Raw genomic sequence first — 57,671 nt, 5'->3', positions numbered from 1 at the left:
AACGATACCGTTCGCATCGATGTCAAAAGTAACTTCGATTTGCGGTACGCCGCGCGGTGCAAGAGGAATATCGCTCAGGGTGAAGCGGCCCAGCGTTTTGTTGCCCGCTGCCATTTCGCGCTCGCCTTGCAAGACGTGAATTTCAACGCCAGGCTGATTGTCAGCATACGTCGAATACACTTGCGATTTGCTTGTTGGAATCGTTGTGTTGCGGTCGATCATCTTCGTGAAGACGCCGCCTGCTGTTTCGATACCAAGAGAAAGCGGAGTAACGTCAAGCAATACAACGTCTTTAACGTCGCCAGTCAGTACGCCTGCTTGAACAGCCGCGCCCAATGCAACAACCTCATCCGGGTTAACGCCTTTGTGCGGATCTTTGCCAATCAGTTTTTTAACCGCTTCTTGAACGGCAGGAATACGTGTCGAACCGCCTACAAGAACGACTTTGTCGATTTGGTTTGCGGACAGGCCGGAGTCGCTCAGCGCTTGACGAGTTGGTTTCAGCGTACGCTCTACGAGGTCAGCTGCCAGCTCTTCAAATTTTGCACGAGTCAGGTTCGTTTCCATATGCTGAGGAACGCCATCTACCATTGTAATAAACGGCAGCGAAATCGTTGTCGACATAACGCCGGACAGTTCTTTTTTCGCTTTTTCAGCAGCATCTTTCAGACGTTGTACTGCCGCTTTATCTTTAGAAAGGTCTGCGCCTTGCTCTTTTTTGAATTCAGCTACGAGGTGATCGATAATGACTTGGTCAAAATCATCGCCGCCCAGCTTGTTATCGCCGCTTGTTGCTTTAACTTCGAAGAAGCCATCGCCAAGCTCAAGAATCGATACGTCAAATGTACCGCCGCCAAGGTCATAAACGAGAATCGTTTGATCTTCTGTTTTCTCAAGGCCGTAAGCAAGAGCTGCTGCTGTCGGCTCGTTGACGATACGAAGAACTTCCAGACCTGCGATTTTACCAGCATCTTTCGTTGCTTGACGCTGGCTGTCATTGAAGTAAGCAGGAACCGTAATAACGGCTTGCGTTACTGTTTGACCTAAGTAAGCTTCTGCATCAGACTTCAGCTTTTGCAAAATGATTGCGGAAATTTCTTGTGGCGAATAATCTTTGCCATCAATGCTTTCCTTATGGTTTGTACCAATATGGCGCTTGATCGAAATAATGGTGCGGTCAGGGTTAGTGATCGCTTGGCGCTTCGCGCTTTCGCCGACGATACGCTCGCCGTCTTTTTTGAAACCAACGACCGAAGGAGTTGTACGGCTGCCTTCCGGGTTAGGGATAACGACAGCTTCGCCGCCCTCCATTACTGCAACGCAAGAGTTTGTTGTACCAAGGTCGATACCGATTACTTTACTCATCGTGAATTTCCTCCTTATAATGGTTCTTCATTCCATACATTCTATTATCAAAGGAAATTATCGGTTAGCCGCTCACTTTAACCATTGCCGGACGGAGAACCTTCTCCTTCAGCATGTAGCCTTTTTGAACTTCCTCCACAATAATTCCTTCTTCATATTCATCGGATTCCACCGTCATAATCGCCTGATGGAAGTCAGGGTTAAAAGCTTCTCCAACGACATTCATCGCTGCGAGACCTTCCTGTTCCAGCGTTTGCATCAATTGGCGGAAAATCATGTCCACGCCTTTCGCAAGCGCCTCTACATCACCATTAACGGAAGCTGCAGCTGTAGCCCGATCGAAGTTATCGACAACCGGCAGCAGCTCAGTAACGAGCTTCATCGACGCATAACGCGCCAGCTCTTCTCTTTCCTTAATGGAACGACGACGGAAATTGTCAAAGTCCGCTTGTGTACGAAGGTAGCGCTGCTGGCTCTCTTCAAGCTGCTTCTCAAGCTCTGCATAACGCGCATCAACTACCTCAGCTTCAGCCGTTTCTTGCGATTCAACAGTCTCGTCTGCCACTAGCTCCTCAACCACATCATTTTGTTGCTCTTTACTCACCCTATTCACCTCCTTCAAATGCCGATTGGCATTCCCTTATCATTTATACCAACGGGCCAAAAATGCAGCCATATCTTTAGATATCATATCAACCAGACTCATCACCTTGCCATATTCCATTCGCGTGGGACCCAGAATGCCGATTGTGCCAAGCGGCTGCCCGTCAACCGAATAAGAAGCGGTAATCAAGCTGCAGCTGGCAATCGCCAGATTATCATTTTCCGTCCCAATGCGCACTTGTATGCCTGAAGGCAAGGAGGAAAACATTTTCATCACGGCTGGCGTTTCTTCCAGCAAATCCAAAATCGTTTTTACCTTGTCAACATCTTTGAATTCCGGCTGCGTCAGCATGTTCGTCGTTCCACTTAGAAACAGGCGATGATCATTATCAGGCTGCAGCGCCTGATCCAGCACGCCCAGCACTTCCTCGCAATGATCGACGTAACGTTCCAGCTCCTGGCCGACCTCCAGATAAAGCTTTGATTTCAAGCGGACTAACGGAATGCCGACAAGCTTCGTATTCAAAATATGGACGACCTTCTCCAGTTCCTCCATCTTCACCTCAGACGGCAGCGTAATGGTGCGATTCTCGACGCGCCCCGTATTAGTAACAATGATGGCAACCGCAGAACGTTCATCCAGCGGCACAAGGCTGAAATGCTTCAGCGATGTATTAAACAGCTCCGGGCCCAGCAAAATCGACGTGTAGTTCGTCAGGCTGGACAAAATCGATGCTGCATGCTGAATAACCTGCTCCATCTGGCTCATCTGCTCGGTGAAAAAAGAACGAACCTTCGTCATATCCGCATCGTTCAACTCTTCCATCCTCATCAGATGATCAACGTAATAGCGATAGCCTTTAGTAGAAGGAATCCGGCCTGCCGACGTATGCGGCTGCTCCAGAAATCCAAGCTCCTCCAAATCCGCCATTTCATTACGAATGGTAGCTGGGCTGAAGCCAACATCGCCGCGCTTAGAAATACTGCGTGAACCGACCGGCTCAGCCGAGCGGATATAATCATCTACGATAGCTGTTAAAATCATTCGCTGCCTATCCGTCAACATGCGCATTCCCTCCAAGTCATCGGCTCTGTCATTAGCACTCGTCTTGATTGAGTGCTAATCGTTAATACAAAAATACCAAACCCGCTTGAGCATTGTCAAGTGAGTTTGGCATTTTTAGTTAGCCTATTTTTACAATATTCACTATAATGACTTGCAGCGGCTCGGAAAAACCTCTACTCCAGCACTTTCAGCACGGCGATTTCATCGCAAGCGTTCTGCTTCGGACAGTTGACGCAATCGGTCCATACCTTTTCCGGAAAAATTTCTTTATCCACGACCGTAAACCCATTCCGCAGAAAAAAAGCAACCTCGTAAGTCAGCGCCATGACCTTCGTAATGCCCTGTTCCTTCGCCGCAGCAAGCAAGCTGTCAACGAGCTTACTGCCAATGCCGAGACCCTTGTAGCCATCCGACATGCCAAGTGACCGGATCTCTACCAAATTATCGCCTAGCTTCGTCAGCGAGCCGCAGCCGACAACCTGGTCGCCTACTTCCGCTACTATAAAGGAATTTATCGAATACTCAAGCATATACCGGGTACGGGGCAGCATGATCCCTTTCTCTGCATAGCCTTGAATTAAATCAAACAATACGTCAACATCATCTTTGGTTGCTTTTCTGCATACTGCCTGCAAGCTGTCCATTAGTTTCATGCTGCTCCCCCCATCCGGTGCTTGTTTCATCACCATATACCTATCATTGAATAAATATACATCATCGCGCATGTTTTCTCAATAGGCAATTTTAAAAAATATTAATATGAATTTTCATAATCGCCTATCTGGCTAAACTTCCAAACCAATAAACGATCCAAATACTTCATTGCCGAGCAATACGCCTTTATCCGTCAGCCGATAACCCGACCCGCGTTCATCCTCCAGACGCTCCATCAACCCGTCATTCAAATGCTTAGCAATAATCGGGCCAAAATAGCTTTCGAGCGTCTTGCCGTCAAATTGGCGGGTAAAATCAGCAGTGCGAATGCCATCCAGCAGACGCAGGCCGACCATCATAAAGTCCTCCATCGCCTCAAGCTCGGATATCGTCTCCGTATCAAGGCGCGGCAGGCGGGCAAGCGTAGCGTCAATATAAGGCTGTACCCCCTTGATATTAACATGGCGCTCGCGATTTGCGTACCCATGGGCACCGGCTCCAAGTCCGTAATAAGGCTCGTTGCGCCAGTACGTTGAATTATGCTTGCTCTCAAAGCCCGGACGGGCAAAATTGCTTATTTCATAGTGCTGGTAGCCGCCAGCCTTAAGCTGCTCAATCAGCAGCAAATACATATTCAAATCCTCATCCTCTGTCGGCAAAGGCAGTTCATTGCGCTCATACAGCTTGTGGAATAACGTATTCTCCTCCACTTTAAGGCTGTACAGCGAGTAATGCGGCAGCTCCAGCGCAAGTGCCTTCTGCACACTGTCAGCCAGCAGCTCAACCGTCTGTCCAGGCAGGCCAAACATCAGATCGATCGACAAATTCGTAAAGCCTGCTGCTCTAGCATTGTCCAAGCTGCGATATACGTCCTCGACATTGTGAATACGTCCAATACGCTCCAGCAGCGTGTTATTAAACGATTGCACGCCAAAGCTGATCCGGTTCACCCCACCGGCATACATCGCCGCCAGCTTGTCAGCATCCGTCGTACCTGGATTGGCTTCCATAGAAAACTCGACATCTGGTGAAAGTGGAAAATGCTTGCGGACAGCAGCGAGAAATCGCTCCATCTGCGGCGGTGTAAGCACCGTCGGCGTACCTCCGCCTACGAATACCGTATCGATTTGCTCAGGCGGCAGCACGCTGATTGTCCGCTCCATTTCGCGCTCCAGCGCATCCAAATAATCGTCTACAGGCTGGCCTTTCAGCACATAGGACGTAAAATCGCAGTAATGGCACTTATTCGTACAAAAAGGGATATGAATATACAGCGCTCGCGGCGCGTGATGAATCGTCATGCTGTACACCTGCTTTCCTGTGGCAAGCTCTCTTCAAGTGCCAGTCCGTCAAAGTGCGGACGACTTCTTGCCTCTCTCATGATAAAAAGGAGAGCCCCCGGCTCTCCTTCTCCCTCTAGCTTTCGTCGATCTTGAGCACAGCCATGAACGCTTCCTGCGGCACCTCAACGCTGCCGACCTGCTTCATGCGCTTCTTGCCCTCTTTTTGCTTCTCAAGCAGCTTGCGCTTCCGGCTAATGTCGCCTCCGTAACATTTGGCAAGTACGTTTTTACGCATCGCCTTAACGGTTTCACGGGCAATAACCTTGGTACCCAGCGAGGCCTGAATTGGAACCTCAAACATTTGACGAGGGATAAGCTCCTTCATCTTCTGGCAAATAATCCGGCCGCGGAAAAACGCTCTATCGCGGTGAACGATGACGGACAAGGCATCGACCTGCTCGCCATTCAGCATAATATCCATCTTCACAAGGTTGGACTTGCGGTAGCCGGACACTTCATAGTCGAACGAAGCATATCCTTTCGTGCTTGATTTCAACTGGTCGAAGAAATCATATACTATTTCCGAAAGCGGGATTTCATACGTAATGGTGACGCGGTTCGTATCCAAATATTCCATGTTAACGAACTCGCCGCGCTTGTTCTGGCATAGCTCCATAATCGCGCCAACATAATCATTCGGTACGATAATGCCAGCTTTGACATAAGGCTCCTCGATAAAATCAAGCTTGCCCTGCTCTGGCAGGTTGGACGGATTGTCGATGCTCATGACCGTTCCATCCGTCAGCGTTACTTGGTAAATAACGCTTGGCGCCGTCGTAATAAGCGGAATATTGAACTCGCGCTCAATACGCTCCTGAATAATCTCCATGTGCAGGAGGCCCAAGAAGCCGCAGCGGAAGCCAAAGCCTAGCGCTGTCGACGTTTCCGGCTCGTAGCGCAGCGAAGCATCATTCAGCTCCAGCTTCTCTAGCGCTTCGCGCAAATCGTTGTAATCCTGTGTTTCAATCGGATATAATCCGCAGAATACCATTGGATTAATTCGGCGGTAGCCCGGAAGTGCTTCCGGTGCCGGACGCTTCGCTTCGGTTACGGTATCGCCGACACGCGTGTCTTTTACATTTTTGATACCAGCAACGACGAAGCCTACATCACCGACTGCCAGCTCGTCCACGATGCCCATACGCGGCATGAACGCGCCAACCTCAATAACCTCAAACTCAGCACCAGTCGCCATAAAGCGGATTTTCTTGCCCGCCTTGATGCTGCCGTCAATAACCCGGACGTAAACGATAACGCCTTTGTACGCATCATAGTGAGAGTCGAAAATCAGCGCCTTAAGAGGCTGATCAGGATCACCTGTAGGAGCTGGAACCTTGGCAACGACCTGCTCCAAAATCTCCTTAATGCCAATGCCTGCCTTCGCCGATGCATGAACCGCCTCGCTCGCATCCAGCCCAATAACATCTTCAATTTCCTGCTTGACGCGATCTGGCTCTGCGCTTGGCAAGTCGATTTTATTGATGACTGGAAGAATTTCGAGGTTGTTGTCGAGTGCCAAATAAACATTGGCAAGCGTCTGTGCCTCAATCCCTTGCGCAGCGTCTACAACGAGCAGCGCGCCTTCGCAAGCAGCAAGGCTGCGGGAAACTTCATATGTAAAATCGACGTGTCCAGGCGTATCAATCAAATTGAGCAAATATTCCACACCGTCATCCGCCTTATAGGTCAGACGAACAGCCTGCAGCTTAATTGTAATGCCGCGCTCCCGCTCCAAATCCATTTGGTCCAGCACCTGAGCTTGCATTTCTCGCGAAGTGAGCGCTCCAGTGTATTCCAAAATGCGATCCGCAAGCGTAGACTTCCCGTGGTCAATATGCGCGATAATCGAGAAGTTTCTAATTTTCTTTTGTCGGTCACGTACGTCAGCCATGCCTAACCCCCACACCATCCATTATTGCTAATCATTCTTTCCATTATATCAGCAATGGAGTGCGCCAGCAATGCGGTTGCCGAAATTCCGAAAGAGCGCCTTCGTTAATTCGTCACCTTTTCAAACAAATCCACAATAAACTCCATGCTTCCGGTCGAAAAAGATTGCAGCAAGCCTGCTGTGCCATCAGCCAGCTTATTGACCGAAGGCTCTTGATTTTCATAAGGCATGCCCGGCAGCCTATCGCCATACAGCGCGTTTTGCTCAGCAAGCTTCCGCACCTCGGCCAGCTCCTTCTCAAGCTCGGATATTTTGCGCGAAGCGACATCCGACATGCCGGCGATCGACTGCGATTCTTGTCCAATGCTTCCGCTGCCGCCTTCTTCTGCGCCTTGCCTAATGATCGCATCTACCGGAATGACAGAGGAAGCCCCCGCCTCCTCAATCGGCCCATAAATCCGTTCAATGCCCGAGGAGGACATTTCAATGCCATACAATATAACAAAAACAAGCACCCCGCCAATGATCGCCCATTTAAACGCATCACGCCGCTTTCTCATCCTGCACCCCGTCCTTTCCGCTCTCGATTCGCTATTCAGCTTTGTGGAGCTGTAACCTTCTCATCCTGCCAGTAAATATCGGCAATCACTTTAGCCAGCACATCCGCGGTGCGATACGACTCTACCAGCGTATTGTCTACACCGCCAACCTCGATCAGCACGCTGCCTGCGGCGAGCGATTGATTGTATTCCCCGTTGCCTGTGGCGGCTGTTTTGCCCCATATCCCTCTTGAAATGCCGGGATACTGCTTCTCCAGCGCTTCATGAATTTTAGTTGCAAACGCTTCGTTTTCCTTCCAGTTCGGATTTTTATGGCCGATGATAAAATAAACCTGCGCGTAGCTTTTGCCCTTAATCTCGGTCGTCGTATATTTGCGCTTCTGCGAATCGCGATGCAGATCGAATAAAAACTTCAAATCTTTGCTGCTCGCCAGCGCCTCTTTAACCGTCTTCATGGAATATTTATAGGACAGCTCCCATTTGTAATTTTTCATGGCGGTCGGATAATCGGTTTCTGAATGCATGGCGCCAACCCCGCGCTGCTCCAACTGCTCCGCAAGCCGCTTGCCGACCAGCGTAATATTCGTTGTGCTGGAATTCGGGTCCTTGGCGCCATCCTTCAGTTCTGGATACCACGATTCCCGATTATGTGAATGATAGATAAATGCGATCTTAGCTTCCCCTGTCGAAGGCTTCGTATTGCCGCTGCCGCTTTGTCCAGGCTTGTCCCCCGGCTCCACAGTGCTTGGCGGAAGCGATGGCTGCGGCTCCACATTCGGCTGTTCACCAGTCGCCCCTTCTTCGGCATGCGAAGGAATCGGCTCATTATCCTCAGGCCCAACGGCGGTATCTGTTCCACTGCCTTTGCGAATGAGAAAGGAATCTCCGGCACTCATGCCGGGAATGCCCGCTGCCAGCAGGCTTTTGGGCTGTGTAGGATTAATGTCCGTCATCAGTCTGACTAGAAAAGCGCTCACCTGCGGCACAGACAGCTCGTCCGCCTGATTGCTGCCCTCAAAGGCGGGCAACTCCATTTCCAGCATGTCCCCGAACAAACCGCTCGATACAGCCGCTGCAAAACCTTTCATCGAAGACACCGGCGCAGCCGACGCTTGACGATGGGCAACTGCCGCAATGCCTATAATGACGAAAAAAATCATCGAACATAAAGAAAGAACAGCGAATGTTCTTCCTGTGACCAGCAATTGCCGAATTTTCCGGCTTCCATACGCCAAATCAAGCAGCATGATTTTACGTCTCATCGTTTCGCTTACCTCCCGGTTCTATGCTAGAGCTGTCTTGCTGCTATTAATCTATGAACGAGTTGGCGTTAGTAGAACCGACCGCACCCTCATTTTTAATATAATGGGCTGCTAGATTTAGAGTGAGAGGGGCATGCTTTATAGAAGTCTATGAAGAAGCTGCACAAACGTAAACGGCTGTCGCAGTCCTCTGGCAGCAAAGCTACCGTTTCGAGGGTAAAGATAAGCCGATTAGAAGGGGGGAAACTTATTATTGTTTATATTTTAAAAAACCGCCATACAATGCCCGTGTGTTGAAAGGCATCGTATGGCGGCTTGCTGTTAATGGGTATAGGCAGCTACATTATCGGTATCAACCGCATCATGCAGCGAAGCATTGAGCCCGCTAGCAATAATATTGGCGATGTCCTCGATGAATTGGTCAATCTCCTTTGGCGTAACGAGCAAATCATGGCCGAGCGGGTGAAGCACCTCTTTGACGAGCTGCAGCCGCTCCTGCTCCTCCAACTGGTTCATAATGCCAAATACCTGATTGCTGTCGCCCTTATTGGTTTCAATGTGCTGGCGCATCAGCTCCAGCGTATTATTTACAATTGTGGATGCGTACACGACGGTCGGGACTCCAATGGCAATTACTGGGATTCCTAAAATTTCCTTTGTCAGACCTTTGCGCTTATTGCCGATGCCAGAGCCGGGATGAATGCCGGTATCGGCAATTTGAATCGTCGTATTCACCCGTTCTACCGCCTTGGAAGCAAGAGCATCGATGGCGATAATGACATCGGGCTTCGTCCGCTCGGCAATGCCTTGAATAATGTCGCTGGACTCAATACCAGTAATGCCTAGCACGCCAGGGGCAATAGCGCTGACCGCGCGATAGCCAGGGGCAACCTGATCCGGCATCAGCTCAAAAAAATGACGGGTCACCATTACGTTCTCTACAACTATCGGCCCCAGCGCATCCGGCGTCACATTCCAGTTGCCAAGCCCGACTATGAGTACACGTGCCGTCTTGCCAACACCGATGCGTTCAAGAAAGGTCTCAAAATGCTTGGCGAACATCGTCGCCACCCGATTCTGAAGCTCCGTATCTTGCGTACGCAGTCCCGGAACCTCCAGCGTGACGTAATGGCCCTGCATTTTGCCAATCGCCGCAGCTCCTTGCTCATTTTGGACATGAAGGCTTGTAATGACGATGCCATCCTCGTCTTGACGCTCGGAGTGGATGCCTGGAATGACGCCGCCCGACTGCTCGGCCATTTCTTTTGCTTCCAGCGCCAAATCTGTTCGAACGTTGTAAGCTTGCAAATCAAGTTGTCCCACCGCATACCCTTCTTCCTTGAAAAAATAAATGCTTTCTGCCATTAGTGTTCGCAAGCATTTGGTTTTCATGCGTGCTATTGCTTTTTGGGTATACGCGTGATAATATATTTTAAGTTGTGTTATCCAGAATTATAGCGTATGCTAAAGATTGCCTGTGCATATTTCGTAGGAGGTGAAACTCGATGCCAAACATTAAATCCGCAATTAAACGCGTCAAAACGAGCGAAAAACGCCGCGCTTTGAACGCTTCCCAAAAATCCGCGCTTCGTACGGCTGTTAAATCTGCTGACCAAGCTATCGCCGGCACTGATGTAGCTGTTGCTAAAACAGCTCTAATCGCTGCGACGAAAAAATTGGACAAGGCGGTTACTAAAGGCCTGATTCATAAAAATGCGGCTGCCCGCAAAAAATCTCGTCTTGCTAAAAAGCTTAACGCTCTTTCGGCGCAAGCTTAAACCGTCCTTGAACATACAAAAAAGCTGTCTTCCGGTTATCCGGCCGACAGCTTTTTTGTATGTATATGATGTGGCGGATGGCCTTTACGCCATCCGCTTCGGGGCGCCAAGCGATAATAAATAAAGCTCCAAGCCAAAGTTTTTATCCATTTGCCCTGTCTTCATCTTGTAATCAAGATCAGCAATAGAGGACAGCAGCGCCCCTAGCCGCGACGTTGAAAACTTCCGGCACTTCTCCGCAGCCAGCTTAACCGCATAAGGATGGAGCCCGAGCTGCCCAGCCATTTGCTGCGGCGAATAACGATGCTGCTCCAGCTCTTTAATTTGCAGCATAATACGCAGCTGTCGTGCAATCAATGCCGCGATTTTTATCGGCTCCTCGCGTCTGATCAGCAATTGTCGATACAATCGAAGCGACCTGTCCACCTGCAATTCCGCAATCGCATCAACCAATGCGAATACATCCTCTTCCACAGTCGACACCGTAAGCAGCTCCACTTCCTTGCGTCCAATCTGACCGCCAACACCAGCGTGCAGACAGAGCTTGTCCACTTCCAGTGCCAGCTGCTGCATATGAGCTCCAACCCGTGACAGAAGCAGCTCAGCCGCCTCCGTATCCAGTGTGCGTTTCTGCTCCGCAGCCCGGCGGATCGCCCAGCCCTTCAATTCGGATGTATCCAGCTCTTGAAAAGCTATGAGCGCATTGCGATCCTTCAGCTGCTTGACGAGCTTGCGCCGTTCATCCAGCTTCTCCGCATTTATCAGAAACAAAATGACCGTTGTTTCAGAAGGATTCTCTATATATTGCTGCAAGCGGTCAGTGCGATGGTCCAGCTTGCCTCCTTCTTTTCCGCCAGCTGCAAAGACGACGGCGTCTCTGACGATGACTAGCTTGCGCTCAACGAAGAAGGGCAGCGTCTCCGCTTCAAGCACAGCCTCATCAAGCACACTTTCCGCTGTATCGAATTTGACGATGCCCAGTTCCCGCTCGTCAGCAGTAAACATCGCGTCCGCAAGCGTATCGGCAAACTGCTGAATCCGGTAACGGTCCTTGCCAAATACGACGTACACAGGGCGAAATCGCTTGCCCTTGATTTCCTTCAAAGCTTCTTTCCCATCCAAAGGCTATTCCTCCCTACCTTCTCCTGTGAACGGCAACAAAGGGATGAGCCCGTTTCGGCTTCATCCCTTTGTCCCTGAACATCTATATAAACATCAGCAGAAAGATCCATGGCTTCTCCTTCTGCTGATGGTCATACGACGATCAAGGCTAACACGTCGCATCTTCTCTCCACTCTTTACCATACGCAGTTAGAGCGGAAAGTGTGCATACACCTGTAGTCATTCAACTAAAATTAATGCGCTGCTTTGTTATCTTTGAGCGTATTCAGGTCAACCGCATATTTTTCAATGCCGCCCGACTCCAGATGAATTTCATAATTTAAAATTTTATTATCCTCCGACCAGCTCAAATTAGCGATTTGGCCGTTTTTGCGCGCCGTTTCCAACAGCAGCTTATGGTCGCTTGCCTCATAAATCTTAATGGCATACCCAACGACCTCTGCTGAATAAACGCCGTCAGCAGAAACCAATGGAACGGTTGCAAGAGGAGCTTTCTCTGATTCGCCTGAAAGGCTTTCCAATGGTTTGCCATCCTCCTCTGCAGGAGCTTGAGAAATGTTAGTGTCTGTACCCGCGTCAGACTTTGCATCTTTGGAATCCGGAGCAGTAAGGCCCGAAGCCGAACCAAAATCAGAAGTTCCAGATTCGCTGTTGTTATTCCCGGCAGCGCTTCCGCCATCTTGATTTGATCCATCGCCACTTCGATCAGTTACATTCGTCTTAAGACTCATGCCCGTATCAAGCGATTCTGATTTCACTTCACCCGAAGTTTGTGGATCAGTAGCCACAAATTGCCTGAGCTCCGACGTGTCGTAATTGGCGATCGGGCTGTCAGCAGCAGTAGCGCTTGCTTCCGTCCGGCTCATGTCATTGTTTGATTGCGACCCATTAAACCAGCCTGCGTTATAGGAAATGATAAATGTGCCAGCTACGAGGCACGCCGCAACGACGCCTGTAAGCTGCCGAAGCTTTGATGAAGCGGCGCGATCCGGCGTTTTCCTTCGCTTAGGCATTGCAGGCTCTTGCTCTTGCTGCGCCACAACTGAGCCAGCCGCTTCGAATGAAAGCTGCTCCAATTGAGGCATAATAGCATCCACAAGGCTGTAGCTTGGCTTTACATGAGGCAGATTTTCCAATTCCGCAGACAAATTTTTCAGCCGCTCAAACATTGCTGCGCAGTCCGGACATTGCTTGAAATGTTTTGTCATGGTTGCTTTCTCGTATTCATCAAGGTCGCCGTCAAGCTCCCTTTGCATATATTCCATCACCTCTTGACAGTTCATCCCCGGACACCACCTTTCTGATAATCATGTAGTAACGTTTGAAGCTGCTGTCTGGCTCTGAATAAATAGGATTTAACTGTGTTTAGGGGCAAATCCAGAGACTCAGCTATTTCATTGTAGGAAAAATCCTGCAAGTATCGAAGCACGACAACAGCACGGTGATGATCGGGTAGCTTATCAATAGCGTTACGGATGTCTTGAGCTGCGTAAGCGGACAAAACCTCATCCTCTACATTTTGCTTCTCGTGAAACACCATATCATGCTCATCAATGGATACTGTTGGTTTGTTTCTTCTAAACTTGTCAATGCAGATATTCGTTACAATGCGTTGAATCCATGTTTTAAATTGGGCTTTTTCTTCGTAAGAGCCGATTTTGGTATAAATGCGAATGAGTGCCTCCTGTGCCGCATCCATTGCATCCTGCTCGTTGTTGACTATATAGTAGGCTGTCCGATAAACATGTGTTTCAATCTCTCGCAATAGAGTAATCAATGCATCGCGATCTCCCGACTGAGCGGCTCTAATAAGGCCAGGCTCCACCACGAAGGATCCCCCTCTCTTGCAACCTCTCTGACGAGCAGGTTACGTAAAATGTTGCAAACCTTCGTACAAATTCATTTTTTATTTTAGCCACACGGCCCATATTCCGATTGAAAGAAGCGTACTCCACACTCAAGAATATCAAAAAAAGCAAGCAGCGTATATAGCAACTTCATGACTGCATGGAACTAGACAGCCTTGCTCTTTTAATCAACTGCCCTCTCCAGAAACGCATAAAAGTTAATATTCATTTTGCCAAAGCGCACTTCGCAGCATTCAGCCGGGAAAAAATCCTCTCCGCCCACGCATGCCTTGAGCTTGTCCAAAATGTTTTCGATGCTGTCACTATCGAGCTTCAGCATTAAAGCCGATTGGGCGTAATGGAGACTTTCTTCGTCGTCAACCTGTGCAAGACCAAGCTCCTTCACTTTTTTACTGTTAATTTGCGCGGCTTCACTTAAAGCAATCACCGCTTCCTCCCCTGCAAGCGTTAGGAGGAAAGCTTCGTAAAGCTCACTTGCACCATCTATATCAAATCGGATATCGATGGCATATTTACCGGCTCTGTTTATTTTTATCATCAGCTTCACACATCCTTGCCATTAATCTCCTGCCGCTACTTATGCTCATTTTACAGGATCATTTCAAAGAAGCCTACATCGCGATCCAATCTACTTTGCTTTTCTTTAACTAAATATATATATGAAGGAAATGTATAGTATAGCTTGATTCATGCGCTAAAGATACGCAGAAAGCTGCAAAGACATGCTGCTATTTTTGGTTGTGCATGTAGGAGCAGGCTCGCTGCTCCTTGGTTAGCGTTTTTCAAGTCAAATCTCGCCTGTCGATTCAAGGCTGGGGAACCTCTTGCTGCGATTGTTGCTGAGATCATGGTGGTTGAGAACACTGTAGCTTAGATTACTATAGCTTAGATCACTGTGCTCAGATCACTGCGGCTTAGATCACTGCGCTTAGATCACTGCGCTTAGATCACTGCGCTTAGATCACTATAGCTTAGATCACTGTAGCTTAGATCACTGTAGCTTAGATCACTGTAGCTTAGATCACTGTAGCTTAGATCATTGTGGCTGAAAACACAGCTTTTGAGAATCCGCGGTTCGGGGCGCACGCTCCTTTTTGGCGGACTGAGGTTCCGCTATTTTGGGTTTTGAACCGATTTCTGACCTTAAGCGGACAGGAAATCCGTTATTGCCCACTTTATCGCAGCAAAATGGCCATTTACAGCACATTAGCGGCTTTTGAGTCCGCCACTTGTGCCATACCCTTGATTTTGTTGAAATAGCTGCTTCTGTGTCCGCCTAGTCTTGCTTTGTACAGGGAATAAGCCACTAGAACGCTGACCACCCAGCTGCCTTTCGGTACGTAGGTCCACATTCATAAGCGGTGACATTTCCAGTAATAATGGGAATACTTGTGACATTATATTTGATCTGGATCTTGATCTTGATCTGGATCTGGATCTGGATTCGAATGCAGCTCAAATACGGTTGCATACCTGCCTATACTACATGCACTTTTATTCAAAATTCTCCTTTTTGTGATTGCGTTTATTATGATTGAAAATCAATTTCCCTTATTCATCGTTCTGGCCTGAAGCCTTCCCGATGCCGCCCGATATTCAATTTCACCATCCTGATCTGTTCGGCGCACTTCGGTTCCGGCTGCCTTCAAGCGTCCCAGCACATCGCCATGAGGATGGCCGTAGCTGTTTGTCGCACCTGCGGAAATCGCCGCACTCAGCGGCTGCCAGCGTTTCAGCCAATTGGCAGCAGTCGAATAACGGCTTCCATGATGCGCTACTTTAAGCACATCAACATTGGCGCAGCAAGCTGCATAAAAAGCTTGATTTTCATCCATAAGGGCCAGCAAACGCTCCTCCGTATCAAATCCGATGTCTCCTGTCAGCAGAAAAGTATAATTCTTCATCGTCAAATAAAGGACAACACTCGCTTCATTCTGCTCCTCGAGCTCCTTGATTTCCATGTTGGAAACGCTGCTTCCTTCCGTTTGGTTAACAGCAGGGGGCCATAAAACGTTCAGACTTGTGTTCTTGCCCATTTCCCACTCCTGCCCCGCCTCAGCCCGGTACATCGGAATCTCATGCTGCACCGCATAGGCCAGCAACTCCTCCGCATCAGGTGAATGCTTCACGCTGCCGTTCCATAACAGCCCTTTGACTGGGATCGAATCCATAACCGCTTTAAGCCCCCTAATATGATCGCTGTCCAAATGGCTGACGACGAGCAAATCAAGCTGATGCACTCCGCGCTTCATTAGCAGCGGGGCGACAACCTTTTTGCCTACCTCAAAAGGGTCCTTGCGCGCTCTCCACTCCTCGCCGGCCTTGCGGAAAGAAACCGTTCCCCCTCCGTCGATCAACAGATGCTTCCCTTCCGGCGTTCTGACATAAATAGCGTCCCCTTGTCCGATATCAAGCACATGAACGCGGCCGTCATGATCAAATAAATCCGGATGATAGGCGAAAAATAACAGTGCTAGCACGATAAGCACGGCGGAAAAAAAGCTTCCATGGAAAAGAAGCGCCTTTGCAGCTGATGCATACGAAAAATCGGCAAAGCCACCAGAAAACTTGCTGGGAGCAGTAATGCTGCCCTTTCGATGTATAGCTGAAAGCTCGTAGAGCGGCTGCGTCTCGAGCTCGCCGTTTTCGTGGCCAGCTGCAAGGTTGCTATGCTCTGATTCTGGCCCCTGCTCACGGGCGTCTGATAACTCGCGCACTGGAAGTAAGCGAAATAGCAGCGCTAGAGCGCCATACCAAGCCGCGATCCACCATAGCGGTGGAGTCGCCCAAATCGTGCGAAATATATCTGCTGTTGCGAGCCAGTCCACGAGCCAAAATGTCCAGTCATTGGCGTAGACGCTCACCCATGCGAGCAGTTTGCCGCCTGTTGGCCAAGCCATGTGAATAAAAAGCGCGGCTCCGCCTAGCGGCATAATTATAAAGCTGATAAATGGCACGAGCAGCAAATTCGCCGGGAGCGACAGCAAATGGAATTGGTTGAAATAATAAATGGAAACCGGAAACGAGACGGCCTGTGCCACGACGCTGACAGCAATTAAATCGAGCAGCGCTTTGCCCCGTTTCCAGTGAGGCATGGCGCGCCTTACTGGAGGGACGCCAAGAATAAGACCTAGCGTTACGATAAACGAAAGCTGGAAGCTGACATTTTCCAGATAAAAAGGATTTAACGCCAGCATAATGACGGCTGCTGCCGCCAATATATGCAGGCCATCCTTTAGCTTGTGCATGCGCGCTGCCAGCAGGCCAAGCATGCTCATCACTCCGGCCCGTACAACCGAAGGCGAAGCGCCGCTGAGCAGCACATAGAAGGGCACGGCAAAAACGAGCGTCAGCAGCAGGCGCTCTCGCGTCATGCGGCAAAGCCGTAAAATCAGGCCAAGCGCGTAGAGGAATACCGCAACGTGCAGGCCCGATATGGCGAGTATATGCGTTAAGCCAAGACGAGCGAATTGCTGCATGAGGGAGGGATCAAGGTCATCCGTGATCCCGAGGACAAGACCTTGCATGTAGCCGGCCTGCATGCCCGGGTACATGCTCGAAAGCCGTGCGGCGAGCCAGGCGCGCACGGTGTCGACGCGGCCGAGCAGCGCGGCCGCGGTCCATGGCGGGCCAGGCGCGATGCCGATCACGCCCGTGCCCGTAGCTTGAAGCAGCCAGTGGATTTTCTGGCTGCTCAAGTAGCGGCGGTAGTCGAAGCCGCCGCGATTAGCCGGACCAGCGGGCTGCGCCAGCTGGCCCTTAACGTCAACGACGTCGCCGCGCCGCCAGGCAGCGGCGACCTCCTGCTGCGGTTGCTCCTCGAGCCGCAGCTGCACAAGCATCCGCTCGCCGCCGAGCTGGCGCGGCGAGCCAAAGCCCGCTACGCTGGCGGCTTCGACCGCCAGCTCAAAGCTTGCCCGGTCGCCGTCGATCTCGACGACCGACGCAATCGTCCCGGACGCTTCAACCGCTATCGCAGCGTCCGACCCATGCGCCTCTGCGGCGCGCAGCACGTCCAGCAGTCCCGTCACATTGCGGGCATCCGCCCACATTCGTTCCCCAGCTGCAAGGACGAAGCCGACTACACATACGGCAGCCAGCTTTCGCGTCAGCCGCCCCGACAAAACCAGCGCCAGGGCGGCTACCGCCACACCGCCCGACGCCAGCGCAGCTCCTGCGCCGCTCAACTTCGCGCCGCTTGCGCAGCCTGCCACAAAACATACCGCAAACCATAGCAGCGGTCTTCTATCCATTTACAATCACCTCTTCCATGAAATTCACAAAAAAAAAGCACCTCTTATCACATGCAGATCCGCATGCAATAAGAGGTGCTCCCTCACTAAATATATGAATTGCTATTAACGTGCAAAATCAAGAAATTACAGACATTCCCGCCTGCGGCGGCGGCTCATAGCCTTCCAGACAACGAAAAGCAATGCCTTTGTGCCACATCAGCGTCACAACCTTCTCGCTGTCTTTCGGGTAACCGCGGTGATAGACAACCTCTTTTATCCCGCTGTTCGCAAGCATATTCGCGCAAGTCCAGCAGGGCTGGTCTGTCACATATACCGTTGAGCCTTCACGGTCGGCTCGATCGGTAAACAGCAGCAAATTTTGCTCCGCATGGATCGTGCGAATGCAGCGCTGTTTTTTAACCATTTGCTCCTCGCCATTCTCCTGCTTAATTTCCCACTCTTCCGCAATCATGCAGCCCGCTTCCGAGCAATCCTGAACGCCCATTGGCGCTCCATTATATGCGGTGCCAAGCAGCTTCTTACCCTGCACCAAAACAGCTCCCACATGCCGCCTTGGGCAGCGTGAGCGCGTCGATACCATATAAGCGATGTCCATAAAATACGTATCCCAGTCTTTACGTTCGGCGTCTTGCCCTACTATTGCCATTGTTTCAGCTTCCTCCTTGATGCTCGTTCAAAATAATCGTCAGCCACAACTGCGTCAAAAATGCGCGATATATTCGTTTTTTCTTAAAATCCGGCTGCTGCCTGTTATTTTCTCACACTTAAGGATTGGCGACAATGCTGTCTTTCATGCCTTCCAGCAGCTTAGGACCAATTCCTTTCACTCGCTGCAAGTCATCGACCGATGTAAAACGCCCATTTTTCTCCCGATTTTCTACGATCGCTTTAGCTTTCGCCGGTCCGATTCCCTTCAGCCCATCGAGCTCCTGAACAGTTGCCCGGTTAATATCCAGCTTGCCCGAATCCGTCGATGACGCTGCACCATCACCTGTCTCATTCTGTGCCGCTTCAGCTGCACCGCTCCCTTTAATCGCACTAGATTCCGGCAAGTGGAGCCCCGAATTCCCAGTATTGTATCCAGTCAAATTTTCATTCACATTTCTATTTCCATTCCCACTGCTACTTCCAGCATCAGCTTCCCCTAATTCACCAGCATCAGCGTTTGCCCCGCCTTGCACCGTCTTCCCAGCACCATCCAACCGAGATGAGACAGCCCCTTCTACTGCTCCACCAGCAGTAGCTGGCATCTTCCTGATCCCGTTTTGCCCATCTCCACCGCTGTTCAAGGACGGTTTTCCACTACTGCCATTTGCCGCTGTATTCCCCTGCTGTCCTTCTCCATCCGCCTGCTTCCCTAAGCCGCTAGCCTTTCCAGCCTCGCTCTTCACCCCAGCAGAAACAGGTTCATTGCCTTGCTCTGGATCCAATGCTGCCTCTACCGCCGCATTTAGCGTCATCCAGCCGCTCGGAGCCTGCTCCTTCGGCATAAGCATAGCAGCTCCAAGCAGCCCGCAGGCGAGCAGCAAACAACCCGCCATAATCGTCCGCTTCGCATTTCGACTTTTCCCATATTGCTTCTCCTTCGCTCGTTGCCCCATCCTTAATCCACACCTTTCGCTATGAATGACCGCTCCAAAAAAGATGAAAATCGTTGACATAACTGCCAAGTTGTCAGGAATACGGTAGAAGAACAGGTAAACTGCGAATAGGCTTACTTCGCCTTAAAGCCTGTTCACTTCGGAAAATCAATTCAGATCAGAAAATGATTCAAATCTGGCCCCCACAAGGCCGCTTCCATTTCACAACCTCACAACGAAGGAGGTCATCGCATGAAAGTTGGATTTATTGGAACGGGAACGATGGGCAGTCTGCTCATTGAAGCATTAATCGCTTCGGGAGCGCTGGAATCCGATCAAATTTCCGTCAGCAATCGCACTTTCTCCAAAGCACAGGCGCTCGCTGACCGCTATGCCGGACTTCAAGCAGAAGCGAGCAATGCTCGCGCCGCATTTGGCAAGGATATTGTTTTTCTCTGCATTAAGCCGCATGAATTTAAGAAGGTCATCGACGACATAGCCTCTATCATAAGGCCTGAGCAACTGCTAGTTTCCATTACAAGCCCGGTGCTGCTCTCACATCTTGAGGAAGTTGTGCCATGCAAAGTAGCGAAAGTCATTCCCAGCATTACGAATCATGTATGGAGCGGCGCTTCCTTATGTATTTATGGCTCCCGCATCCAGAGCGAGGACAAGGAACGGCTCGAAGCGCTGCTCGCCTTTATTAGCGAGCCGCTGCAAATTGATGAATCCTATACGCGTGTCGTCTCCGACCTCTCCAGCTGCGGACCGGCGTTTATTTCTTGTCTGCTGGAGCAGTTCGTCGACGCAGCAGTTGAAGAGACGGGCATTGACCGCGAGGAAGCGCTCAAGGTGGCAAGTGCCATGCTGCTCGGGACAGGGCTGCTCTTGACCGAAGGGGGCCTTACCCCAGCTGATGTGCAGGCCCGGGTAGCCGTTCCCGGAGGCATTACAGCACAGGCGCTCAAATTGCTTCGTAATGAGACCGATGATGTTTTCAACCGGCTTATTCGCACAACTCATGCCAAATTCCATGACGATGTCGCCAAAGTTTCCGTCTCTTTCTACGGCGAAGAGGTGAACGGTCAATAGCTGTTCTTCAGCTAACTGACCGTTCACCTCTTCATGTGGCTAACGTTTAATTGGCAACGATGTTGACGATTTTACCTTTTACAGCTACAACCTTGCGGATGGTTTTACCTGCGATAAGCTCCTGCACCTTAGCCAGTTCCTTTGCAAGACGTTCCATTTCCGCTTCATTCGTGTCTGCCGCTATTGACAGGCGCTCAATGATTTTGCCATTAACTTGAACGACGATTTCAACCTCTTGGTCAACCGTCCAAGCCTCTTCCCATGTCGGCCAGGACTCGTAAGTAATCGTCCCTGTTCCGCCCAGCTTCTCCCACAGCTCTTCCGCAATATGCGGCGCAAGCGGGGACAGCATTTTCACAAAGTCAGCCATCGCTTCACGCGGCAGCACTTCGGTTTTGTAAGCTTCATTGACAAAAATCATCAATTGGCTGATCGCTGTGTTAAAACGCAGATGCTCAAAGTCATCGGTTACTTTTTTAATGGTGCGATGCCATGTACGCTTGAACGCTTCGGTCGTTTCACCTTCCGAAATTTTCGCACTCAAGCTGCCATCGTCACCGATGAACAAGCGCCATACACGGCTAAGGAAACGGAAGGCTCCTTCTACGCCGTTCGTGTTCCAAGGCTTCGTCGCTTCCAGCGGGCCCATGAACATTTCATACAAACGCAGCGTATCTCCGCCAAATTCCGATACAATTTCATCCGGGTTAATGACGTTGCCGCGGGATTTGGACATTTTCTCATTGTTCGTGCCCAAAATCATCCCTTGGTTCACGAGCTTATGGAAAGGCTCCTTCGTCTCAACTACGCCCAGATCATACAATACTTTATGCCAGAAGCGCGCATACAGCAAGTGAAGCACAGCATGCTCCGCTCCGCCAATATACAGGTCAACCGGCAGCCATTCGCGCTGTTTTTCCGGCGAACAAATTTCCTTGTCGTTTTTCGGATCGATAAAGCGCAGGTAGTACCAGCAGCTGCCCGCCCATTGCGGCATCGTATTCGTCTCGCGACGCGCCTTCATACCCGTTTCTGGATCAATCGTGTTGACCCATTCCGTAACATTCGCAAGCGGTGATTCCCCTGTACCCGAAGGCTTAATCGCATCAACATCCGGCAGCAGCAGCGGAAGCTGGTCCTCTGGTACTGGCTTCATTGTGCCATCCTCCAGATGAAGAATCGGAATCGGCTCGCCCCAATAACGCTGGCGGCTGAACAGCCAATCGCGCAGACGGTACGTCACTTTGCCATGGCCGCTGCCTTTTTCTTCAAGGAAGCTGATCATTTTCGCAATCGCTTCTTCATTATTAAGCCCGTTCAGCAAATCGGAATTTACGTGGGCACCGTCGCCAGTATAGGCTTCTTTGGAAATATCTCCGCCTTGCACGACCTCCACAATCGGCAATTCGAACTGTGTGGCAAATTCCCAGTCGCGCGTATCATGGCCTGGAACCGCCATAATCGCACCTGTACCGTAGCCTGCCAGTACATAATCGGCAATCCAGATTGGCGTTTTCTCGCCATTGACCGGGTTAATCGCATACGCACCCGTGAATACGCCGGATTTTTCCTTCGCCAGATCAGTACGCTCCAAATCGCTCTTGCGGGAAGCTGTCAGCTGGTAAGCCTCAATAGCCGCCTTTTGTTCCGCTGTCGTAATTTGGGCAACCAGCTCATGCTCAGGCGCAAGCACGCAATAAGTGGCGCCGAACAAAGTATCCGGACGCGTCGTAAACACGACAAGGTTCGCGTCATGGCCCTCAATAGCAAACGTCACTTCGGCGCCTGTAGACTTGCCGATCCAGTTGCGCTGCATATCCTTGATGCTTTCCGTCCAATCAAGCTCCTCCAGATCCTCCAGCAGGCGCTCCGCATATTCGGTAATTTTCAGTACCCATTGGCGCATTGGCTTGCGTACAACCGGATGATTTCCGCGTTCGCTTAGTCCGTCAATGACTTCTTCGTTGGCAAGCACAGTTCCCAGCGCTTCGCACCAGTTAACTGGAACTTCAGCAACATATGCAAGGCCTTTGTTGTACAGCTGGATGAAAATCCACTGCGTCCATTTATAATAATCCGGGTCAGTCGTACTAAACTCGCGATCCCAATCGTAGGAAAAGCCGAGCGATTTGATTTGACGGCGGAAGTTGTCGATATTTTTAAATGTAATTTCACGCGGATGCTGCCCTGTATCCAGTGCATGCTGCTCTGCAGGAAGGCCAAATGCATCCCAACCCATCGGGTGCAGGACGTTAAAGCCGCGCAGACGCTTGTAACGCGACACGATATCCGTTGCCGTATAACCTTCCGGATGACCGACGTGCAGGCCTGAACCGGATGGATAAGGGAACATATCGAGTGCATAAAATTTCGGTTTGCCCGCTTCTTCCTTCGTAGCGAACGTCTTGTTCTCATCCCAATATTTTTGCCATTTCGGCTCTACTATCAGCGGATTATAGCCTTGCGGTTGCTGATCTTGACTCATGAATGTTTCCTCCTTAAGCTTGGTAAAGCAAAATTTCAGCGGCTCCATGCAAAAAAGCTCCCGCCCCTAGCGTATGATCGCTAGGGACGAGAGCTGTCTCCCGTGGTACCACCCTAGTTAGCCCCCGGACATGCTTTGCCGAGTGCTCACTTGTTGCCTTTAACGCAGGCCTTACGGTACGCTTGCGCGCACAGCTCCAAGGTGAGATTCATATCGCTGCAGGTCCGGCTTGCACCATCCGCCGGCTCTCTAAGCCATGCCCCGCGATACTACTGTTCCTTATCAACGCCATATGTGACATTTTAAGAATTAGTTCCGATTATAATGAAGCTTTGACGCGATGTCAAGGGACAAGCCTCTAAGTTGCTCCCTTTTTATCCCAATACACTCACTTCTTGCATGCTTAGATGAACGATGCGTAAACGTCAGTCATTTTTTGCGAGGAACCGCCTTTCTCCTTGCGGGTGAAAAAGCCGCTCTCATTTATCCATGGCATTTGCCCCAAGGAGGGGTATAATAGGAGCAGCAAGCTTTTGCATCCCATTACTATTTTCGGAGGAATCGTTATGATGCGTTTTGTAAGCAACAACCATATAACAGACCCTGCGCTTAATTTGGCGCTAGAAGAATATATTTTACGGTCGCTGCCGCCGGAGGACGATTATTTACTGTTTTATATTAATGAGCCTTCCATTATTATTGGCAAAAACCAAAATACGCTGGAAGAAATCAACCTGCGCTACGTAGAGGAAAACAACATCCATGTCGTGCGCCGGCTGTCTGGCGGCGGAGCCGTATATCATGACGAAGGGAATTTGAATTTCAGCTTCATCATGAGCGACGACGGCCAATCCTTCCATAACTTCAAGAAATTTACCGAGCCGGTCGTGAAAGCACTAGCCGCGCTTGGCGTTCAGGCTGAGCTTACGGGCCGCAACGATATTCAAGTAGGCGAACGTAAAATTTCCGGCAACGCACAATTTTCAGGACGCGGCAGAATGTTCAGTCATGGCACCTTGCTGTTTGATTCCGAAATTGAAAATGTCGTATCGGCTTTGAAAGCGAATCCTGAAAAATACGTGTCGAAAGCGACAAAATCGATTCGCAGCCGCGTAGCCAACATTTCCGAGTTTCTGGCAGAGCCGATTACAATTGAGGAATTCCGCCAAAGCGTGCTTGCTTCCATTTTTGAAGGCAGTGAAGAAATCCCTTACTACGAGCTGTCCGAGGCGCAATGGGCGGATGTCCGCGAGCTGGCACAAACGCGCTATCGCAGCTGGGATTGGAATTATGGCCGATCTCCAGCATTCAATATGCGCCAGACGAAGCGGATCGAAGGAGCTGGAACGTTCGATGTACGTCTGCAAGTTGAGGAAGGTCTTATTGCAGATGCCGCCGTATATGGCGATTTCTTCGGTCGTGGCGAGAGCAGCGAATTTGCCAAGCAGCTCATCGGTCAGCGTTATGAAGCTGCTGCACTCGGCAAGCTGCTCGGCGAGATCGATTTAAGCTATTATTTCGGCAAAGTAACGAAGGAAGACTTAATGGGCTTGATTTTCGAATAAAAATAAACAGCGCCCCGGCCTTCTCTTATTAAGAGAGTCCGGGGCGCTGTTTCTGTCCCCTGATGTCCCCCGATAGAATGGAATCATCAATAGGTTCTTTGAATGCCTCTTTTGCCAACTGCCAGCTTCCGAAACCAGAAAACAATGCCATAGCCAAGAACAACAGCTGCGCTGTTCATGAGAATATCATCAATGTCGAAGCTGCCGCGCCTCGTAAGCATTTGCAGCACTTCCAGCAGCGTAATAAACAGCACAAACGACAGCAGCACCTTGCCCAGCCGCCAGCGAAAAACAATCGGAAGCGCCAAGCCAAAGGGTACAAATACGACAATATTACCGCCCATATTAATGATCCAATCGATAAAGGGCATATGATGAAAGTTCGTTACATAAAGCTTGATGGTTGAAAAAGGAATGACATTATATCGCAGCTCCGCACCGCTTCTCGCCTGCCGGCCAAAGCCAAAAAACATTGCATAAATGAGCCATATCGTATAAACGAAAATAAGAACGGCTGTCACTTTTTGAGTAAAGGAATCGAATTTTCCGCCTGCCTGCTTCAACGTAATCGCCCCTCCACTTCGCCCGGGTTAATGGGACGCCGGTAATTTTTTCGCCCGATACCAGTAGTTATATTGCAGCGTAAAGCCTAGCTTGTCATACAAGCGGTTAGCCGCATCATTGGCATGCGTAACGAGCAAATAGCTGTGCTCCGCCCCATTCTCCTTGCCCCACTGCAAAATATGCAGCAGAAGCTGCTCGCCAAATCCACGCCTGCGAAAAACTGGTGAGGTCACGACGGCATACAGACCGATATATCCTCGCTCCATCACGCCAATACCGCAAGCCGCGGGCACTCCCTCTACATAAAGCACAGCAAAGCCCGTCTGAAACGGCGGTGATGCGAACATTTTTTTAAGCGTCTCCCGCTCATCATCGGTATGCTTCGCCATCGACATATAGGCTTCCAGCCAAGCTTCACTTAAAAAAGTGTCTATGCGAACGTCCAGCCCGCCAGCCGGTTCTCGCATTTGAGCAAGGGGCGCCGTCTTGACATAGACAGGATCTATTTTGTCGTAGCCTCGCAGCGCGAGCGTCTCATCCAGCTCCGGCGGCTGGGAGAATGGCGTGATTTTATAGGCCGTATCCATTCCACGCGCCGTATAAAAAGCTTCTCCATAGGTGATTTTGTGCGAAAGCACTTCCCCGCTGCAGGCTGCTGGCACGATGGAGTTTGACCGTTTTGTATAGCCATTCGCCAGACGCAGCTGCCACCCCTCATACATCAGCACCTGAAGCGCAGGCCAAGCATTCATCGACAGCTCCTCCAGCTTGAGATGCAGCTGCTCCTCAGATGACGACTTTAATGCGGCGCTGTCCAAAAGCTGCTTTATCTGGCCCATATGATGCCGATCATGAGCGATAAAATCTGTCAAGTATCCCTGCAGCCGGAATGGATGCCCATCGCTGTCTATGTATTCAGCCGCATAATGCTGCTCCGGCAAAGCTTGGATGATCCCAACAATCGCTTCACGGTCTTGAATCGTCTGCCTGATCAGCTTCGCAATCGAAGTATAACGACCATACAGGCGGGCATTTTTATTAAATGCATCATAATCCAAATGCTTGAGCGTCAGCTCCTGCTGCCGGCTTAATCTCTCAATTGCCGTCGTAAGAAAATAACGATCCCAAAGCGCAATATGAGCGACGGCTTCGCGAACGGACCATTTTCCCGGAGCCAAGCTTAGCTCCCACACCGCTTCCTCTCGCTGCTCCAGCCCTTCCACAAACGTAATCCATTCTTGAAAATACTTGAGCAACTGCTGTTTTCCCTGCTCCTGCTCCTGCTCCTGCTCCATGAACCGTTCTCCCTCGCTTTGCTATCCAATATTTGAACTTTTTTCTACGATTCGTTTCATTAAAGCTTGTAAAATAAAATCTCGCAATTTGCATGCCCTGCAATCATTCCGCCCTCTTGTCGAAGCAAAACAGCCGCCCTGACGGCGGCAATGCCATTCCAATTACCATTAAAGCAATCTAAAGCGGGTTATTTGGTCGAACTGCTGCTCCGCCATTAAGATTGGACGCTGCTTAGGCCCAAACAGATCAAAATGCGGATAGTTGTCGCGGTAGTGAATATACCGGGGATCGAGCCCATAGGACGTGCACCATTCCGCCAGCTTGTCTATATTGGAGCAGCCTACCTTCGTTACCGTCTTCATGCCCGGAAAGCGCGGGTCCAGCCAATAATGCGTCAAAAAAGCGATTTCGCCGCTTTGCACCCGTTCCTTCCAAGCATTCATTTCGGTTCTGGATATGCCAAATGCCACCCGTCCATCTCCTTATTCCATTGGTAAAATATGCTTAACGCGGCCTACTTGCCCGTCCGTCAGCCGAACTTTAATGCCATGCGGATGCGTGCCGGAGTTCGTCAGCAAATCCTTGACGATGCCTCTCGTCAGCTTACCTGTACGCTGATCCTGCTTAAGCACAATGTCGACCTGCTGGCCCGGCTTGATTGCCGCGCGATTCGTTCCGTTCATACGTTAACCTTCCTTTTCAAAAAAGCGTAGTGACCAAAGTATGCACTTGATTAAGACAGCGCCGCGCCGTCAGAGGATGGCTACAGCCGTTTCACCTTGAAATATTTTATACTTTTCTTCAAAATAGCATAGCATATGTGCAGGAAAGATGCACATCATGGGTACAACCTGTTATACTTAACACCAAACGATGTTTTATGAAATGAGGAAATTGTCTAATGTCAACTGATTTTACTGCAATGGGCGTCATGCCGGAGCTGGCCTCGCGTCTCCATGAGAACGGAATTACCGAGCCAACCCCGGTTCAAAAGAAATCGATTCCCGTACTGCTTGCGGGACAAGACGTCATTGCCCAAGCTCAAACCGGAACAGGCAAAACGCTTGCCTTTGCCTTGCCTATATTGCAGCGCATTCAAGTGCACAAGGAACAGGTGCAGGCGCTTATATTGACTCCAACCCGTGAGCTCGCTATTCAAATTACGAGCGAGCTGACGAAGCTTGCTCCGACCGTTGGCGCTACGGTGCTAGCTGCTTACGGCGGGCAGGATGTTGTCGCACAAATTCGCAAGCTGAACAATGCTCCCCATATCGTTGTAGCAACACCTGGACGATTGCTTGACCATATTCGCCGGGAGACGATCAACCTGGGCAAGCTGAAAATGCTCGTGCTTGATGAGGCTGACCAAATGCTGCATATGGGCTTCCTGCCAGAGGTCGAGAACATTATCGCGCATATGCCTAGAGCTCGCCAGACGATGCTGTTTTCGGCTACGATGCCAGAAGCGATTAAACGCCTTGCTGCCAACTATATGAATACGCCGGTCGATATTCGTATTCAAAGCACTCATGTAACGCTGGACAACATTAAGCAATTCGTCATTGAAACGACAGATCGCGGACGTGAACGTGCCGTTATGCAGCTGATTGAGCAGCATAACCCTTATTTGGCCGTTATTTTCTGCCGGACGAAGGTGCGGGCCAAAAAACTGAATGCTGCCCTGCAGGATAAGGGCATTCCTTCGGACGAGCTGCACGGCGATTTGACGCAAGCGAAGCGCGAGCAAGTTATGAAGCGTTTCCGCGATGCCAAGCTGCAAATTCTCGTCGCAACGGATGTCGCTGCACGCGGGCTTGATGTAGAAGGCGTCACCCATGTATACAACTATGATGTGCCGCAGGATTCAGAAATTTATATTCACCGTATCGGCCGTACAGGTCGTGCAGGACAGCGCGGTACAGCGGTAACTCTCTCTTCGCCGCATGATCGCGGCGCTGTTGCTCATATTGAGCGCAGCATTGATGCTTCGCTGCAGCGCTTTACGATTGATGAAGAAGGCCAATTAACAGCTGACAGCACGAAACGCTCAGCAGCTCCAGCCAAAGCATATGGCCGCGGAGATTCGTCCTCGTCAGAGCGCGGCGGCAGAGCACGTGGCGGACGCGATTCGGGACGATCCGGCCAGCAAACTCGCCGAGGCGGCGAATCCTCCGGTGGACGCGGACGCCAGCAAGCTGGCGGCAGAGGCCGTGGGCAGCAGGCTGAACGGTCAACAGCTCCAAGCAAGTCCGGCGGCGGCAGCCCATGGGAAGCAGCAAGCGGCGGCGATACTGGAAGCAAGCGTGGCGGCAATGGAGGGCGTAGCTTCGGTGGCGGCGAGCGCAGTGAACGTCCTGCTGGTCCTCGCAGCTTCGGCGGCGGTGAGCGCAGTGAACGTCCTGCCGGTCCTCGCAGCTTCGGCGGCGGTGAGCGCAGTGAACGTCCTGCCGGTCCTCGCAGCTTTGGCGGCGGTGAGCGCAGCGAACGTTCCTCCTCAGGTGCACCACGCAGCTCTGGCGGACGCAGTTCTGGTGGACGCAGCTCTGGTTCTGGCAGCGGCGGTCGCAACTCAGGCGGTTCCAGCCGTGGATCCAGCCCTTCCCGTGGCGGCGGAGCTGGAAACAGTCGCGGTCGCAAAAGATAAATTTACCTTTCAAGCAGCTTTCCGTCGATTCCTAACGGCGAAGGCTGCTTTTTTCATCCTTCCCAGGCATTCGCCTCAGTAACATCCATCATAAACCGCCGGAGTTAGCGGCCTTACTAGCGCCCAATTATAAATGACCCATGACAGGAGTCCATTCCAAACAGGGCGAAAAACATACAATACTGTATACCGAGCGGCAGGGAAAAGACCATTTAAATGAAGCAGCACCCTAAGCCGGAAATTAACTGTACAGGAGGAATTAGCATGTCTGGTGTACATGGAGGCTTCACATCGACGGGTGCCATCCTGGTCCTGTTTATTCTTCTGGTCATCATAACTAAAGGATTTTTGTACTAATACTAACCCAACACCGTAAAAAAACCGCCAGGATTCGTGCTCCCGGCGGTTTTTTCTGCGATTTACTGCTCCTGCTATGCAAGGAGCAAAGCTCACTTTTTATTTTCACCCTTACGCCTGATCAGCCGCAAGCTCCGCTTAATACTCTCGGTTCCTGCAAAGCTCAACGTTCCTGCCAAAATAGCGTTATGAAGCAGCTTAAGCCCCACATTGTATGTCAGCATGCCGATTACGATTTCAATTAGGATGAAACGCCTAATATCTGCTGAAGTAATGACGTATACTTTAAAGGTTTGGACGCGCAAGCAGCAATCACCTCAGGAATGGTATTTATTAACCTACCCTATGATGCCGACAGATTGTCTCATTCATCATGCTTGGAAAGCTGCCACTGTTATGCTTATGTTGAACCTTTACATGCTATTTTGTATGGCACGTCATTATTGCAAATCTGTCCGTCGATAAGTGCGAAGCAGCTCCAGCTCGCCTTCTGTCAGCTCGCGGTAGCTTCCCTCTTCCAGCTCAGTGTCAAGCGCCAGAGGGCCCATGGCCACTCGTTTTAAATGAACAACCTGTTTGCCTACTGCCTCAAACATCCGCTTCACCTGATGGAATTTCCCTTCCATAATCGTTAGCGTAATCATCGACATAACGCCAGCATCCGTCTGTTCCTGACTCCGTACATTCAAACGGGCAGGCATCGTCACATACCCATCATCCAGCTCAACGCCCGCAGCGAACTGATCCTGATCGGCACGGCCTACATTGCCTCGCACGACTGCCTCATACGTTTTGGGTACATGCTTGCGCGGCGACAGCAGCTCGTGGGCTAGCTGTCCGTCATTGGTCAACAGCAGCAGGCCAACTGTATCCTTGTCCAGACGTCCGACCGGAAAAGGCTGGATCGCTTGATCTTCATTTTCGAGCAAATCGATGACCGTCTCGTCTTTGCGATCCTCCGTGGCCGATACGACTCCTGCTGGCTTGTTCATCATAAAATAAGCAAATTCCCGGTAATTGACCTGCCGTCCTTCAAACCTGACCTCATGCATTTCGGGATTAATGATCATGCCGCTATCCTTGACTACAGCTCCGTCAACAGTAATGAGCCCCTGCTTCACGAATTTTTTAATTTCACTTCTCGTGCCGTTGCCCGTATGGGCCAACAGCTTGTCCAGCCTTATTTTTGCTGCCAAAACGATCTCTCCTTCAAATATCTGCTTCCCTCTTTATGCAACAAACCCCCAAAGGCGCTCGCTTGTGCGCCACTGGAGGTTTGTTATTAGCTTTGCGTACCTTTCTTCGCCCGCAAAACCGCCGCTTCAACGTCTAGAGCAAGCTGCTGGAGCCCAAACAAATCCTCCTGCTCCCACATTTCATTAAATTTCATCTGAAATTGGGCTGCCTCCCGGACACGGTGGTAAAAATAAAGATCCTGTATCGTGCTGAGCACTTTGCTGACAACATTCGAGCTTTCCTCGAAGCCGCGCTGCGCATCCAAAATTTCATGGCGAATGCTCGACATCTCCTCATCTAGGGATGAGGCTGCCTCCGCCGCCTTTTTGAGACGCAGACGCACGTCCTCAGGCAGGCTTTCCTTATATTTATAGTTCAGCGAGTGCTCGATCGTCGCCCAGAAATTCATCGCCAGTGTGCGAATCTGAATTTCTGCCAATACTTTTTTCTGACCGAGCGCCGTTTGGACAGGATATTCCACGATCATATGATAGCTGCGATAACCGCTATCCTTGTAATTCGTAATATAATCCTTCTCATTCACAAGCCTTAAATCTTTGCGCGAACGAATTAATCCGGCAACCCGGTGAATATCATCGACGAACTGGCACATAATGCGAATGCCCGCAATATCCTCAATCCCTTGCTCCAGCTGGTCCGCTGGCACATGCAGCCGCCTTGCCTTCTCCAAAACGCTCGAAACCTTCTTCACTCGGCCTGTGACAAATTCAATTGGCGAATAGGATTCCCGCCTTTTCAGCTCTACGCGCAGCGTTTTAAATTTAACTTTGAGTTCTTCAACTGTTTGCTCGTATGGCTGTAAAAATAGATTCCAGTCTCGTCCATCCATCAGGGCCGCCTCCTCATCTTATCTATGGTCTGCGCCGATAGCCTCCGTTATGCTGCGGTAGCCATCTTTGCGCAAGCGCTCTTTCAAGCCGCTGGTCAGTTCACGCAGCAAGCCTGGGCCCTTATAGATTAAGGCCGTATATACTTCAACCAACGAGGCCCCAGCGCGGATTTTATCGTATGCATCAGCGGCAGTGAAAATGCCTCCCGAGCCAATGATCGGCAGCTTGCCCTCCGTCTGACGGTAAACTGCACGAATAACCTCCGTCGATCGCTCGCGCACTGGCACGCCACTGAGGCCGCCCATTTCCCCAGCGTTCGAATGAGTAAGTCCAGTGCGTGACACGGTCGTATTCGTCGCAATAATGCCGGAAACGCCGCTGTCCTTAATGGTTGCTACCGTCAGCTTAAGCTGCTCATCCGTCATATCCGGAGCTATTTTGACTAGCACTGGCTTCGCGCTTTTACCTGATTTCGACGCCTGCTGCCTGATTTCCTCCAAAACGGTATCAAGGAGCAGTCTCAGCTCATCCCCATGCTGCAGCGCACGCAAGTCCGGCGTATTAGGCGAGCTAATGTTGACGACAAAAAAATCTCCCTGCCCATACAGCGCCTGAATGCATAAGCGATAATCCTCATGCGCAAGCTCATTGGGCGTTACTTTGTTTTTTCCAATATTGACAGCGAGCGGGATGCGGTGTATTTTGCGCTTATTCAGCCGCTCTGCCATCGCATCAACGCCATCATTATTGAAGCCCATCCGGTTAATCAGCGCTTCATCTGGCGGAAGACGGAATAGTCTCGGCTGCTCATTGCCTGGCTGGCTTTTCGGCGTTACCGTTCCTACTTCCATAAAGCCAAAGCCTATGCTGGAAAATCCGTCTGCCGCCTTCGCGTTCTTATCCAGCCCTGCCGCAAGCCCGATCGGATGCGGAAAATGAATGCCGAATAAATCCACGGCAAGCTCCGGCGTCTCATTTACCCCGTACATCGCATGCATGATGCTCGTCATGCCAGGTACGCGCCCAGCAGCATGCAAACCATCGATAACCAAATGGTGGGCTTTCTCTGGATCCATTCGAAAAAATATCGGCTTACCCAATGAAGAATAAAGCAATTACACTCACTCCGATCTACAATAAATGTCCTACCCAATAGTGTAGCGTTTTTGCCCAGAAAAGAAAAGGGCAATACTGCTCCTTTGTTATTGCGGCTCTTTCCGAAAACGATTACAATATGACTATATTCCTTACTTATTAGAAAGAGGTTGATTGCCATGAGTTCACCCAAACGCAAACCACCCACAGTGAAAGCAAAAGCGCCAGAGGAAGTTAATAAGAAAGCACTCGTCTGGATAGGTGCTGCTGTTGGAGTTGTCATTGTCGCCGTCACCGTCTTGTTGTTGGTTAGCGGTTAATCAGCCCAGCCAGTGATACACTTTACCGGGATTCGTCTCGTCCTGACTCGGATTCAGCTTGAAGCGCTCCTTGGATTCCGAAATTTCGGACGGCAGAGTCCCGTTTTTAATTTTTACGACCGTCCCCATCGGTACCAGATCAAACAGCTCCTCTACATCCTGCTTCCCCATCCGAATGCATCCAAGCGATTCGTCCTGACCGAGGCTATCCGGCTCATCCGTGCCATGGATGGCATAAAGCGTACTGGAAAGCGTCATCCCCCGGCTGCCGAACTGGCCATTATCGCGCCCATTTGGATTTTTCACTTTCTCGCTAATATAAAAGCTGCCTTCTGGCGTTTTATCCCCGCCAAGCCCCACCTTAAAGCTGCGGACGATAATGTCGCCACTTACAACCGCAAGCCTGTGCGTTGACTTATCAACGACGATTTCGAGCGGCTTGCGCCAGGTTTCATCCACTCCGCCGGCTAGTTGATCCGAATTGCTTTGCAAAAACTTCGATTGACGTTGACTTGAATCAGTCTGCGGCTTTTCACCCTCATCTTTTTGCTGCTGCGCAGGCGGTTTCGTCCCTGACTGATCCGTTTTCATTGCAGCAACTAGCGGCTTAAACATCTCCTTCATGCCAGATGCGTCACCAGCCAAAACATTGTTGGGATAGGGCTTAATGAGATCATCAAGCTTTTCCGGCCACTTCTCGTTCATCCGCTTGTACTGATAGATGGCGCTGGCAAGCGTCCAACGAACCTCCTGTTGCTCGCTCCAAGCCATGAACTTCGTTTTCACCGTAGAAGCATCAGCCGGCTTGCAGCTGCATACTCCGCCATCAAGCATCTTAACTTCCATCGGTACATAATCGGACTGCTGCTCCACCGACATCAGCAGCTTGCGATTGCCTGTCCATTTACGCCAGCCTTCCTGCTCTTCCAGCTTGACTACAACCGCTTCAGACGGCCGCTTGGACCAGGACAGCAGCTCTTCCCAAGCGCTTCCAATTGGATTGCGCTCACCCTTGTCCGTCAACACAACGCCGAAGGTTGGATCAATGGGTGCATCGATAATAGCATTCGCTTCTGCCGCAGCGAGATCAGCCAGCTGGCTTGCGTTTGAAGGCATAACCATTAGCAGTAGCACAAGCGAAATCGCTCCCATAATCGCGCGGCGAATCGTCCGTTTTTTACGCTGCTGGCGATTCCATTCCTCCAGCATTTCCTGCGGGCTTTCGGCCAGCGGATGCGGCTTGCGCTCAAACGCCTCGTAAATTTCTCCTGCTTGAATGAAGCAATAATTCGCTTTCGCCGTTTTATCCAGCTGTAAATATTGCTTGCCCAGCAAATACCACGCCATTTTATTGTCAGGATGATTTCTAACATATTGCTTTAGATAGAGGTTATCCTCTAATTGCTCCATCATTAACCCCCCTCAAAGTCCAATAACACTATATCGGCAACATTTACCTTTTTTTTGACTCAAGCGTAAACGGCTTTGCCATCCTTCGGTGGCAAAAGCTCGTTTCGCGTAGAAATAGAAGTCTTAGGATACGCGGCAGCTTTATCCTTTCTTCTATTTCAAGCGTAAACGGCTTTGCCATCCTTCGGTGGCAAAAGCTCGTTTCACGTAGAAATAGAAGTATTAGGATACGCGGCAGCCTTATCCTTCCTTCTATTTCAAGTGCAAACGGCTTTGCCGACCTTCTATTTAAAGCCCTCTTCGCACACAAAAAAACTCCCCAACTACGCAGTGCAACTTCTGCATAGTTGGGGAGTTTAAGTTTAAGCTGGGTTTAGTTGAAAGGCGCGTCCGCAATTTTAATCGAATCCGTCGGGCAGCCGTCTACTGCATCTTGCATATCGTCATAAAGATCTTCCGAGATTGCAACACAGCCTTTATTGCCGTCGTTGCCGAAAATCACCTCTGCCAGACCTTCATCATCGTAATCATAAATGTCAGGAGCCGTTGCGCCGCATGCGCCGCATGCAATACAAGTATCCTTTTCTACCCAAGTGTACTTAGCCATTCAAAATACCTCCCATAAAGTGACGGAATAATGCCGCTATATAGCTTGTCTTCCGTTAATGACATCATAATAATAAAGCTTCATTCATCAATATATACCATCATTCAGCCTTTGGCAACCTGACACTGCGATTAAAAATCTTCCTTTTGCAGCGAAGTGCCCCGCAACCGCTTATTGCGAATAAGTGCGGAAGGATCATCGCTGAGCATCCCCGCCGTTAGCACCGCATCCTCGCCAAACTTGTCCCGCAGCAAGTCCATCGCCTTTGTCAGCGCTTCCTTACGCGGCTGCTCCTCATAATTGAACAAATCCAGCTGGACCGCTGTATCCACCTCAGGCGACAAATTTTGCAGCGTAACTCCCAGCAGCCTCACCGGCTCTCCCTCCGGCCAATGCTTGTCGAACAAGCGGCACGCTTCCTGAAAAATATCTTCCATCGCATGCGTTGGCGAGCGAAACGTATTCGAACGGGTGATGGTCGTCATATCCGGCCTGCGAACCGTAATTTGCACCGTAAGCGCCATCAGTTTTTGCCGTCTGAGCCGCCGTGCTGTCTGATCCGATAAATTAAGCAGAACACGGTGAATATCTTCCCTTGCGATAAAATCCTTCGGCAGCGTCGTCGTATGGCCGATCGACTTGTTCACTTCCCGCTCTCCATTCACAGGAGAGTGGTCAATGCCATTCGCTGCCCCTTTCATCCACGCTCCAACGACGCCAAACTGCTTAATGAGCAGCCGTTCATCCGTCTGGGCAAGCTGTCCAATTGTGCGAATATTGAGCCGAGCCAGCTTGTCTGCCGTCTTTTTCCCAATGCCGAATAGATCGCCGCACGGCTTGTCCCATAGCAGCTCGGGCACATCCCGCAGCCGCAGCACCGTCATCCCATTTGGTTTTTTCATATCCGAGGCCATCTTCGCCAGCAGCTTATTCGGGGCTATGCCAATGGAGCTGGGCAGCTGCCATTCCGTACGGATACGCTCCTGCAAAACGCTGGCAATTTCCAGCGGCGTTCCGAATATTTTTGATCCGGTTATGTCCATATAACATTCATCTATAGAAACAGCTTCCACCAAATCTGTATAGCTTCTGGCAAGCGTCATGAAACCTCGTGAATATTTGCGGTATAAATGGAAGTCCGGCTGAATAAGGATGAGTTCAGGACAACGTCTAAGCCCCTCCCGCACCGTCATGCCCGTCTTGACCCCAAGCTTTCTGGCAGTGTATGAGCAGGTGACGATAATGCCCTTGCGCAGCTCCACGCTGCCAGCAACGGCTGTTGGTTTATTTTTATATTTATCCGGCTCCTCCGCCTCATGGACAGAGCAGTAGAAGGCATTCATATCCAGATGCAAAATGACGCGGCCCTTCGCCGGATAATGCTCATTCGTATTCGTCATTGTAAGGTTCCACCACCTGCGAGGAGATCCGCCTGAACGCAATGTCTCCACCGTTGTTTATTTGTACTTATCAGCATACCGCTGCCGCTGTAGCAAGTCAATTGAACAGCTGAGAACCGCAAAAGTCACAAGCGTAAACGGCTTTTCGCCGTCCTCTGGCGGCAAGGCTACCGTTTCGAGAGTGAAACTTATACATTCTTATATTTAAAAAAAGTAAGGGCTGCTCTCTACATTCCAGTCAACTAGTGTTATAATAATTCATTATAATTGTAAAGGCTATCAGTGAAGAAGGAGGCCTTCTGGCCATGACAATGAATTTAACTATTTTTGACACGACGCTGCGTGATGGTACGCAAGGAGAAGGCATAAGCCTATCAGCGGAGGACAAGCTGAAGATCGCTTTGAAGCTTGATGCACTAGGTGTTCATTATATTGAGGGCGGCAACCCGGGAAGCAATAGCAAAGATATTGAGTTTTTTGAGCGCATTAAAGCCTATAATTTACAAGCGAAGATTACGGCATTCGGCAGCACTAGACGCAAGTTCAGTCTGGCTCACCAAGATGCTAATTTGCTCAGAATTAAAGAATCCGGCGTTCCTGCAGCAACGCTTGTCGGAAAGTCATGGGATTTTCACGTACACACCGCTCTGCAAACGACACTCGAAGAAAACATAGCCATGGTCTACGACTCGCTTGCTTTCCTCAAGCATAACGGGATTGAAGCGATGTTTGATGCGGAGCATTTCTTCGATGGCTACAAGCATAACCCGGAATACGCACTGGCGGTGCTGCGCAAGGCACAGGAAGCAGGAACGGATTGGCTCGTGCTTTGTGATACGAATGGCGGCACGCTGCCGGGCGAAATTCACGAAATCGTGTCGCGCGTTCGCGCCGAGCTGAATGCTCCTATCGGCATTCATACGCACAACGACTGTGAGCTGGCGGTTGCCAACTCGCTTGCTGCCGTGCAAGCCGGAGCCCGTCAAATCCAAGGAACGATCAATGGATATGGCGAACGCTGCGGCAATGCCAATCTTTGTTCGATTATTCCAAATTTGCAGCTTAAAATGGGATATAACTGTTTGCCGGATGACAAGCTGAGCTTGCTAACAGGAACCGCACGTTTTGTCAGTGAGATTGCCAACGTTCATATGCCTGTCGGCCAGCCTTATGTCGGCAATGCAGCTTTCGCCCATAAAGGCGGCATCCACGTCTCGGCGATTATGAAGGATTCCAAAACCTATGAGCATATCGCGCCAGAACTCGTTGGCAACAAACAGCGCATTCTCGTCTCCGAGCTGGCAGGCCAAAGCAACATCATCTCCAAGGCCCAGGAGCTTGGCCTCGATGTGAACGCCAACAACGACAAAACAAAGCAAATTATGGAGCGGATTAAAGACTTGGAGCATCAAGGCTATCAATTTGAAGGTGCTGATGCATCGCTTGAGCTGCTGCTTAGAGAAGCTTTTGGCGAGGTCGAAGAAATTTTCACGGTCGAATCCTTTAAAATGCTGGTGGAAAACTCGCAAGGCGCGCTCCGCACGGAGGCGATCGTCAAGCTGAACGTTGGCGGTGAGCAGGTTTATACCGCTGCTGAGGGCAACGGCCCTGTTAACGCGCTCGATAACGCCCTAAGAAAAGCGCTCGTACAGTTTTATCCAAAAATCAAGCAGATTCATTTGTCCGACTACAAAGTTCGCGTAATCGACGAGAAAGACGCTACAGCCGCTAAAGTGCGCGTGCTTGTAGAGTCTACCAGCATCGACAACACGTGGAGCACCGTAGGTGTTTCCAACAATGTAATCGAAGCAAGCTGGGAAGCGTTGGTTGACGGCATTCGCTACGCCCTGCTCAACATGGGCAAACCCGATGCTATTGATGCCCCTGTAACCGAGCAGCATGGATTAGTAAACCATTAAATCAGCGCATAATAGGCAACTGTAACGATAATAAAGGGCATTCCTCAAGCCATAAGTAACAACTGGCTGGAAGGAATGCCCTTTTTCGTGCAGTAATAAACGGTCTGAATGCTCGGAATGCTATTTTTCAGGCAGCTTCGCTTAAGGCATTTCTTATGCGCCTACTTCAGCGCGAACCGCCGTTTGCCGAGCTTTCAGCCGGAAAAACACGCCCATACTGGCAATCGTCAAAAAGCTGCCAATCAACTGCGCGGTGCCTAAATATTCATTAAGCAGAAAATAAGCTAATATCATTGCTAACACCGGCTCGCCGATAATCGCCATTGAAACGTTCGTAGCCCCAATATGCTTCAACAGCATATTAAACACCAAATGTCCGAATATAGTCGGAATAATCGCCAGCAAGACGAAATACATCCATTCCTGCGCAGCATACCCCGTCAAAGCAATTTGATTGACGAGATTGTAAATGAACATGACTATTCCTGCAATCAAAAATACGATCAAGCTATACAGATTTGAAGGCAGCCTGCCGCTGATCTTTTGCCCAGCTATCATATACACAGCAACCGCCATCGTTCCAAGCAAGGACAATAAATCGCCGAATAATGCCTCACGCGACACCCCGATATCGCCCCATGCGATAATGATGGAACCTAGTACCGCTACAGCCATACAAAGGCTGCCCGCTATCGCCTGACGCTCTTTAAATAGAAGAAACGAGCCTAGCATCACAAAGATGGGCTGCAGCGTAATAAATACCATGGAGCTTGCAACAGACGTAAATTTCAGCGATTCCATCCAAAGCAAAAAATGCAGGCCGAGAAAAAAGCCGGCACAACTTAAAATCATCCACTCCTTGCGGGTTAAACGAATCGTCCGAAACGCCTTCCACGGTATAAGCGGCAGCATAATAACGACGGTAATGAACAGCCGGTACATACCTGCCACCGAGGAAGGAGCACTCGAAAACTTAATAATAATCGACGATATCGCTACAGCCAAAACAGCAATAAGCAGCCATACATAAGGGTGGAGCCATAATTTCTTCTGTTCAGTATTCACGATCTTGCAGGCTCCCTTAATTGCTTATGAATATTTTTCAATGAGACGATCCCACTCCGATAGCGGAATGACGCCATTGATTCTTTCCCGAATTACACCTTTGGAATCAATTAGAAATGTCGTTGGAAAAGTATTCACTTTATACTCCTTCGTGACATCTCCCTCGCGATCCATTAGGATGGTAAATGTGAATTCATGATCCAGGGCGAATTGCCTTGCTGCGCGCTCTTTATCAAACTTGGTAGAATTCACGCCATACATTGCGATTTTATCCCCATACTTCTCATGAAGCTCCTGCAAATCCGGCGCCTCCAGCTCACAGGGACCACACCATGACGCCCAAAAATTCACAAAGCTAAGCTTGCCCTGCTCTCCCCCGACTTTGTACATCTGCTCATCCAGCGCCTGAAGCTCGAATTGCTGAGCAGCATATCCCGCTTTCGGCTTAAAATCCCCGGAAGCAGAAATAATTGCGCTGTCTTTCTCCATATATTGCGAAATAGCCAAGCCAGCCAGCACAAAAGCGACTATAAACCATGCGGACGCCTTCTTCATTTTCCAAAATCCTCCTGCCAATTTCATGCTTTTACCTGCTTCCATCGTAACACGGCCGACAAGATAAGCTCAACAAAAACGCCTCTTCCTTCATTAAACCGTCAAATCTGCCGTGTTTTCCCCTTTTATTTTGGGTTAAAATAAATCAAATCATACCTATACGATATACGATATAGGATTGACGGGAGGGCATTTGCGTGAAGTCGCAACTACTACATATAACAACTCAGGCTTATGATCGGCTCATTGCCTCATGCCTTGAAGCACTTCCTAGGGAAGCCTGCGGCATTTTGACAGGTGAACAAGACATCGGCAAAATAATCGACGTGGCTGCTATTTCCAACGTCCATCCGTCCCCTTCGGCCGCCTTTGCTTTCGCTCCAGACGATTGGGTAAAGGCTTATTACCGCATGCAAAAAAGCCGGCAATCGCTGCTCGGCTTCTTCCACTCTCATCCAACTTCACCCCCTCATCCTTCAACTGCGGATGAGCTGGGCATCCATACGGATGATTTATTGTTGTCTTATTGGATTATTTCTTTGCAGCAGCCTTTGCAGCCTGAAATACAGGCTTATTGCTACATGAACGGATGCTTCCAGCCAGCGCAATGGGCTATCGCTGACTGAGATAAGCATACAGGTCGCCGAGCGTATTTATATTCCGCTCAAAAATACGCCGCAAATACGACTGCCACAATTCTGCCGTCATTAAAGAATCCTCCAGCGCGTGATGCCGCTGTGTAATCGTAATGCCGCTGTCTTCCAGCAAATCATCCAGCGCATAGCTATCACGCTTCGGCTCCAGCCACTTGGCAACCATCATCGTATCCAATACGCGATGGTTTAAGTTCACTTTCGACGTTCGCCATAACGCAGCGTTGAGAAATTGCTTATCATGCCCGGAAGCATGGGCAACGAGCGGCCGCTTGCCGACAAACTCCATGAAATCATGCAGCACCTGCATCAAATCGGGGGCATCCTCTACCATTTCATTCGTAATGCCTGTCAGCTCCACAATAGCCCGGGGAATACGGCGCTTCGGATTAACGAGGCTGTAGAACGTCTCCGACGAATAAATTTCGCTCCCACGCATTAATACGGCGCCAAAGGAAATAATTTCATCGCCATTTGACGGGTAAAATCCCGTTGTCTCCAAGTCAAACACGATAAATTCCATTTCCCTAAGCAGCATGTCAAGCGGGGATTGCTTGCGCTGCTCTTTGTTGACAGAGCGAATAAAAGCCATTTGCTGGGCATTTTGCGATCCCAGCATAGAGGCTATGGCCGGCGTAAAGCCGCCCATTTTATATAAGCTCCACATCCGTCCCACGCCTTTAGGTTCCTTCATAGTCTCCATCCACCGCCTTACACAAGCCTTCCCATCGTGGTTTTATACACTTTGCGCTGCAGCTTCTTTCCGAACCGCAAGCTTTTCTTTAATTCATCTTTCATCTCTTTAGTAAGCTTGCGAGAAGCCACTTTGCCATTGTTGCCATACCAGCCATTTTCCGAGCTTTCAATCGATAACAGCCGGAGCCTGAGAAAAAAGAGAAAAGCCTGCTCACATTGCTTGGCTTCCTGCTCCGAGAGCTCCTTTTCTTCCAATAGCCTCCGCATGCGATCCATCGTAGAAGACTCGCGAATGCCTCGCTGGATCGACAACAGCCGAATGGCATTCACCATCGGAATGTAGGCGCCATATTTAATATCCAGACTGCCTGCATCCTCTCCATACTGCTCCTTCAGCAAATGGCCGAATACGCCGAGCAGCATTTTGTGGCGCATCGTATTTTCAAGCATGCGTCTAATAATAATCGGCGTGGCCAGCATGTCGGTGAAAAAAATATCCTTGAATCGCCGCATAAGCAGCTGACTTCCAAAAATGCAGCGTCCATCCGCTATGATTAGCAAATAACGGACCGCCTCCCAGCTTGGCTCCTTAAACCACGAGTTAATTTGCTCCTCCCATGCTGACAGCGATTTGCACCACTGGGGATTACTGCTAAGCACTTCTCCCTCGCATGGAGGATATCCCGCCGTTTGAAGATAACTGACAATGAGTGCGGACAATTCATAAAAATAGCGCTGCACATCCGACTCATCATCAGCCGCATACTCATAAACAATGCCGCTGTCCTGATCGCTGGACAAGGTTTGCTCTTCCCTGCCTCCGCTGCCGAATAATAAATAGGCGTAAGGCACGGGAGGAGAACCCTTCCCCATCCGTGCCATTTCCGCTTCTGCGAGTGCAATTGCCCGGCTGATCACCGTATCATGCATCTCATTCAATTGTTCATTAAACTGTTCGACAGGGCTTGCAAGGAGAGCTTCCTTCATCCGATCATGTACCTGATCCCGCAAGCTGCGCAGCGTGCCGGCCTCTTCGGCCAAGCTTATCTGCTCCAGCAGCTTTACATGTACAGGGTCCGTCATCCGAGTCTCTCCCCTTTGAATCGCCCTTATATTATTAACCTTGCAGGTTTTGACCTGCTTTTTTCATTTGCTCAGGATAACCATAAGCGCCATGCTCACTGAGGTCAAGACCTACAATTTCTTGCTCTTCTGTTACACGGAAGCCCATTACCAGCTTCATAATGCCAAGTACCAGGAACGATGCTGCCAGAACAAATGCGCCACATACAACAACACTCTCGAATTGAACCCATAATTGTTTCCAGCTGCCTGTATCAAGCAAGCCGCCTTGGCCTACGCCCACTTTGTCAGCCAATGCTTGTGTTGCAAAAATACCGTTAGCCAGCGTACCCCAAATACCAGCTGCACCGTGAACCGACATTGCATAAATCGGATCGTCGATTTTCATTTTTTCGAAAAACTTCGCGCTGTAGAATACAAGCACACCTGCTACTAGACCAATTACGACAGCTGCCCATGGATCAACGAATGCACAGGAAGCTGTGATTGCAACCAGACCCGCAAGAGTACCGTTAAGGGTAGTTGTAATATCTGCTTTGCCTGTTACAGCCCACGAAATCAGCAGCGAGGAAACAGCACCTGCACCTGCTCCAAGCATCGTTGTAAAAGCAACATAACCGAAGAAGCCGTCACCAATGCTCACCGTGCTGCCTGCGTTAAAGCCGAACCAGCCGACCCACAGAAGCAAAACCGATAGTGCTGTATACACTTGGTTATGTCCCGCAATTTCATTTGCAGAGCCATCTTTGTTGAACTTTCCAATACGAGGTTTAAGTAGAATGGTTGCTGCCAAAGCTGCCAATGCGCCGGATAAATGCACGACCGTCGAACCGGCAAAGTCTTGTGCACCATCTGCTGCAAGCCAGCCGCCGCCCCAGATCCAGTGAGCAACTACCGGATAGATCGCAGCAATGTAGATAACGGTGAAAATAAGGTATGAGGACAATTTAGCACGTTCCGCAAAGCCGCCCCATGCGATGGAAAGCGATACTGCTGCGAAAGCTAGTTGGAACAGGAAGAAAATAGTTGTTGGAAGCTCATCATTTACACTTGAAATAGCTGGATTAAAGAAGAAATCGCCCCAGCCGATAAAGCTGCTTGATCCGCCATCGGCATTAGCCGTTCCGAACGCAATACCATAACCGATCGCCCAATAAACCAAACCTGCTAGACCAGCTGTGAAAATCGTTTTGCCTGCAACATGGCCGGCATTTTTCATTCTGGTCGAACCTGTTTCCAAAAGAATAAATCCGCCTTGCATGAGCAAAACTAACACGAATGCTACCATGACCCATAAGGAGTCGATACCCATATTCAATGTTGCATTGGATGGGTCATTCGCAAAAGCCATTGCCGGGAATACTAAGCACATTGCCCCTAGTGTGAATAACATCTTTCTAATCATTACGACCACTCCCCATACGTTATGTTTCCTAACATTTCAGGAAAGACTTAATGTCATTATAGTCAGTAGAGTCGCATTTGACAATACGTTTTATTCTATTTTCGAAAAAAATCTAACATTCGACCTTAAGAAAGCGGTTAATGTTAAGTTTTTTCACAGTACTTGCCTGGTCATGGCAGCTTTTAGCGTGATGGGGTTTAATCTTTGTACTTTTCATCTTCTATATAGGAAGCAGCTTCCTAGGCATAATTGCCCTTAGCTTACCTATCTATGTAACACGTTTGACTGTATGGTTACTTTACGATTATCATTAAACATAGACATATATAGATAGAGGAAAGAAGGTGAACGGATTGGAATCTGCTGAACGTTATAAAATTGGAGAACTCGCCAAACTGGCCAACATCAGTCCGCGAACAATTGACTATTATACTTCAATGGGACTTATTGAACCGGCGGAACGCTCTTCGACGAACTACCGTTTGTATAATTCTGAAACATTGATCCGCTTGAAACGTATTGAACAAATGAAGCAAAGCAAGCACACACTTGAAGAAATTAAACAATCGCTAGCAGCATGGGACAGCATAACTGCTGAAGAGCAGGTATCGCGCAAGCTGACCGATCTACAGCTTCGTCTAAGCGAGCTGGAACGAGAGGTTAAAGACTTGGAGCCAGTGATCAAGCAAATGAAGCCTCGCCAAGCCAACAGGCTCTACACTCGTATCATGCCGCAAACGGCAGCTTGTATAGAAGCGCTTATGCTGCTGCTAAACAAGGGGAATTTTATGTAGAGATATACAATAAAAGCTTCGCCCCTTGATCGGAAAGTCAAATTTATCATTTGGAGGAATGACGTTATGTTTTTTCACAAAATGGACATCCTCATCCTGATCGCTTTCGCTTTATCGATTTGGGCGCAGTTTCGGGTTAAAGGAACGTTCAAAACTTGGTCTACCGTTCGCTCCATGAGCGGACTAACCGGCTATCAGGCCGCACGCAAAATGCTGGATGCCCATGGGCTGCAGCATGTACAAATTGAACCCGTACGGGGCACGCTAAGCGATCATTATGATCCTATATCACGCAAAGTACGACTTTCAGAGCATGTTTATTATGAAAACTCCATATCCGCTTTGTCCGTTGCCTGCCATGAAGTTGGCCATGCGATTCAGCATCAGGCGAAATATCCAATGCTGGTGCTGCGCCATCGCATTTTTCCGGTCGTTAACATTGCATCGGGCATCGCCCCATTCATGCTGATCGCCGGATTTTTATTTCAACAGGCTAATCTGATTGGTCTTGGCATCATCTTCTTCTCCGTAGCAGTAGCCTTTCAGGTCATTACACTGCCCGTTGAATTTAATGCAAGCAATCGAGCGCGCCACATTATGATTGCCGAAGGCTTTATTACGAACGAGGAAGAACGCGGAGTTGCCAAAGTTCTGAACGCGGCCGCCCTAACTTACGTAGCAGCCGCGCTTATCTCCCTGCTGGAGCTCTTAAAATATATTATGATCTTCACATCATCGAACCGGGAATAACTTGCTTTCAGAGCAATACACGATCAACACAGATGAGTGGGCCAGCCAAAGCATTAGGCTGGCCCACTTTCCTTTTACACAAAAAGAACCGCTGCAACGACCAGAATAAAACTGGTACTTGCAGCGGTTCTTTTTCATTCTGCATATAGCGGTTCTTACTTTAATTCCTCTTGCTTCATCTCATCGAAGTAATGCAGCAGAAAGCCATGGAACACCTTCGCAACGAGCGACAGCTTCTCATTAGAACGATGAATGATGCCGATATTGCGAGTCACATGCGGCTGCTCCACCCGCACTTTAGCTGGCTGTAAAATGCCTGTATGATGAAGCGCCATTGCGGGCAGCAGACTGACACCCATACCAGCGGCGACAAGCCCGCGGATCGTCTCCGTCTCCTCGCCCTCGAAGCCGATTTTCGGTGTAAATCCGGCCTCCTGGCACGCTTCCCATACGATGGGCCTCAATGAATAACCCTCGCTGAACAATACAAACGTCTCATCCTTGAGTTGGCTCAATCGAATCGAGCTCTCCCCAGCGAGAGCATGTGCTGGCGGCAATATCGCATAAAGCTCCTCTGTCAGCAGCACCTGCCCGCATACATGCTCATGCTCATCCGGAAAAGGAGAAATGAAAGCAAGATCAATCTCACCCTTTACCATATCTCGTATAAGCGACGGATACATCCCCTGCCGAAAGCGAAACTTCACATTCGGATGATGCTTGCGAAAAGCAGCTACAACCTGCGGAATTAAGGATACACCGAGGCTATGCGGAAAGCCAAGCCGAATTTCCCCTTTTTCCGGGTCAAGAAATTCATGTATTTCAACCACAGCCCGGTCCAAATCAGCCAATATGACCTCAGCCCGCTTCAAAAACAAATGACCTACAGGCGTCAATTGCAAATTTCTGCCCTTTTGTAAAAAAAGCTTTACGCCAAGCTCTTCCTCCAATTGATGAATTTGACGGCTCACAGCAGACTGAGCAACATGCAATTCTTCCGCCGCCTGTGTCACATGCTCTTTTCTCGCTACTTTGACGAAATAATAAAGCTGACGAAGTTCCATGATCTCTCCTTATCTTATCCAAACATTATCTCCGGACGATCCGCTGCCTGCGAACCATTGCCCGATCGAATAAACCATACATGAGGAAGCCGGCAAGGCCGCCACCAACATGCGCCCATAAATCTATTGTCGGCAAAATAATGGAATAAATGATACCTGCTCCCAAAATCATATATACGGTTTTGCGCGAGCCATCATCCAGCCAAGCTTTACGGAACAGCGACAAGTATAGATACGCCCCGTAAACGCCATAAATCGCACCGGATGCTCCCACTGACAAATGGACAAACTCCCCATTGCCACCTTCTGTCATAACCGTAATAACCGCACTGAACAAATTGCCGAGCAGCCCGCAAAGCAAATAAAAAACACCATACTTCACAGAGCGCAGCAGACGCTCCAAGGGCGGCGCAAACACAAGCAGGGCAAACATATTAAAAAGCAGGTGCTGAAAGCCTCCATGCATAAAGACGGACGTTAAATAGCGCCATGGCTCCAACAGCCCGTATGGATCTCCATGAAAAGTTAAAAAGGCGCCCCAGCGGTACAAGTTTTCTCCGTTAGTCGTTCCGCCATTTAAAGCAACAAATATAAAATAGAGCGTATTTAACGCGATTATCGCAGAAGTCACCGGATAAGATCTTAAATAAACGCGAAAGCTTTCGTATCTTAAAAAAATCATTAGGAATTCCCCCGCTCTAAAATTGGACAATATTGCCGAACTCCGATTATAATAAATGGGTATTGACCATTTAACTTTGAGGAGGACGTTATTCATGTCTCAAGAACGTGCTGGAGCTGCCGCATTTAAAGGCAATCCACTTACACTAGTCGGACCAGAATTGAAAGCTGGCGATAAAGCTCCTGATTTTCAAGTGAACAAAACACTCGTTGATAGCGTATCCTTGAAAGATTATGCTGGTAAAATCAAATTAATCAGCGTTGTTCCTTCTATTGATACAGGCGTATGCGACGCTCAAACTCGCCGCTTCAATGAAGCTGCTGCTACACTTGGCGACAACGTTGCTGTACTTACAATCAGCGCAGACCTGCCATTCGCCCAAGCTCGCTGGTGCGGTGCTGCAGGCATTGATAAAGTCGAGCTGCTGTCAGACTACAAACTAAAAAGCTTTGGCGAAGCCTATGGCGTTTACATTAAAGAATTCGGCCTGGATATGCGCTCGATCTTCGTAATCGATGCCAATGATACGATTCAATATGTGGAGTACCTGGCAGAAATGACAGAGCACCCTAACTACGAAGCAGCGATTAACGCAACTAAAGCGCTCGTATAATCCAGTATACAATCTTTTATCTGCACAAACAAAGCGAGTGAAGGGAAACCTTCCTCGCTTTTTGTACGTTTTATGAGTTTCCGGTCGTCTTAAAAGCAGAGAGCTTCTTGTCCAGCGTTCGATAAAGCTCAAGAATAACCCGGTAGTTCGAGCCAAGGTCGCCAAATGAGCCTCTGGAAGCCGAATAAATATCAACGGCTGCATTTACCGGATTCACGCTAATGACCGACACCGTAATGTCCATCGTTCGGCCGAAAGCCGTGCGCTTCTCCAGCACAATCTCTCCAACCGATTGCACTTCATGCAGCACCTTGTAGCCCTGCATTTTCTTCAGCGTAGATACGACTTCTTCCCAAGCCTTTTCCTTGGACAACTTGTAAAAATGGGATTTGAGCATCGGGTCTTTGGCTTTATCGCCTGTTTGTTCATGACTGCGCAGCAGCCCGATTACGGTCCGCTTCAACAAAAACGATCTCCCCCTCCAGCATCTTTGTATGTAATATCTATATTAACATGTTTTGTTACACAAAAAAAGAACCCTGAGCGTGTTAGCGCAGCAGAGTCTCTTGAGTGTAGATAAAAACCCGCCTATGCCGTCCGACTTACATGTTTCTGAACCTCGCTTTCGCAAGGTGGGTGTCCGCAGAAACGAATTTGAAGTCCCCTTTAGAGGGCATGTCAGCATCGTAACAATTTAGGTCTCCCGAGAAACAGCCATTGGTTCAAAACAACGTAAAGCCGAAACGAACATCGCAGGATGTATTGTTATTATAAACGTTACCTTTACAATTGTAAATGTCTAAACGCTTATTTATTGGACGAGCTCGAATCACCGTCTGTAAGCTCTGCGAATTCGACCTCTTGAGCCTCCTGAGCTAGTCTTGCCTTTTCCGCCTGCTCCTGAAGCTTCTGGTAAATCATGTAGAAATTCCAGAACGACAGATAAGCGATAATGCTGCCCATAAAAAACGGAATCAAAAAGGTGAAGCGCGTGCTGATGTAGATGACCGCACCACTCATTACCGCAGAGGAGAACGAGCGTATTGGACGGCCAATCGTAATCAGAATGGCATTTTTCAACAATTGAAACGTTTTCATGTGATAATGGACAAGCATCGAGAAGAAGTTGAACAAGGAAATCACCAGCAGAAGCAGCAAAGCAATAAAGATATAAGAAATTAGGCTATACTGGTCGCGATACACAATAAAATCGACAATCATAATGGCAAACAGAATAGCGTAGAAAAACCCGCCGATCATACTTTGAAGATAATTTTCCTTATATCCTCTAAAGTAAGTTTTGAATAGCGGGACATCCGTTTCACCCATCACCCATTTGCGAGCTACTGCAAACATCGCAGCTGTAGCTGGAAATAAGGTGAAAGGAGCAACAATCGCCATGAAAATCAATGTTGTTTTAACATGGTCCAGATATGCCGCCTCATCAAGTGCTGCAGCATTCCCTGGAAATACGCCCACAAACGCCAATAATACGAAAGGAATTGAACATATTAGCCATAATACATTGATTACCGATAATCGCATAATCCATTCGGAGATGCGGTAAAAACCTCCCATTAAACCCCTTGGCTCCATGTGATCTGCCCCCACTATTCCGTCTTGTTCCTTACTATTTTGGTTGTGACATGCACCAAAGCATATTATTCAATCAAGCAGGCTGGCTTAATCAAATGAACAATAAAAAAGGGAAAGTCAGGACGCCCGTAAGGCATCACGGACTTCCCCGGTTTCTTAAGCTTGGTTATTCGGGCTTATTTCTTCATCCTGTATAAGAACAGGAAGAAATGACCCTAGTTGTTGTTATTGTTAAAGCCTTCGGACGATGGTTTTGGACGACGGTTCTCGCTAGTGCGAGGTCTGCTGCTGCCGCCATCACGGTTACGGTCATAGCTGCTGCTGCGCGAGCTGGAGCTCGAACCGCTGCCGCTTCCGCCGCCACGTCTGTCATCACGGCCACGATAGCCGCCACCGCCACTGGAGCTGCGGCCACTGCCGCCGCCAAAGGACGAGGAACCAGAATAACGACGACCATTCGAACGAATGTCCGGCTTGCGTTTTTTCGCGCGAAGCGGCTCTTCCGGTGTCAATTCAATATTGACTTCCTTCTTCTCGCCTGTCAGCAATTTCACGGCTGCTGCAAGCAAGTTAACGGAATCATATTGCTCAAGCAACTGAATGGCAATTGCTTTGTATTCCGTGAACTCTTCTTCTTGAACAACTTCGAGCAAACGCTCAGCTGTCAAGCGCTGTTTGCCTTCAATCGCTTCTGCGATGCTAGGCAAAGGTTTTTTGTTGATTTTTTGACGTGTAACTTTCTCGATGAAATGCAGGTGATCAAGTTCACGAGGCGTTACGAACGACCATGCCGTACCTTCTTTGCCTGCGCGGCCAGTACGGCCGATACGGTGAACATAGCTCTCCGGATCTTGCGGAAGGTCAAAGTTGATAACATGCGTTACGCCCGATACGTCGAGGCCACGAGCAGCTACATCCGTTGCAACCAGCACATCGATGCTGCCGTCGCGGAATTTGCGCATTACGCTGTCGCGTTGGTTTTGGGACAAGTCGCCGTGAAGGCCGTCTGCCGTGTAACCGCGTTTTTGCAAAGCTTCGCTAAGCTCATCAACACGGCGCTTCGTACGGCCGAAGATGATCGCAAGCTCTGGGGACTCCATATCAAGCAAACGGCTAAGAGCTTCAAACTTCTGACGCTCATGAACCTCAATATACGCTTGATCGATAAGCGGTGCCGTTACTTGCTTAGGAATAACCGACACATGCTCAGGGTTTTTCAGAAATTGCTGTGCAAGCTTCTGAATGTTCGGCGGCATTGTAGCCGAGAACAACATGGTGTGACGCTCGTCCGGTACTTGCTTCAGGATCGACTGAATGTCTTCCATGAAGCCCATATCCAGCATTTCATCCGCTTCATCAAGAATGACCGTCTGTACATCTTCAAGACGGATCGTCTTACGGTTGATGTGGTCAAGCAAACGTCCTGGCGTACCAATAATAATTTGCGGCTTCTTCTTCAAAGCGCGAATTTGGCGTCCAATTTCTTGTCCGCCGTAAATTGGCAATGAGCGTAAACCTTTGTATCGAGTCAACTTCCCGATTTCATCAGCTACCTGAATAGCGAGTTCACGGGTAGGCGTCATAATTAAGGCGACAATGCGCTCCTCGCTTGTCGGAATTTTATTAATGAGCGGAATTCCGAATGCCGCTGTTTTTCCTGTTCCTGTTTGTGCCTGACCAATTAGATCTTGACCAGCCATTGCAATTGGAATAGCTTTGGACTGGATCGGAGTTGACTCCTCAAACCCCAGCTCCGTGATTGCTTGCAACACTTTAGGTTCCAAGCCAAATTCAGCAAATGTTTTCAAACTTTCTCATACTCCTTTTATCTGCAGCCTACTTGAAAAATATCCAAGCTATTATAGCATACAATCGTACACGTTTACCAGCGAAGCTTAAAAACAGATCAAAAGACGCACGCGTAAGCGTTTGCTTTATTTTATATTCCCTGCCCGCTGCGCGCATGGCAGTTAACCCTGTTTTTTTAAAGTTGATCCTGCTATAATGTGGTTATCCCGCTGTTTTAACGTTTTCATGCCATATGTTTTGCCCTGAACCTATGATGAAAGGGTGATGCCAGGTGGATATCGAAACCGTAACACTGTCACAAATTGTAGAGAAGCTAGCACCAGAGCTCAGTCCTTTTCTTACGGATCGGGAACTCTCGATCAATATCGTATTGAGGGACGGACTGGCTGTACTTGAACCGGCGGATGCAATGGAGATTGTTCAGCACAGCATTTGCGAGCACCAAAGAGAAGCCTTACTGCAATGACAAGGGGATATACCGATTGATAGTAAACCTGCTGACGCATGCGTCAGCAGGTTTTTTGCATGCTTTTCCCACCGGGAATTCCCGCCCAAAAATGGTGCTTTAAGCAACATTTCTCTGTGTAAAATTACGCTTTTTGAAAAAAATAAGTGTCACGCAGCCTAATTCTGCTTTATAATTTGGTAAGAAGAGCTAGCGGGGAGAGAAGGAAATGGACATCATCTTTTCAACTGTCATGCTGTTATACAGCTTATTGACGGGAAGCGGAGAGGATCATGCAGCCGCCCGGGAGCTCGCAGCCTCCGTACTAAACGCTTCACTCGGAACAACGATCGTGCAGGCGAGCCCCTCTGATGGAGAAGGCCAGGGGACGTCTGAGGCGGGCGCTAAGCATGATCCACAGAAAGATGCTCCCATTGTGAAGGGCATCTACGTGACGGCTCACAGTGCAGGTGGAGCGCGTATGGATAGCTTGCTGAAGCTCATGGATGATACGAAGCTGAACAGCATGGTCATTGATGTAAAAGACGACAACGGCTATATCACCTATCCAACCGAGACGCCGGAGCTGCTTGAGCTGGGAACTACACAGAAGTACATTCGCGATATTGGCGACTTGATGAAGAAATTGAAGCAGCATGAGGTTTACCCCATTGCCAGAATTGTCGTCTTTAAGGACACTGTGCTGGCACGCCAGCATCCGGAGCTGTCCTTCCGCCATTCCGACGGAACGATTTGGAAAAACGGCCGCGGCGAAAGCTTTGTTAATCCTTATATGAAAGAAGTATGGAGTTATAATGTAGCCGTTGCCAAGGAAGCAGCCAAGCTGGGCTTTAAGGAAATCCAGTTTGATTATGTCCGTTTTCCTGAAGGCTTTGATAAGAAAGCCGATTCGCTGAAGTATGAGAAAACCGAGCAGAGCCGGGTCGATGCCGTCGCAGGATTCGTGAAATATGCCCGCGAGCAGCTTGAGCCGCTTGGCGTGCGGGTATCGGTCGATATTTTCGGCTACGCCGCATCAGTGCCTGCCGCCGAAGGAATTGGGCAGGACTTTGTGAAAATTTCCAATGATGTGCACGTCATATCCCCTATGGTTTATCCGAGCCATTACAGCACAGGCTGGTTTAAGCAGAAGGTTCCGGATAAAAACCCCTATGAAACCATTGTAGGCGCTATGAAGGACACCCATGCCAAGCTTGACCCGATTGGCGACGCCAAGCCGATTATTCGTCCTTGGATTCAGGATTTTACAGCCAGCTGGCTGGGACAGGGCAATTATATGAAATATGGCAAGAAAGAAGTCGAGGCACAGATTAAGGCGCTCGCCGACACCGATATTCATGAATTTCTTTTATGGAATGCAGGCAATAAATATTCAGAGGGCGTTAATTACGAATAACCATTCAAGTAAGGCTAGCTGCTATTACTTACGCTTCTCGCCACAAGGTGAAACGGCTGTCTCCATCCTTTGGCTGCGCGGCGCGTTTCATTCCGAGAAATATAGAGAAAGGATAGCGTTAGGATATCTTTTCCTTTATTTCAAACAAATAACCTCCGGTACGCTGCCTTAAAGCGTTGCCGGAGGTTATTTGTTTGTTTAGCCAGAAGGTATTATTGCGACAGGCGCAGCGCGAGCTCATACAACTCCAAGTTGAATGGCTTCTTCGTGTTGACAACCGTGTCAATATCCGTAGAAAGGAACTCTCCGCGCACGATACCGCAAGCTTTGCCCGATTCGCCAGCCATCAGCTGATGTACAGCATAATCGCCGAGACGGCTTGCCAGAATACGGTCAACAGCAGTCGGCGTTCCGCCGCGTTGAATATGTCCAAGCACGGTTACTCGCGGCTCAAGTCCGCAACCACGTGTAATTTCGCTGGACACATCATGTCCATTGCCTGCTCCTTCAGCAACAACAATGATACTGTGACGCTTGCCTTTGGCAAAATTGGCTTCCATCCGCTGCGAAACTTCCGTTAAGTTGAACGGCACCTCCGGCACAAGAATCGTCTCGGCGCCGCTTGCAAGTCCCGCATAAAGCGCGATATCTCCGCAGTGACGACCCATAACCTCAACGACAGACGAACGCTCATGGGAAGACATCGTGTCGCGGATTTTGTTAATAGCATCCACCACGATGCCAACCGCTGTATCGAAACCGATTGTATAATCCGTGAAAGGAATATCGTTATCGATCGTTCCTGGCAATGCCATCGTCTTAATTCCAAGCTTGCTCAGCTTGTTAGCACCTTGATAGGAGCCGTCGCCGCCGATAACAACCAAACCGTCGATGCCACGCCCACGCAAAACTTCAGCGCCTTTCTCCTGGCCTTCAGCTGTCATAAACTCTTTGCAGCGCGCCGTCTGCAAAATGGTGCCCCCGCGCTGAATAATATCGCCTACGCTGCGAAGATCCATTTGACGCAAATCGTCATTCAGAAGACCCTGATAACCGCGTTGTACACCGTATACTTCCAGCCCGTTATACAAAGCGCTCCGCACTACAGCGCGAACGGCTGCATTCATCCCTTGGGAGTCACCGCCACTGGTTAATACTGCGATTGATTTTACTGAAGACATAGTCATTCCTCCAAAATGATGTAATATATTGCTAAGCCTGCTGCTTCCTGATCCACACGCTGTTAATCAGGAAAAACAGGCGGGTAAGCGGACTGTTCTTCATCAGCTTGCGCGTTACGCTGCGCACTTCTTTCTGCGCACGCACCTTCGGATCGGATAAATAAAGGGCGAGCAGCCCTTCAATGATAAGGCGATGAAACCGGGAAGCCGGCAAATGCCGCACATCCTCCCTTGCCCACTCCACTATCGTACCGATCCGTTCCGCCATCAAATGGAAGCTGTCGTAATAATTGCAGAAATTCAAATCTCCGCCGGCCTGATCCTCCGCCTGATCGATCAAATAATCAAGCATAATATGCAGGCCGCATACGTGCGGGAAATAAATTTCTTTAATCGCAGCCGCATCCTGCTTCGACAGACCATCACCGCTGGCTGCTAAAAAAAGCATAAACATGCCGAGCGTCGATCCGCTGGCCGCTGCGAATTCATTCCATTGCAAGTGCGGGTAGCGCTGTGCATGCTTCTCCCACCAAGCGAGCAGCTTCGGCTCGCGCAAGTCATTGCGAATGTGCTTGTACACCTGCAAATCGCCATATAGGCTGACCAGCTCGGTTACGTCACGCTGAACGCTGGCATAGGAAGGAAGCAGCGCTGTATGGTGCTGGCACACGGCAACGAGGTGGTGCAAATATCCGCCGTCGTCCCGCTCCTTCCGGTGGGCATAATAATCCCGGAGCGGCGCTGCCGGATTAACCGCATCAAGCATGGACTGATGCAATAGGCGGAAATCATCCGCATCAAGAGAGGTGCTGCGATCGCATAAATTGTCCAGGTAGTCGCTAATCGTTTGCAGCGCAACAATAAGCGGTATAAGAATATGCCGCTGTTCCAAGTTGGCCGCTGCATACACGGCCCCACCCTGACAATGGAATTTCTTGCTCGCTATGCTGCTCAGCGCTTGCGTCCTCAGCTCCCTGTCGGGAATTTGCTCTGCCATAGCCCGCAGCTTCCCCAGCTGCTCTTCAACTTCTGGCAGCACATATTTATATACGCGATGCATAAGTTTTAAAGGCCCTCGGGGCGCACGGCTGCCTGAAAATGTCGTCAATCTCACGATGCACCTCCTCCTCTTAAAAAAATGCTGAATAACCGCCGGCTACCAGCCCATTATTACACGATGAATGAAACCTCCACTCATAAATGTACCATTTCAATAAACAATAATCCAGCAGTTCATGCTATAATGGTTTACAATCTATTAATAATTAGCTATAACACCTGTATAATCAAGGTTTTTTACAGTTATGGAGTGAATACAGCAATGACACAACTTGGCCTAGAAAAGGCGAAGCTTAACACATCCCGAGAAACGCTGCGTCTTCGCGCCTTCAGCTTTTCTGCCTATTCAACACAGGCGCTGCTCGTCTCCTACCTGCCTTTATACTTTCTGGCGCGAGGCTATTCCGAGCATCAAATCGGCATTATCTATGCAACTGGGCCCTTCATATCCGTCTTCGCCAATTTACTGCTAGGCTGGGCAAGTGACCGATTTCAGACGATAAAAAAATTATTTATATTTTTATTATTCGGGCAGCTGGTCATGATATCGCTGCTGTTCCCGATTCAAGATTTTACGATGATCTGTCTAGTGATGACGATCTTTTATTTTTTTCAGACACCTATTAATCCATTGAATGACAGTATGATTTTATTATCCAGTCAATATACAGCTGTTCCTTATGCACTCATTCGCATTTTCGGCTCGCTCGGGTTTGCGATATCCGCCTACTTGTTCGGCATTATATTGAAGCAGATGGGCTCCAATTGGACGCTGCCGCTCGCAGTCTGTACGATTACGATAACGCTGGCGCTATCCTTCCTGCTGCGAGATTATCGCGGGAGTGCCCGCAAAGTCGATTTTAGCGGTTTTTTCAAGCTGCTGGGCAAAAGGGAGGTCGTTTCCTTTTTCGTCCTTATTTTGATCGTATCGGTCGCGCATCGTATGTACGAAGGTTTTTTGGCTGTAACGCTGCATCAAATGGGAGCTAGCGATTCCCTTGTCGGCCTCGCCTGGACCCTTTCCGCCTGCAGCGAAATTCCCGTCCTGTTTCTGCTTGGAAAGTACGGCCATAAATTCAAGGAGCTGCCGCTGCTGTTTATCGCATGTGTATTGTATGCTCTGCGAATGTGGCTGATTGGACATTTGAGCAGCCCTTATCTCGTCGTGGCGACACAGCTCATGCACAGCATTACATTCGGCATCTACTTCTCAACTGCCTTGCGTTATATTTCACAGCTCATACCCGATGAATTTCGCGCTTCCGGCCAAGCGGTATACGCCGTTGTATGGACGGGCCTTGCCGGTCTGCTCAGCGGTACCGTTGGCGGCTATGTATATGAAAGCTTCGGACGCACAGCCTTCTTTAATTTAGGTACTACCCTTGCTTTAATAGCAGCAGCAGGTTTCATTTACAAACATTATACGAGGCGCAGCGCATGAACGAGTGCCGCATGAAAGCCTCTAGCTCATGAACGAATTCAAAAAAACAGCTTGGGCTCCACATGATGATGTGGCTCCCGAAGCTGTTTTTTTGCTCTAGCCTGCTGACTATGTAGACGTTAGTCCTCAAGCTCAAAGTTTGTGTAAACGTCCTGTACATCGTCATTATCGTCGAAGGAGTCCATCATTTTGGACAGCTTGTCCGCATTTTCGCCTTCTACAGCAACCATGTTTTGCGGCAGCCAGCGTACTCCAGCGCTTACAAACGTATAGCCTTCCGCTTCAAGTGCACCTTTCACCTGCTCGAACTCATGCGGATGCGTCAAAATCTCGAAGCTGTCTTCGTTTACGACCAGATCCTCTGCTCCAGCTTCCAGCGTCACCATCATCATCGAGTCTTCATCAATTTCTAAATCCTCACGGTCCACGACAAGCAAGCCTTTATGATCGAACATATAGGATACGCAGCCGCTTTCTCCCATATTGCCGCCTCGCTTATTAAAAGCCGAGCGCACATCAGCCGCAGTACGATTGCGATTGTCCGTCAAACAACGAACCATAATCGCGACGCCGCCTGGGCCGTAGCCTTCATACATAATTTCTTCATAATCGACCGCGTCGCCGCCCGTCGCCTTCTTGATTGCCCGTTCAACGTTGTCATTGGGCATTTGCTCCGCACGTGCATTGGCAATGGCTGTCTTCAGGCCAAAATTCGCCTCAGGATTCGCTCCGCCCTTACGTGCCTGCACATAAATTTCACGCGACAGCTTTACAAACTTATTATTTTTAGCCTGATCGGCCTTCCCTTTGCGATCCTTAAACAATTTAAACTTCATGCCACTCGCTCCTCCGACAAAGATTCCACCTAACAGTGTAACATTTCAGGCCTAATCCGGTCAAAGTCTAAAATGCGAAAAGCGCATGGCAAAATAACGTCCCTGTACTTCCTATCATTAAGAAATATAGCCTTTCTCCCTCCAATATTCCATCGCAAAATCTTCGCCACAAAAAGGTTTCGTTCCATCCAGCATATCTTGGTTGTAACGTGTAATCAGTTTTCGGCCTTTTTCAAAAAATTTGACCGCATCCAGCAGTTTAGCTCCGCCTTCGTAATTAACCATCGTATAATCGTCATCATCTTCATCTTCTGAATACTGAACGGAAACACATTCAG

At 49.4% G+C, this 57,671-nt stretch carries 57 protein-coding genes, 1 other RNA gene and 1 other annotated feature (2 of these 59 cut by a window edge); of the genes, 14 read left to right on the top strand and 44 right to left on the bottom strand.

Annotation, left to right across the window (positions count from 1 at the left end; all coding sequences use genetic code 11):
- The 9 genes from dnaK to gpr form a co-directional block, all read right to left on the bottom strand.
- On the bottom strand, positions 1–1,365 hold the 5' portion of the coding sequence (gene dnaK, locus AC50Y5_RS03055) for a molecular chaperone DnaK (protein WP_046229932.1). 462 nt of this gene lie to the left of the window's left edge; 1,365 of the gene's 1,827 nt are visible here — the first part of the coding sequence; it begins with the start codon at positions 1,363–1,365; the stop codon falls past the left edge of the window.
- Positions 1,366–1,429: 64 nt separating this feature from the next.
- Positions 1,430–1,987, bottom strand: coding sequence for a nucleotide exchange factor GrpE (gene grpE / locus AC50Y5_RS03050; protein ID WP_494858362.1), 558 nt, complete (start codon positions 1,985–1,987; stop codon positions 1,430–1,432).
- 21 nt (positions 1,988–2,008) lie between these two features.
- The gene (gene hrcA / locus AC50Y5_RS03045) at positions 2,009–3,034 is read right to left on the bottom strand and encodes a heat-inducible transcriptional repressor HrcA (RefSeq protein WP_056029380.1); all 1,026 of its coding nucleotides are present in this window, start codon (positions 3,032–3,034) and stop codon (positions 2,009–2,011) included.
- A 173-nt stretch (positions 3,035–3,207) separates the two neighbouring features.
- Positions 3,208–3,687: an N-acetyltransferase gene (locus AC50Y5_RS03040; protein ID WP_494858360.1), complete on the bottom strand. Its 480-nt coding sequence runs from the start codon at positions 3,685–3,687 to the stop codon at positions 3,208–3,210.
- A 132-nt stretch (positions 3,688–3,819) separates the two neighbouring features.
- Positions 3,820–4,989: a radical SAM family heme chaperone HemW gene (gene hemW / locus AC50Y5_RS03035; protein WP_494858358.1), complete on the bottom strand. Its 1,170-nt coding sequence runs from the start codon at positions 4,987–4,989 to the stop codon at positions 3,820–3,822.
- Between the two features lie 115 nt (positions 4,990–5,104).
- On the bottom strand, positions 5,105–6,922 hold the full coding sequence (gene lepA / locus AC50Y5_RS03030; protein WP_056029385.1) for a translation elongation factor 4: 1,818 nt from the start codon (positions 6,920–6,922) through the stop codon (positions 5,105–5,107).
- A gap of 104 nt (positions 6,923–7,026) precedes the next feature.
- Positions 7,027–7,482: a hypothetical protein gene (locus tag AC50Y5_RS03025; RefSeq protein ID WP_494858356.1), complete on the bottom strand. Its 456-nt coding sequence runs from the start codon at positions 7,480–7,482 to the stop codon at positions 7,027–7,029.
- A 35-nt stretch (positions 7,483–7,517) separates the two neighbouring features.
- Complete coding sequence (spoIIP, locus tag AC50Y5_RS03020; RefSeq protein ID WP_056029391.1) at positions 7,518–8,744, bottom strand: stage II sporulation protein P; 1,227 nt, start codon at positions 8,742–8,744, stop codon at positions 7,518–7,520.
- A gap of 321 nt (positions 8,745–9,065) precedes the next feature.
- Positions 9,066–10,109 carry a GPR endopeptidase gene (gene gpr, locus AC50Y5_RS03015; protein WP_056032748.1) on the bottom strand — a complete coding sequence of 348 codons (1,044 nt, stop codon included), beginning with the start codon at positions 10,107–10,109 and terminating at the stop codon, positions 9,066–9,068.
- A gap of 140 nt (positions 10,110–10,249) precedes the next feature.
- Here gpr and rpsT point away from each other — a divergent pair, with 140 nt between their 5' ends.
- Positions 10,250–10,522 (top strand): 30S ribosomal protein S20, encoded by a 273-nt coding sequence (gene rpsT, locus AC50Y5_RS03010; RefSeq protein ID WP_056029395.1) that lies wholly within the window; start codon positions 10,250–10,252, stop codon positions 10,520–10,522.
- Between the two features lie 84 nt (positions 10,523–10,606).
- On the opposite strand, the gene holA is transcribed toward rpsT, so the two are convergent.
- The 8 genes from holA to AC50Y5_RS02970 form a co-directional block, all read right to left on the bottom strand.
- Positions 10,607–11,644 (bottom strand): DNA polymerase III subunit delta, encoded by a 1,038-nt coding sequence (gene holA / locus AC50Y5_RS03005; protein ID WP_494858353.1) that lies wholly within the window; start codon positions 11,642–11,644, stop codon positions 10,607–10,609.
- A 233-nt stretch (positions 11,645–11,877) separates the two neighbouring features.
- Positions 11,878–12,927, bottom strand: a complete 1,050-nt coding sequence (locus tag AC50Y5_RS03000) for an anti-sigma factor family protein (RefSeq protein ID WP_494858351.1) — start codon at positions 12,925–12,927, stop codon at positions 11,878–11,880.
- Entirely contained in the window at positions 12,924–13,472 is a 549-nt protein-coding gene (locus AC50Y5_RS02995) for an RNA polymerase sigma factor (RefSeq protein WP_056029404.1), read from the bottom strand. The genes AC50Y5_RS03000 and AC50Y5_RS02995 overlap by 4 nt, the downstream gene beginning before the upstream one ends.
- A 203-nt stretch (positions 13,473–13,675) precedes the next feature.
- On the bottom strand, positions 13,676–14,050 hold the full coding sequence (locus AC50Y5_RS02990) for a hypothetical protein (protein WP_056029407.1): 375 nt from the start codon (positions 14,048–14,050) through the stop codon (positions 13,676–13,678).
- A 404-nt stretch (positions 14,051–14,454) separates the two neighbouring features.
- Entirely contained in the window at positions 14,455–14,598 is a 144-nt protein-coding gene (locus AC50Y5_RS02985) for a pentapeptide repeat-containing protein (RefSeq protein WP_494858350.1), read from the bottom strand.
- A gap of 455 nt (positions 14,599–15,053) precedes the next feature.
- Positions 15,054–17,765: a ComEC/Rec2 family competence protein gene (locus AC50Y5_RS02980; protein ID WP_494858348.1), complete on the bottom strand. Its 2,712-nt coding sequence runs from the start codon at positions 17,763–17,765 to the stop codon at positions 15,054–15,056.
- A gap of 118 nt (positions 17,766–17,883) precedes the next feature.
- Positions 17,884–18,414 carry a deoxycytidylate deaminase gene (locus AC50Y5_RS02975; protein ID WP_494858346.1) on the bottom strand — a complete coding sequence of 177 codons (531 nt, stop codon included), beginning with the start codon at positions 18,412–18,414 and terminating at the stop codon, positions 17,884–17,886.
- 118 nt (positions 18,415–18,532) lie between these two features.
- Entirely contained in the window at positions 18,533–19,369 is an 837-nt protein-coding gene (locus tag AC50Y5_RS02970; protein WP_494858344.1) for a ComEA family DNA-binding protein, read from the bottom strand.
- A 231-nt stretch (positions 19,370–19,600) separates the two neighbouring features.
- On the opposite strand from AC50Y5_RS02970, the gene comER reads away from it, so the two are divergent.
- The gene (gene comER / locus AC50Y5_RS02965; protein WP_056029421.1) at positions 19,601–20,440 is read left to right on the top strand and encodes a late competence protein ComER; all 840 of its coding nucleotides are present in this window, start codon (positions 19,601–19,603) and stop codon (positions 20,438–20,440) included.
- Positions 20,441–20,486: 46 nt separating this feature from the next.
- Here the strand turns inward: comER and leuS are convergent, their stop codons facing one another.
- On the bottom strand, positions 20,487–22,925 hold the full coding sequence (gene leuS / locus AC50Y5_RS02960) for a leucine--tRNA ligase (RefSeq protein ID WP_056032752.1): 2,439 nt from the start codon (positions 22,923–22,925) through the stop codon (positions 20,487–20,489).
- Between the two features lie 79 nt (positions 22,926–23,004).
- Positions 23,005–23,220: a binding site (T-box leader), on the bottom strand.
- A 274-nt stretch (positions 23,221–23,494) separates the two neighbouring features.
- Here leuS and lplA point away from each other — a divergent pair.
- Complete coding sequence (gene lplA / locus AC50Y5_RS02955; protein WP_494858788.1) at positions 23,495–24,490, top strand: lipoate--protein ligase; 996 nt, start codon at positions 23,495–23,497, stop codon at positions 24,488–24,490.
- Positions 24,491–24,576: 86 nt separating this feature from the next.
- Here the strand turns inward: lplA and AC50Y5_RS02950 are convergent, their stop codons facing one another.
- The 4 genes from AC50Y5_RS02950 to AC50Y5_RS02935 all read right to left on the bottom strand — a co-directional run bounded on the left by AC50Y5_RS02950 (position 24,577) and on the right by AC50Y5_RS02935 (position 27,033).
- A complete protein-coding gene (locus tag AC50Y5_RS02950; protein WP_494858342.1) occupies positions 24,577–25,053 on the bottom strand; it encodes a VanZ family protein in 477 nt (158 codons plus the stop codon).
- 27 nt (positions 25,054–25,080) lie between these two features.
- Positions 25,081–26,349: a GNAT family N-acetyltransferase gene (locus AC50Y5_RS02945; protein ID WP_494858340.1), complete on the bottom strand. Its 1,269-nt coding sequence runs from the start codon at positions 26,347–26,349 to the stop codon at positions 25,081–25,083.
- A 168-nt stretch (positions 26,350–26,517) separates the two neighbouring features.
- A complete protein-coding gene (locus AC50Y5_RS02940; protein ID WP_056029431.1) occupies positions 26,518–26,820 on the bottom strand; it encodes a hypothetical protein in 303 nt (100 codons plus the stop codon).
- A 12-nt stretch (positions 26,821–26,832) separates the two neighbouring features.
- Positions 26,833–27,033, bottom strand: coding sequence for a YwbE family protein (locus AC50Y5_RS02935; protein ID WP_056029433.1), 201 nt, complete (start codon positions 27,031–27,033; stop codon positions 26,833–26,835).
- Positions 27,034–27,251: 218 nt separating this feature from the next.
- On the opposite strand from AC50Y5_RS02935, the gene AC50Y5_RS02930 reads away from it, so the two are divergent.
- The gene (locus tag AC50Y5_RS02930) at positions 27,252–28,994 is read left to right on the top strand and encodes a DEAD/DEAH box helicase (RefSeq protein WP_494858336.1); all 1,743 of its coding nucleotides are present in this window, start codon (positions 27,252–27,254) and stop codon (positions 28,992–28,994) included.
- A gap of 264 nt (positions 28,995–29,258) precedes the next feature.
- The gene (locus tag AC50Y5_RS02925) at positions 29,259–29,351 is read left to right on the top strand and encodes a sporulation protein YjcZ (protein WP_081418580.1); all 93 of its coding nucleotides are present in this window, start codon (positions 29,259–29,261) and stop codon (positions 29,349–29,351) included.
- A gap of 92 nt (positions 29,352–29,443) precedes the next feature.
- On the opposite strand, the gene AC50Y5_RS02920 is transcribed toward AC50Y5_RS02925, so the two are convergent.
- From AC50Y5_RS02920 to AC50Y5_RS02905, 4 genes are all read right to left on the bottom strand, one after another.
- On the bottom strand, positions 29,444–29,656 hold the full coding sequence (locus AC50Y5_RS02920; RefSeq protein WP_056029438.1) for a hypothetical protein: 213 nt from the start codon (positions 29,654–29,656) through the stop codon (positions 29,444–29,446).
- Positions 29,657–29,791: 135 nt separating this feature from the next.
- Positions 29,792–30,547, bottom strand: a complete 756-nt coding sequence (locus AC50Y5_RS02915; protein WP_056029441.1) for a pseudouridine synthase — start codon at positions 30,545–30,547, stop codon at positions 29,792–29,794.
- Between the two features lie 86 nt (positions 30,548–30,633).
- Positions 30,634–31,437, bottom strand: a complete 804-nt coding sequence (gene yjbM / locus AC50Y5_RS02910; protein WP_056029444.1) for a GTP diphosphokinase — start codon at positions 31,435–31,437, stop codon at positions 30,634–30,636.
- Between the two features lie 18 nt (positions 31,438–31,455).
- Positions 31,456–32,553, bottom strand: coding sequence for a quinone-dependent dihydroorotate dehydrogenase (locus AC50Y5_RS02905; protein WP_056029447.1), 1,098 nt, complete (start codon positions 32,551–32,553; stop codon positions 31,456–31,458).
- A 159-nt stretch (positions 32,554–32,712) separates the two neighbouring features.
- Between AC50Y5_RS02905 and AC50Y5_RS02900 the strand changes: the two genes are divergently transcribed.
- Entirely contained in the window at positions 32,713–32,853 is a 141-nt protein-coding gene (locus AC50Y5_RS02900; protein ID WP_172455573.1) for a hypothetical protein, read from the top strand.
- Here AC50Y5_RS02900 and AC50Y5_RS02895 read toward each other — a convergent pair whose 3' ends face one another.
- The 3 genes from AC50Y5_RS02895 to AC50Y5_RS02885 form a co-directional block, all read right to left on the bottom strand.
- Positions 32,854–34,266 carry a L,D-transpeptidase gene (locus tag AC50Y5_RS02895; RefSeq protein ID WP_494858328.1) on the bottom strand — a complete coding sequence of 471 codons (1,413 nt, stop codon included), beginning with the start codon at positions 34,264–34,266 and terminating at the stop codon, positions 32,854–32,856.
- Between the two features lie 370 nt (positions 34,267–34,636).
- Positions 34,637–34,870 (bottom strand): ferredoxin, encoded by a 234-nt coding sequence (locus AC50Y5_RS02890; protein WP_046229957.1) that lies wholly within the window; start codon positions 34,868–34,870, stop codon positions 34,637–34,639.
- A gap of 131 nt (positions 34,871–35,001) precedes the next feature.
- Positions 35,002–36,270, bottom strand: coding sequence for a DNA polymerase IV (locus AC50Y5_RS02885; protein WP_056029456.1), 1,269 nt, complete (start codon positions 36,268–36,270; stop codon positions 35,002–35,004).
- A 305-nt stretch (positions 36,271–36,575) separates the two neighbouring features.
- Between AC50Y5_RS02885 and cimA the strand changes: the two genes are divergently transcribed.
- Positions 36,576–38,189, top strand: a complete 1,614-nt coding sequence (gene cimA / locus AC50Y5_RS02880) for a citramalate synthase (RefSeq protein ID WP_494858326.1) — start codon at positions 36,576–36,578, stop codon at positions 38,187–38,189.
- Positions 38,190–38,342: 153 nt separating this feature from the next.
- On the opposite strand, the gene AC50Y5_RS02875 is transcribed toward cimA, so the two are convergent.
- On the bottom strand, positions 38,343–39,254 hold the full coding sequence (locus AC50Y5_RS02875) for a DMT family transporter (protein WP_494858324.1): 912 nt from the start codon (positions 39,252–39,254) through the stop codon (positions 38,343–38,345).
- Between the two features lie 24 nt (positions 39,255–39,278).
- Positions 39,279–39,809 carry a TlpA family protein disulfide reductase gene (locus AC50Y5_RS02870; RefSeq protein ID WP_056029464.1) on the bottom strand — a complete coding sequence of 177 codons (531 nt, stop codon included), beginning with the start codon at positions 39,807–39,809 and terminating at the stop codon, positions 39,279–39,281.
- A gap of 197 nt (positions 39,810–40,006) precedes the next feature.
- Here AC50Y5_RS02870 and AC50Y5_RS02865 point away from each other — a divergent pair, with 197 nt between their 5' ends.
- The gene (locus AC50Y5_RS02865) at positions 40,007–40,435 is read left to right on the top strand and encodes a M67 family metallopeptidase (RefSeq protein WP_056029468.1); all 429 of its coding nucleotides are present in this window, start codon (positions 40,007–40,009) and stop codon (positions 40,433–40,435) included.
- Here the strand turns inward: AC50Y5_RS02865 and AC50Y5_RS02860 are convergent.
- The 3 genes from AC50Y5_RS02860 to AC50Y5_RS02850 are packed head-to-tail and all read right to left on the bottom strand — an operon-like array spanning position 40,422 to position 43,646.
- Positions 40,422–41,156, bottom strand: a complete 735-nt coding sequence (locus tag AC50Y5_RS02860; protein ID WP_099519672.1) for a 3'-5' exonuclease — start codon at positions 41,154–41,156, stop codon at positions 40,422–40,424. The genes AC50Y5_RS02865 and AC50Y5_RS02860 overlap by 14 nt on opposite strands.
- A gap of 17 nt (positions 41,157–41,173) precedes the next feature.
- On the bottom strand, positions 41,174–42,241 hold the full coding sequence (locus AC50Y5_RS02855) for a DUF294 nucleotidyltransferase-like domain-containing protein (protein WP_494858320.1): 1,068 nt from the start codon (positions 42,239–42,241) through the stop codon (positions 41,174–41,176).
- A 34-nt stretch (positions 42,242–42,275) separates the two neighbouring features.
- Positions 42,276–43,646, bottom strand: coding sequence for an ammonium transporter (locus AC50Y5_RS02850; protein WP_056029477.1), 1,371 nt, complete (start codon positions 43,644–43,646; stop codon positions 42,276–42,278).
- 344 nt (positions 43,647–43,990) lie between these two features.
- Here AC50Y5_RS02850 and AC50Y5_RS02845 point away from each other — a divergent pair, with 344 nt between their 5' ends.
- On the top strand, positions 43,991–44,440 hold the full coding sequence (locus AC50Y5_RS02845; protein ID WP_494858314.1) for a MerR family transcriptional regulator: 450 nt from the start codon (positions 43,991–43,993) through the stop codon (positions 44,438–44,440).
- Positions 44,441–44,506: 66 nt separating this feature from the next.
- Complete coding sequence (locus tag AC50Y5_RS02840; RefSeq protein ID WP_056029483.1) at positions 44,507–45,190, top strand: zinc metallopeptidase; 684 nt, start codon at positions 44,507–44,509, stop codon at positions 45,188–45,190.
- A gap of 155 nt (positions 45,191–45,345) precedes the next feature.
- Here the strand turns inward: AC50Y5_RS02840 and gltC are convergent, their stop codons facing one another.
- Together gltC and AC50Y5_RS02830 are read right to left on the bottom strand one after the other, a co-directional pair.
- Positions 45,346–46,254, bottom strand: a complete 909-nt coding sequence (gene gltC / locus AC50Y5_RS02835) for a glutamate biosynthesis transcriptional regulator GltC (RefSeq protein ID WP_494858312.1) — start codon at positions 46,252–46,254, stop codon at positions 45,346–45,348.
- A gap of 25 nt (positions 46,255–46,279) precedes the next feature.
- On the bottom strand, positions 46,280–46,936 hold the full coding sequence (locus tag AC50Y5_RS02830; protein WP_056029489.1) for a rhomboid family intramembrane serine protease: 657 nt from the start codon (positions 46,934–46,936) through the stop codon (positions 46,280–46,282).
- Between the two features lie 94 nt (positions 46,937–47,030).
- Between AC50Y5_RS02830 and tpx the strand changes: the two genes are divergently transcribed.
- Positions 47,031–47,549 carry a thiol peroxidase gene (gene tpx / locus AC50Y5_RS02825; RefSeq protein ID WP_056029492.1) on the top strand — a complete coding sequence of 173 codons (519 nt, stop codon included), beginning with the start codon at positions 47,031–47,033 and terminating at the stop codon, positions 47,547–47,549.
- 70 nt (positions 47,550–47,619) lie between these two features.
- Here tpx and AC50Y5_RS02820 read toward each other — a convergent pair whose 3' ends face one another.
- The 4 genes from AC50Y5_RS02820 to cshA form a co-directional block, all read right to left on the bottom strand.
- Positions 47,620–48,015 carry a DUF1499 domain-containing protein gene (locus AC50Y5_RS02820; protein WP_056029495.1) on the bottom strand — a complete coding sequence of 132 codons (396 nt, stop codon included), beginning with the start codon at positions 48,013–48,015 and terminating at the stop codon, positions 47,620–47,622.
- Positions 48,016–48,126: 111 nt separating this feature from the next.
- Positions 48,127–48,311: non-coding RNA, 6S RNA (gene ssrS, locus AC50Y5_RS02815), on the bottom strand.
- Between the two features lie 45 nt (positions 48,312–48,356).
- Positions 48,357–49,145: a YesL family protein gene (locus AC50Y5_RS02810; RefSeq protein ID WP_056029498.1), complete on the bottom strand. Its 789-nt coding sequence runs from the start codon at positions 49,143–49,145 to the stop codon at positions 48,357–48,359.
- A 215-nt stretch (positions 49,146–49,360) separates the two neighbouring features.
- Positions 49,361–50,953 (bottom strand): degradosome RNA helicase CshA, encoded by a 1,593-nt coding sequence (cshA, locus tag AC50Y5_RS02805; protein WP_056029501.1) that lies wholly within the window; start codon positions 50,951–50,953, stop codon positions 49,361–49,363.
- A 272-nt stretch (positions 50,954–51,225) separates the two neighbouring features.
- On the opposite strand from cshA, the gene AC50Y5_RS02800 reads away from it, so the two are divergent.
- Together AC50Y5_RS02800 and AC50Y5_RS02795 are read left to right on the top strand one after the other, a co-directional pair.
- Positions 51,226–51,420 carry a hypothetical protein gene (locus AC50Y5_RS02800; protein WP_046229973.1) on the top strand — a complete coding sequence of 65 codons (195 nt, stop codon included), beginning with the start codon at positions 51,226–51,228 and terminating at the stop codon, positions 51,418–51,420.
- A 208-nt stretch (positions 51,421–51,628) separates the two neighbouring features.
- A complete protein-coding gene (locus AC50Y5_RS02795; RefSeq protein ID WP_494858308.1) occupies positions 51,629–52,816 on the top strand; it encodes a putative glycoside hydrolase in 1,188 nt (395 codons plus the stop codon).
- 212 nt (positions 52,817–53,028) lie between these two features.
- On the opposite strand, the gene pfkA is transcribed toward AC50Y5_RS02795, so the two are convergent.
- Positions 53,029–53,997: a 6-phosphofructokinase gene (gene pfkA / locus AC50Y5_RS02790; RefSeq protein WP_056029507.1), complete on the bottom strand. Its 969-nt coding sequence runs from the start codon at positions 53,995–53,997 to the stop codon at positions 53,029–53,031.
- A gap of 31 nt (positions 53,998–54,028) precedes the next feature.
- On the bottom strand, positions 54,029–55,057 hold the full coding sequence (locus AC50Y5_RS02785) for a tetraprenyl-beta-curcumene synthase family protein (RefSeq protein ID WP_155972923.1): 1,029 nt from the start codon (positions 55,055–55,057) through the stop codon (positions 54,029–54,031).
- 261 nt (positions 55,058–55,318) lie between these two features.
- Here AC50Y5_RS02785 and AC50Y5_RS02780 point away from each other — a divergent pair, with 261 nt between their 5' ends.
- Positions 55,319–56,497 carry an MFS transporter gene (locus AC50Y5_RS02780; RefSeq protein ID WP_494858305.1) on the top strand — a complete coding sequence of 393 codons (1,179 nt, stop codon included), beginning with the start codon at positions 55,319–55,321 and terminating at the stop codon, positions 56,495–56,497.
- Between the two features lie 119 nt (positions 56,498–56,616).
- On the opposite strand, the gene AC50Y5_RS02775 is transcribed toward AC50Y5_RS02780, so the two are convergent.
- A complete protein-coding gene (locus tag AC50Y5_RS02775; RefSeq protein WP_056029519.1) occupies positions 56,617–57,333 on the bottom strand; it encodes a YebC/PmpR family DNA-binding transcriptional regulator in 717 nt (238 codons plus the stop codon).
- Between the two features lie 117 nt (positions 57,334–57,450).
- Positions 57,451–57,671 carry the 3' end of a hypothetical protein gene (locus tag AC50Y5_RS02770; RefSeq protein WP_494858303.1) on the bottom strand. The gene runs 1,333 nt beyond the window's last position, so 221 of the gene's 1,554 nt are visible here — the last part of the coding sequence; its start codon lies beyond the right edge, outside the window — the gene reads right to left on this strand; the stop codon is at positions 57,451–57,453.

This window comes from Paenibacillus sp. JT22N7, assembly GCF_059383875.1.
This window is presented reverse-complemented; position numbering and strand designations above follow the sequence as displayed.

Bases quoted from the DNA above. Each gene is read 5' to 3' on its own strand.
- hrcA (WP_056029380.1), bottom strand. From the start codon at position 3,034: ATGTTGACGGATAGGCAGCGAATGATTTTAACAGCTATCGTAGATGAT.
- AC50Y5_RS03040 (WP_494858360.1), bottom strand. From the start codon at position 3,687: ATGAAACTAATGGACAGCTTGCAGGCAGTATGCAGAAAAGCAACCAAA.
- hemW (WP_494858358.1), bottom strand. From the start codon at position 4,989: ATGACGATTCATCACGCGCCGCGAGCGCTGTATATTCATATCCCTTTT.
- lepA (WP_056029385.1), bottom strand. From the start codon at position 6,922: ATGGCTGACGTACGTGACCGACAAAAGAAAATTAGAAACTTCTCGATT.
- AC50Y5_RS03025 (WP_494858356.1), bottom strand. From the start codon at position 7,482: ATGAGAAAGCGGCGTGATGCGTTTAAATGGGCGATCATTGGCGGGGTG.
- spoIIP (WP_056029391.1), bottom strand. From the start codon at position 8,744: ATGAGACGTAAAATCATGCTGCTTGATTTGGCGTATGGAAGCCGGAAA.
- gpr (WP_056032748.1), bottom strand. From the start codon at position 10,109: ATGGCAGAAAGCATTTATTTTTTCAAGGAAGAAGGGTATGCGGTGGGA.
- rpsT (WP_056029395.1), top strand. From the start codon at position 10,250: ATGCCAAACATTAAATCCGCAATTAAACGCGTCAAAACGAGCGAAAAA.
- AC50Y5_RS03000 (WP_494858351.1), bottom strand. From the start codon at position 12,927: ATGAACTGTCAAGAGGTGATGGAATATATGCAAAGGGAGCTTGACGGC.
- AC50Y5_RS02990 (WP_056029407.1), bottom strand. From the start codon at position 14,050: ATGATAAAAATAAACAGAGCCGGTAAATATGCCATCGATATCCGATTT.
- AC50Y5_RS02980 (WP_494858348.1), bottom strand. From the start codon at position 17,765: ATGGATAGAAGACCGCTGCTATGGTTTGCGGTATGTTTTGTGGCAGGC.
- AC50Y5_RS02975 (WP_494858346.1), bottom strand. From the start codon at position 18,414: ATGGCAATAGTAGGGCAAGACGCCGAACGTAAAGACTGGGATACGTAT.
- AC50Y5_RS02970 (WP_494858344.1), bottom strand. From the start codon at position 19,369: ATGGGGCAACGAGCGAAGGAGAAGCAATATGGGAAAAGTCGAAATGCG.
- comER (WP_056029421.1), top strand. From the start codon at position 19,601: ATGAAAGTTGGATTTATTGGAACGGGAACGATGGGCAGTCTGCTCATT.
- leuS (WP_056032752.1), bottom strand. From the start codon at position 22,925: ATGAGTCAAGATCAGCAACCGCAAGGCTATAATCCGCTGATAGTAGAG.
- lplA (WP_494858788.1), top strand. From the start codon at position 23,495: ATGCGTTTTGTAAGCAACAACCATATAACAGACCCTGCGCTTAATTTG.
- AC50Y5_RS02945 (WP_494858340.1), bottom strand. From the start codon at position 26,349: ATGGAGCAGGAGCAGGAGCAGGAGCAGGGAAAACAGCAGTTGCTCAAG.
- AC50Y5_RS02935 (WP_056029433.1), bottom strand. From the start codon at position 27,033: ATGAACGGAACGAATCGCGCGGCAATCAAGCCGGGCCAGCAGGTCGAC.
- AC50Y5_RS02930 (WP_494858336.1), top strand. From the start codon at position 27,252: ATGTCAACTGATTTTACTGCAATGGGCGTCATGCCGGAGCTGGCCTCG.
- AC50Y5_RS02925 (WP_081418580.1), top strand. From the start codon at position 29,259: ATGTCTGGTGTACATGGAGGCTTCACATCGACGGGTGCCATCCTGGTC.
- yjbM (WP_056029444.1), bottom strand. From the start codon at position 31,437: ATGGATGGACGAGACTGGAATCTATTTTTACAGCCATACGAGCAAACA.
- AC50Y5_RS02900 (WP_172455573.1), top strand. From the start codon at position 32,713: ATGAGTTCACCCAAACGCAAACCACCCACAGTGAAAGCAAAAGCGCCA.
- AC50Y5_RS02895 (WP_494858328.1), bottom strand. From the start codon at position 34,266: ATGATGGAGCAATTAGAGGATAACCTCTATCTAAAGCAATATGTTAGA.
- AC50Y5_RS02890 (WP_046229957.1), bottom strand. From the start codon at position 34,870: ATGGCTAAGTACACTTGGGTAGAAAAGGATACTTGTATTGCATGCGGC.
- AC50Y5_RS02885 (WP_056029456.1), bottom strand. From the start codon at position 36,270: ATGACGAATACGAATGAGCATTATCCGGCGAAGGGCCGCGTCATTTTG.
- cimA (WP_494858326.1), top strand. From the start codon at position 36,576: ATGACAATGAATTTAACTATTTTTGACACGACGCTGCGTGATGGTACG.
- AC50Y5_RS02870 (WP_056029464.1), bottom strand. From the start codon at position 39,809: ATGAAGAAGGCGTCCGCATGGTTTATAGTCGCTTTTGTGCTGGCTGGC.
- AC50Y5_RS02860 (WP_099519672.1), bottom strand. From the start codon at position 41,156: ATGAAGGAACCTAAAGGCGTGGGACGGATGTGGAGCTTATATAAAATG.
- AC50Y5_RS02855 (WP_494858320.1), bottom strand. From the start codon at position 42,241: ATGACGGACCCTGTACATGTAAAGCTGCTGGAGCAGATAAGCTTGGCC.
- AC50Y5_RS02850 (WP_056029477.1), bottom strand. From the start codon at position 43,646: ATGATTAGAAAGATGTTATTCACACTAGGGGCAATGTGCTTAGTATTC.
- AC50Y5_RS02840 (WP_056029483.1), top strand. From the start codon at position 44,507: ATGTTTTTTCACAAAATGGACATCCTCATCCTGATCGCTTTCGCTTTA.
- gltC (WP_494858312.1), bottom strand. From the start codon at position 46,254: ATGGAACTTCGTCAGCTTTATTATTTCGTCAAAGTAGCGAGAAAAGAG.
- AC50Y5_RS02830 (WP_056029489.1), bottom strand. From the start codon at position 46,936: ATGATTTTTTTAAGATACGAAAGCTTTCGCGTTTATTTAAGATCTTAT.
- tpx (WP_056029492.1), top strand. From the start codon at position 47,031: ATGTCTCAAGAACGTGCTGGAGCTGCCGCATTTAAAGGCAATCCACTT.
- AC50Y5_RS02810 (WP_056029498.1), bottom strand. From the start codon at position 49,145: ATGGAGCCAAGGGGTTTAATGGGAGGTTTTTACCGCATCTCCGAATGG.
- AC50Y5_RS02795 (WP_494858308.1), top strand. From the start codon at position 51,629: ATGGACATCATCTTTTCAACTGTCATGCTGTTATACAGCTTATTGACG.
- pfkA (WP_056029507.1), bottom strand. From the start codon at position 53,997: ATGTCTTCAGTAAAATCAATCGCAGTATTAACCAGTGGCGGTGACTCC.
- AC50Y5_RS02785 (WP_155972923.1), bottom strand. From the start codon at position 55,057: ATGCATCGCGTATATAAATATGTGCTGCCAGAAGTTGAAGAGCAGCTG.
- AC50Y5_RS02780 (WP_494858305.1), top strand. From the start codon at position 55,319: ATGACACAACTTGGCCTAGAAAAGGCGAAGCTTAACACATCCCGAGAA.
- AC50Y5_RS02775 (WP_056029519.1), bottom strand. From the start codon at position 57,333: ATGAAGTTTAAATTGTTTAAGGATCGCAAAGGGAAGGCCGATCAGGCT.